Origin of the sequence: Mesorhizobium prunaredense (assembly GCF_900156895.1) — a bacterium.
In the GTDB taxonomy this organism is placed as follows: Bacteria; Pseudomonadota; Alphaproteobacteria; order Rhizobiales; family Rhizobiaceae; genus Mesorhizobium; species Mesorhizobium prunaredense.
On sequence record NZ_FTPD01000009.1, the window covers coordinates 21,965 to 75,365 of the forward strand.

At 62.9% G+C, this 53,401-nt stretch carries 59 protein-coding genes and 3 pseudogenes (1 of these 62 only partly in view); 30 read left to right on the forward strand and 32 right to left on the reverse strand.

The annotated features are described in order from the left end of the window. Positions 1-84: 84 nt before the first annotated feature. The 5 genes from BQ8794_RS08870 to lepA all read right to left on the reverse strand — a co-directional run bounded on the left by BQ8794_RS08870 (position 85) and on the right by lepA (position 4,745). Positions 85-711, reverse strand: a complete 627-nt coding sequence (locus BQ8794_RS08870) for a CDGSH iron-sulfur domain-containing protein (protein ID WP_077375790.1) — start codon at positions 709-711, stop codon at positions 85-87. A 96-nt stretch (positions 712-807) separates the two neighbouring features. Continuing rightward, positions 808-1,317, reverse strand: a complete 510-nt coding sequence (locus tag BQ8794_RS08875) for a hypothetical protein (protein ID WP_077375793.1) — start codon at positions 1,315-1,317, stop codon at positions 808-810. A gap of 7 nt (positions 1,318-1,324) precedes the next feature. Continuing rightward, the gene (locus BQ8794_RS08880; protein ID WP_077375796.1) at positions 1,325-1,840 is read right to left on the reverse strand and encodes a hypothetical protein; all 516 of its coding nucleotides are present in this window, start codon (positions 1,838-1,840) and stop codon (positions 1,325-1,327) included. Between the two features lie 207 nt (positions 1,841-2,047). After that, a complete protein-coding gene (locus BQ8794_RS08885; RefSeq protein WP_077375799.1) occupies positions 2,048-2,728 on the reverse strand; it encodes a hypothetical protein in 681 nt (226 codons plus the stop codon). 211 nt (positions 2,729-2,939) lie between these two features. Next, positions 2,940-4,745, reverse strand: coding sequence for a translation elongation factor 4 (gene lepA, locus BQ8794_RS08890; protein WP_077375802.1), 1,806 nt, complete (start codon positions 4,743-4,745; stop codon positions 2,940-2,942). A 296-nt stretch (positions 4,746-5,041) separates the two neighbouring features. On the opposite strand from lepA, the gene BQ8794_RS36305 reads away from it, so the two are divergent. From BQ8794_RS36305 to msrA, 4 genes are all read left to right on the forward strand, one after another. Continuing rightward, entirely contained in the window at positions 5,042-5,449 is a 408-nt protein-coding gene (locus tag BQ8794_RS36305; RefSeq protein ID WP_244554896.1) for a hypothetical protein, read from the forward strand. Next, positions 5,367-5,888, forward strand: coding sequence for a hypothetical protein (locus tag BQ8794_RS36310; protein WP_244554897.1), 522 nt, complete (start codon positions 5,367-5,369; stop codon positions 5,886-5,888). Before BQ8794_RS36305 ends, BQ8794_RS36310 begins: the two co-directional genes overlap by 83 nt. Positions 5,889-6,016: 128 nt before the next feature. Continuing rightward, the gene (locus BQ8794_RS08900; RefSeq protein ID WP_077375805.1) at positions 6,017-6,295 is read left to right on the forward strand and encodes a hypothetical protein; all 279 of its coding nucleotides are present in this window, start codon (positions 6,017-6,019) and stop codon (positions 6,293-6,295) included. Between the two features lie 110 nt (positions 6,296-6,405). Further along, on the forward strand, positions 6,406-7,146 hold the full coding sequence (gene msrA, locus BQ8794_RS08905; protein ID WP_077375807.1) for a peptide-methionine (S)-S-oxide reductase MsrA: 741 nt from the start codon (positions 6,406-6,408) through the stop codon (positions 7,144-7,146). Between the two features lie 190 nt (positions 7,147-7,336). On the opposite strand, the gene BQ8794_RS08910 is transcribed toward msrA, so the two are convergent. The 7 genes from BQ8794_RS08910 to BQ8794_RS34515 form a co-directional block, all read right to left on the reverse strand. Further along, on the reverse strand, positions 7,337-8,062 hold the full coding sequence (locus tag BQ8794_RS08910) for an amino acid ABC transporter ATP-binding protein (protein ID WP_027154711.1): 726 nt from the start codon (positions 8,060-8,062) through the stop codon (positions 7,337-7,339). Next, entirely contained in the window at positions 8,040-8,699 is a 660-nt protein-coding gene (locus BQ8794_RS08915) for an amino acid ABC transporter permease (protein WP_077375810.1), read from the reverse strand. Before BQ8794_RS08915 ends, BQ8794_RS08910 begins: the two co-directional genes overlap by 23 nt. Before the next feature lie 10 nt (positions 8,700-8,709). Continuing rightward, complete coding sequence (locus BQ8794_RS08920; RefSeq protein WP_077375812.1) at positions 8,710-9,381, reverse strand: amino acid ABC transporter permease; 672 nt, start codon at positions 9,379-9,381, stop codon at positions 8,710-8,712. Between the two features lie 40 nt (positions 9,382-9,421). Beyond that, positions 9,422-10,192, reverse strand: a complete 771-nt coding sequence (locus tag BQ8794_RS08925) for a transporter substrate-binding domain-containing protein (protein ID WP_143744503.1) — start codon at positions 10,190-10,192, stop codon at positions 9,422-9,424. 214 nt (positions 10,193-10,406) lie between these two features. Continuing rightward, positions 10,407-11,411, reverse strand: coding sequence for a cytochrome d ubiquinol oxidase subunit II (locus BQ8794_RS08930; RefSeq protein ID WP_077375815.1), 1,005 nt, complete (start codon positions 11,409-11,411; stop codon positions 10,407-10,409). A gap of 10 nt (positions 11,412-11,421) precedes the next feature. After that, positions 11,422-12,780, reverse strand: coding sequence for a cytochrome ubiquinol oxidase subunit I (locus BQ8794_RS08935; protein ID WP_077375818.1), 1,359 nt, complete (start codon positions 12,778-12,780; stop codon positions 11,422-11,424). Between the two features lie 54 nt (positions 12,781-12,834). Continuing rightward, entirely contained in the window at positions 12,835-13,014 is a 180-nt protein-coding gene (locus BQ8794_RS34515) for a hypothetical protein (RefSeq protein WP_143744499.1), read from the reverse strand. On the opposite strand from BQ8794_RS34515, the gene BQ8794_RS08940 reads away from it, so the two are divergent. Both BQ8794_RS08940 and BQ8794_RS08945 read left to right on the forward strand, forming a co-directional pair. Beyond that, positions 13,001-13,927, forward strand: coding sequence for an ABC transporter ATP-binding protein (locus BQ8794_RS08940; protein ID WP_077375821.1), 927 nt, complete (start codon positions 13,001-13,003; stop codon positions 13,925-13,927). The two genes, BQ8794_RS34515 and BQ8794_RS08940, sit on opposite strands and share 14 nt — an antisense overlap. Beyond that, positions 13,924-14,685: an ABC transporter permease gene (locus BQ8794_RS08945; protein ID WP_077375824.1), complete on the forward strand. Its 762-nt coding sequence runs from the start codon at positions 13,924-13,926 to the stop codon at positions 14,683-14,685. The genes BQ8794_RS08940 and BQ8794_RS08945 overlap by 4 nt, the downstream gene beginning before the upstream one ends. 114 nt (positions 14,686-14,799) lie before the next feature. Here the strand turns inward: BQ8794_RS08945 and BQ8794_RS08950 are convergent, their stop codons facing one another. Further along, positions 14,800-16,803 (reverse strand): PhoX family protein, encoded by a 2,004-nt coding sequence (locus tag BQ8794_RS08950; RefSeq protein WP_077375828.1) that lies wholly within the window; start codon positions 16,801-16,803, stop codon positions 14,800-14,802. A 203-nt stretch (positions 16,804-17,006) separates the two neighbouring features. On the opposite strand from BQ8794_RS08950, the gene BQ8794_RS08955 reads away from it, so the two are divergent. From BQ8794_RS08955 to BQ8794_RS08970, 4 genes are all read left to right on the forward strand, one after another. Further along, positions 17,007-17,345 (forward strand): hypothetical protein, encoded by a 339-nt coding sequence (locus BQ8794_RS08955; protein WP_077376061.1) that lies wholly within the window; start codon positions 17,007-17,009, stop codon positions 17,343-17,345. Positions 17,346-17,464: 119 nt separating this feature from the next. Then, positions 17,465-18,166 carry a phosphatase PAP2 family protein gene (locus BQ8794_RS08960; RefSeq protein WP_077375831.1) on the forward strand — a complete coding sequence of 234 codons (702 nt, stop codon included), beginning with the start codon at positions 17,465-17,467 and terminating at the stop codon, positions 18,164-18,166. Positions 18,167-18,361: 195 nt separating this feature from the next. Beyond that, positions 18,362-18,631 carry a helix-turn-helix domain-containing protein gene (locus BQ8794_RS08965; RefSeq protein ID WP_077375834.1) on the forward strand — a complete coding sequence of 90 codons (270 nt, stop codon included), beginning with the start codon at positions 18,362-18,364 and terminating at the stop codon, positions 18,629-18,631. Between the two features lie 120 nt (positions 18,632-18,751). Further along, entirely contained in the window at positions 18,752-20,473 is a 1,722-nt protein-coding gene (locus BQ8794_RS08970; protein WP_077375837.1) for a SulP family inorganic anion transporter, read from the forward strand. A gap of 46 nt (positions 20,474-20,519) precedes the next feature. Here BQ8794_RS08970 and BQ8794_RS08975 read toward each other — a convergent pair whose 3' ends face one another. After that, positions 20,520-21,467 (reverse strand): CHAD domain-containing protein, encoded by a 948-nt coding sequence (locus BQ8794_RS08975; protein ID WP_077375840.1) that lies wholly within the window; start codon positions 21,465-21,467, stop codon positions 20,520-20,522. Next, positions 21,464-21,937 carry a CYTH domain-containing protein gene (locus tag BQ8794_RS08980; RefSeq protein ID WP_077375842.1) on the reverse strand — a complete coding sequence of 158 codons (474 nt, stop codon included), beginning with the start codon at positions 21,935-21,937 and terminating at the stop codon, positions 21,464-21,466. The genes BQ8794_RS08975 and BQ8794_RS08980 overlap by 4 nt, the downstream gene beginning before the upstream one ends. Before the next feature lie 105 nt (positions 21,938-22,042). On the opposite strand from BQ8794_RS08980, the gene BQ8794_RS08985 reads away from it, so the two are divergent. The 4 genes from BQ8794_RS08985 to BQ8794_RS09000 are packed head-to-tail and all read left to right on the forward strand — an operon-like array spanning position 22,043 to position 25,768. Continuing rightward, positions 22,043-22,756: a CerR family C-terminal domain-containing protein gene (locus BQ8794_RS08985; protein ID WP_077375845.1), complete on the forward strand. Its 714-nt coding sequence runs from the start codon at positions 22,043-22,045 to the stop codon at positions 22,754-22,756. Next, on the forward strand, positions 22,753-23,706 hold the full coding sequence (locus BQ8794_RS08990) for an HlyD family secretion protein (RefSeq protein WP_077375849.1): 954 nt from the start codon (positions 22,753-22,755) through the stop codon (positions 23,704-23,706). Before BQ8794_RS08985 ends, BQ8794_RS08990 begins: the two co-directional genes overlap by 4 nt. Continuing rightward, complete coding sequence (locus BQ8794_RS08995; RefSeq protein WP_077375851.1) at positions 23,703-24,623, forward strand: ABC transporter ATP-binding protein; 921 nt, start codon at positions 23,703-23,705, stop codon at positions 24,621-24,623. Before BQ8794_RS08990 ends, BQ8794_RS08995 begins: the two co-directional genes overlap by 4 nt. A gap of 8 nt (positions 24,624-24,631) precedes the next feature. Continuing rightward, entirely contained in the window at positions 24,632-25,768 is a 1,137-nt protein-coding gene (locus BQ8794_RS09000) for an ABC transporter permease (protein ID WP_077376064.1), read from the forward strand. Positions 25,769-25,838: 70 nt separating this feature from the next. Here BQ8794_RS09000 and BQ8794_RS09005 read toward each other — a convergent pair whose 3' ends face one another. From BQ8794_RS09005 to BQ8794_RS09015, 3 genes are all read right to left on the reverse strand, one after another. Beyond that, entirely contained in the window at positions 25,839-26,492 is a 654-nt protein-coding gene (locus tag BQ8794_RS09005) for a glutathione S-transferase family protein (RefSeq protein ID WP_077375854.1), read from the reverse strand. Positions 26,493-26,583: 91 nt separating this feature from the next. Further along, positions 26,584-27,531, reverse strand: a complete 948-nt coding sequence (locus BQ8794_RS09010; protein WP_077376067.1) for a threonine ammonia-lyase — start codon at positions 27,529-27,531, stop codon at positions 26,584-26,586. Positions 27,532-27,657: 126 nt separating this feature from the next. Then, positions 27,658-27,981 (reverse strand): hypothetical protein, encoded by a 324-nt coding sequence (locus BQ8794_RS09015; protein WP_077375857.1) that lies wholly within the window; start codon positions 27,979-27,981, stop codon positions 27,658-27,660. A gap of 175 nt (positions 27,982-28,156) precedes the next feature. Between BQ8794_RS09015 and mbfA the strand changes: the two genes are divergently transcribed. Then, complete coding sequence (gene mbfA / locus BQ8794_RS09020) at positions 28,157-29,140, forward strand: iron exporter MbfA (protein ID WP_077375859.1); 984 nt, start codon at positions 28,157-28,159, stop codon at positions 29,138-29,140. A 167-nt stretch (positions 29,141-29,307) separates the two neighbouring features. On the opposite strand, the gene BQ8794_RS09025 is transcribed toward mbfA, so the two are convergent. The 3 genes from BQ8794_RS09025 to BQ8794_RS09035 form a co-directional block, all read right to left on the reverse strand. Further along, complete coding sequence (locus BQ8794_RS09025) at positions 29,308-29,652, reverse strand: antibiotic biosynthesis monooxygenase family protein (RefSeq protein ID WP_077375862.1); 345 nt, start codon at positions 29,650-29,652, stop codon at positions 29,308-29,310. Further along, positions 29,649-29,981, reverse strand: a complete 333-nt coding sequence (locus tag BQ8794_RS09030; protein WP_077375864.1) for an NIPSNAP family protein — start codon at positions 29,979-29,981, stop codon at positions 29,649-29,651. The genes BQ8794_RS09025 and BQ8794_RS09030 overlap by 4 nt, the downstream gene beginning before the upstream one ends. A 99-nt stretch (positions 29,982-30,080) precedes the next feature. After that, positions 30,081-30,308 (reverse strand): DUF1127 domain-containing protein, encoded by a 228-nt coding sequence (locus BQ8794_RS09035; RefSeq protein WP_077375867.1) that lies wholly within the window; start codon positions 30,306-30,308, stop codon positions 30,081-30,083. Between the two features lie 68 nt (positions 30,309-30,376). On the opposite strand from BQ8794_RS09035, the gene BQ8794_RS09040 reads away from it, so the two are divergent. Beyond that, positions 30,377-31,051: an ArsR/SmtB family transcription factor gene (locus BQ8794_RS09040; protein ID WP_077375870.1), complete on the forward strand. Its 675-nt coding sequence runs from the start codon at positions 30,377-30,379 to the stop codon at positions 31,049-31,051. Positions 31,052-31,059: 8 nt separating this feature from the next. Here the strand turns inward: BQ8794_RS09040 and ligD are convergent. Then, positions 31,060-32,119: pseudogene (gene ligD / locus BQ8794_RS09045) on the reverse strand (DNA ligase D); the annotation flags it as partial. 41 nt (positions 32,120-32,160) lie between these two features. Further along, a complete protein-coding gene (locus BQ8794_RS09050; RefSeq protein ID WP_027154740.1) occupies positions 32,161-32,667 on the reverse strand; it encodes a YciE/YciF ferroxidase family protein in 507 nt (168 codons plus the stop codon). A gap of 402 nt (positions 32,668-33,069) precedes the next feature. Between BQ8794_RS09050 and BQ8794_RS09055 the strand changes: the two genes are divergently transcribed. Further along, a complete protein-coding gene (locus BQ8794_RS09055) occupies positions 33,070-33,216 on the forward strand; it encodes a hypothetical protein (RefSeq protein ID WP_077375873.1) in 147 nt (48 codons plus the stop codon). 368 nt (positions 33,217-33,584) lie between these two features. On the opposite strand, the gene BQ8794_RS09065 is transcribed toward BQ8794_RS09055, so the two are convergent. The 3 genes and pseudogenes from BQ8794_RS09065 to BQ8794_RS09075 form a co-directional block, all read right to left on the reverse strand. Then, complete coding sequence (locus BQ8794_RS09065) at positions 33,585-33,947, reverse strand: DUF1850 domain-containing protein (RefSeq protein WP_077375879.1); 363 nt, start codon at positions 33,945-33,947, stop codon at positions 33,585-33,587. Then, a pseudogene (locus BQ8794_RS09070) lies at positions 33,944-35,982 on the reverse strand (TRAP transporter permease). The gene BQ8794_RS09065 and the pseudogene BQ8794_RS09070 overlap by 4 nt, the downstream one beginning before the upstream one ends. Before the next feature lie 173 nt (positions 35,983-36,155). Then, positions 36,156-37,115, reverse strand: a complete 960-nt coding sequence (locus BQ8794_RS09075; protein WP_077375882.1) for a TAXI family TRAP transporter solute-binding subunit — start codon at positions 37,113-37,115, stop codon at positions 36,156-36,158. 240 nt (positions 37,116-37,355) lie between these two features. Here BQ8794_RS09075 and BQ8794_RS09080 point away from each other — a divergent pair, with 240 nt between their 5' ends. Continuing rightward, positions 37,356-37,709: a YciI family protein gene (locus BQ8794_RS09080; protein WP_077375885.1), complete on the forward strand. Its 354-nt coding sequence runs from the start codon at positions 37,356-37,358 to the stop codon at positions 37,707-37,709. Further along, positions 37,709-38,959 carry an RNA polymerase sigma factor gene (locus tag BQ8794_RS09085; RefSeq protein WP_077375888.1) on the forward strand — a complete coding sequence of 417 codons (1,251 nt, stop codon included), beginning with the start codon at positions 37,709-37,711 and terminating at the stop codon, positions 38,957-38,959. The genes BQ8794_RS09080 and BQ8794_RS09085 overlap by 1 nt, the downstream gene beginning before the upstream one ends. Positions 38,960-39,271: 312 nt before the next feature. Here BQ8794_RS09085 and cysK read toward each other — a convergent pair whose 3' ends face one another. The 3 genes from cysK to hrcA form a co-directional block, all read right to left on the reverse strand. Then, on the reverse strand, positions 39,272-40,252 hold the full coding sequence (cysK, locus tag BQ8794_RS09095) for a cysteine synthase A (RefSeq protein ID WP_023803671.1): 981 nt from the start codon (positions 40,250-40,252) through the stop codon (positions 39,272-39,274). A gap of 289 nt (positions 40,253-40,541) precedes the next feature. Further along, positions 40,542-40,739 (reverse strand): hypothetical protein, encoded by a 198-nt coding sequence (locus tag BQ8794_RS09100; protein WP_023803672.1) that lies wholly within the window; start codon positions 40,737-40,739, stop codon positions 40,542-40,544. 83 nt (positions 40,740-40,822) lie between these two features. Beyond that, the gene (gene hrcA / locus BQ8794_RS09105) at positions 40,823-41,938 is read right to left on the reverse strand and encodes a heat-inducible transcriptional repressor HrcA (protein ID WP_077375891.1); all 1,116 of its coding nucleotides are present in this window, start codon (positions 41,936-41,938) and stop codon (positions 40,823-40,825) included. Positions 41,939-42,074: 136 nt separating this feature from the next. On the opposite strand from hrcA, the gene rph reads away from it, so the two are divergent. The 5 genes from rph (at position 42,075) to BQ8794_RS09130 (ending at position 46,787) form a co-directional block, all read left to right on the forward strand. Beyond that, positions 42,075-42,791 (forward strand): ribonuclease PH, encoded by a 717-nt coding sequence (rph, locus tag BQ8794_RS09110; RefSeq protein ID WP_077375894.1) that lies wholly within the window; start codon positions 42,075-42,077, stop codon positions 42,789-42,791. Positions 42,792-42,798: 7 nt separating this feature from the next. Next, positions 42,799-43,209, forward strand: coding sequence for a VOC family protein (locus BQ8794_RS09115; RefSeq protein WP_077375897.1), 411 nt, complete (start codon positions 42,799-42,801; stop codon positions 43,207-43,209). Next, positions 43,209-43,856: an RdgB/HAM1 family non-canonical purine NTP pyrophosphatase gene (rdgB, locus tag BQ8794_RS09120; protein ID WP_077375900.1), complete on the forward strand. Its 648-nt coding sequence runs from the start codon at positions 43,209-43,211 to the stop codon at positions 43,854-43,856. Before BQ8794_RS09115 ends, rdgB begins: the two co-directional genes overlap by 1 nt. Positions 43,857-43,867: 11 nt before the next feature. After that, positions 43,868-45,031: a radical SAM family heme chaperone HemW gene (hemW, locus tag BQ8794_RS09125; protein ID WP_077376070.1), complete on the forward strand. Its 1,164-nt coding sequence runs from the start codon at positions 43,868-43,870 to the stop codon at positions 45,029-45,031. Between the two features lie 349 nt (positions 45,032-45,380). Next, entirely contained in the window at positions 45,381-46,787 is a 1,407-nt protein-coding gene (locus BQ8794_RS09130; protein ID WP_077375903.1) for a caspase family protein, read from the forward strand. A 113-nt stretch (positions 46,788-46,900) separates the two neighbouring features. On the opposite strand, the gene BQ8794_RS09135 is transcribed toward BQ8794_RS09130, so the two are convergent. Next, positions 46,901-47,806 (reverse strand): adenylate/guanylate cyclase domain-containing protein, encoded by a 906-nt coding sequence (locus tag BQ8794_RS09135; RefSeq protein ID WP_167378681.1) that lies wholly within the window; start codon positions 47,804-47,806, stop codon positions 46,901-46,903. A 348-nt stretch (positions 47,807-48,154) separates the two neighbouring features. Between BQ8794_RS09135 and BQ8794_RS09140 the strand changes: the two genes are divergently transcribed. The 3 genes and pseudogenes from BQ8794_RS09140 to BQ8794_RS09150 all read left to right on the forward strand — a co-directional run bounded on the left by BQ8794_RS09140 (position 48,155) and on the right by BQ8794_RS09150 (position 50,163). Continuing rightward, positions 48,155-48,856, forward strand: a complete 702-nt coding sequence (locus BQ8794_RS09140; protein ID WP_077375909.1) for a hypothetical protein — start codon at positions 48,155-48,157, stop codon at positions 48,854-48,856. A 2-nt stretch (positions 48,857-48,858) separates the two neighbouring features. Further along, entirely contained in the window at positions 48,859-49,650 is a 792-nt protein-coding gene (locus BQ8794_RS09145) for a hypothetical protein (protein WP_077375913.1), read from the forward strand. A gap of 188 nt (positions 49,651-49,838) precedes the next feature. Further along, positions 49,839-50,163 (forward strand): annotated as a pseudogene (locus BQ8794_RS09150) (low molecular weight protein tyrosine phosphatase family protein). A gap of 70 nt (positions 50,164-50,233) precedes the next feature. Here the strand turns inward: BQ8794_RS09150 and BQ8794_RS37170 are convergent. Next, positions 50,234-50,422, reverse strand: a complete 189-nt coding sequence (locus BQ8794_RS37170; protein WP_077375916.1) for a hypothetical protein — start codon at positions 50,420-50,422, stop codon at positions 50,234-50,236. A 7-nt stretch (positions 50,423-50,429) separates the two neighbouring features. Further along, a complete protein-coding gene (locus tag BQ8794_RS37310; protein ID WP_077375919.1) occupies positions 50,430-50,627 on the reverse strand; it encodes a hypothetical protein in 198 nt (65 codons plus the stop codon). Between the two features lie 166 nt (positions 50,628-50,793). Here BQ8794_RS37310 and rsmI point away from each other — a divergent pair, with 166 nt between their 5' ends. From rsmI to BQ8794_RS09175, 3 genes are all read left to right on the forward strand, one after another. Continuing rightward, positions 50,794-51,723, forward strand: coding sequence for a 16S rRNA (cytidine(1402)-2'-O)-methyltransferase (gene rsmI / locus BQ8794_RS09165; protein ID WP_077375922.1), 930 nt, complete (start codon positions 50,794-50,796; stop codon positions 51,721-51,723). Continuing rightward, positions 51,716-52,093, forward strand: coding sequence for a YraN family protein (locus BQ8794_RS09170; RefSeq protein WP_077375925.1), 378 nt, complete (start codon positions 51,716-51,718; stop codon positions 52,091-52,093). The genes rsmI and BQ8794_RS09170 overlap by 8 nt, the downstream gene beginning before the upstream one ends. Positions 52,094-52,339: 246 nt before the next feature. Further along, a protein-coding gene (locus tag BQ8794_RS09175; RefSeq protein ID WP_077375928.1) for a winged helix-turn-helix domain-containing protein crosses the window boundary here: on the forward strand, positions 52,340-53,401 show its 5' portion. It continues 972 nt past the right edge of the window; 1,062 of the gene's 2,034 nt are visible here — the first part of the coding sequence; its start codon is at positions 52,340-52,342; its stop codon lies off the right edge, out of view.

Consider the following 53,401-nt stretch of genomic DNA (forward strand, 5'->3'; position numbering starts at 1 on the left):
GGCCAAGAGCTGCCAATCTCCCCCCTTGAGGGGGAGATGGCCGGCAGGACAGAGGGGGGTGTGACGGATCGCGACCTTTGCCGCCTACCCCACAAAACCCACGCGCTTGTGGCTGCCATCACAGAACGGCTTGTTGGCCGAATGGCCGCAGCGGCAGAGGAAGGTGCGTTGCGTGCGGTCGACCGTGTGGCCGGTGCCGGTGACGATCTCGACATTGCCCTCGAGCTTGAGCGGGCCGTTGGTCGTCGGCGTCACCGTCAGCGGGCCATTGCGCGCCTCCAGCGCCGGCGTGTCCTTCAGCGGCGGCTCGCCGGTGGCGGCGAAGCCTGCCTTGCTGTGGCTGCCGTCGCAGAACGGCTTGTTCTCGGACGCGCCGCAGCGGCAGAGCGTGGCGCGGAAGAACGTCTCGCCGCCGAGCACGATCTCGGCATGCACCGCCAGCGGGCCGTTTTCCCTGAGCCGCACGGTGTTGACCATCGGCGGCTTCTCCTGCGGGCCGCCATCCTTCCTGACGTAGGTGATGGCGCCAGACGGGCAGCTTTCGGCGATCGCCACGATCTTCTCGACGCTGGCCGCCTCGGGATGGATCCACTGGCCGGGCGCGTTGGGCTCGAAGACATGCGGATCGCCCAGCACGCAATTGCGCGAATGGATGCAGCGCCGGCCGGAAAACCCGACATCGATTTTTTCGCCTTCGACCGTGCCTGCCATGGGTGGGGTCTCCTATCGGACTACGCTATGGCGGTGGCCCGGACGGCGTCAAGCTGCGCGCCGATCCACCTTCTCCCACAAAGGGAAGGGGAGCGCCTACCTCAACACCGCCACATGTGGCGCGAGCCGCCGGATCGCCGCGATCATGTCGGCGCCGGTGATGTCGAGCGAGGATATCTCCATATGGACGATGTTCTTGCCGAAGGGCAGCAAGCGGCCGAGCGCATTGGCCGGCGCATATCTGATCGCATCGGGAGGCGGCTCGGTCAGTTCGAAGCTGATCATCGCCGCGCCTTTGCCGGAGGTGAGGTGGGCGCTGCGCACCTTCTCCCAGGGCACCAGCACGTCGCCGCCGCGCCGGTCACGAAAGCCGCTGGCGTCGAGCACCACCTGGACGCCGGTGTCGAACGCGCCGCGCGCCAGGAACAGACCAAGCCCCAGGCAGCCAAGCGCCAGCACCACCACCAGGAACAGCCCTTGGCCCGGGGCGCCTGACGCAAGCCCCTTCAGCGCGAAGAAGCCGAAGATCGCAGCGATCAGGAGCGGCCCGAGCGCGGGAAAGATCTTTCCGGTGGGGCTGTTGCGGATTTCGACGGGCGAAGACATGGGCCACTCATCGGCCGGGCTTCAGCAGGGTCCAGATCCAGCCGATGAATGTGAGGACCAGAAACGGATATCCGGCAACGGGCAAGGGCGACGAGGTCGGCAGCAAGGGCGCGCCCCAGAGGATCATGCCCGCCGACACGGTGAACAGCACGGCGGCCACGACAGCGGTCAGGCGCATCCACAAAGCGAAGGTTTTCGGCGCGCTGACCATGACAAGCGATGCCGCCCAGAGCGAGATGCCGCCGGCATAGGAGGGAACGCTGGCCTCGAGGCCTGCCGCATTGCCTGATAGCAGCAGGCTCTCGCCGGCAACGAAGGTCAAAAATCCGGCCGCCACGCAGTCGTTGCCTTGCCGCTGATACTTCATCGTCAACAGAGCGGCTGCGACCACGAGCGCGACGCCGTCGATCGTCCAGAGTGTTTCGCGCAGTTCCGCGCTCTCCACGAAGGTGCCGGCTAGGCCAAAGGCGCCACCGATGGCGAGGCCAATCGCAGCGACGATATCCAAAGGGCTGGAACGCATTGGGACCTCCCTTCCAAACCCAAGGATACTTCAGGACAGGGCGTTCTCCAATCGTTGGCTTTAATGGCCTTCGGCTCTCACCTCTTCGGGCGCAGCCCACTCATTCCCCCATCGCCAGCGCCTGGATAAACGCCTCCTGCGGGATATCCACCTTGAACTGCCGCACGCGCTCCTCTTTCTGCCTGGCAAACAGGTCGCGCTTGCGGGTCACGGCGCCGCCGGGCGCTCCCGGCAAAAGTACAGGATCGCGGCCATGACGCCCAGCAATACGAAACCATATGGCGAAAGCGCCACGGCTCGTTCTGCTGCTTCCAAGGTGATCAACCTGCCCTGGTTTTCGTTGCGCGCGATGATCGCAGCGACCATTGCGTCATGATAAAATAGTATGTTGACCGCCATGACGAAGACGCCGCTCGCCAGCAAGGCACCATTGAGCAGCTTTGCACCGGTTGCGAACCTCAGCAACATGATGCCTCCCAAACCAAAGAGCGCTCCATAGACCGTTATCGCGACCATCTTGAGCGGTGTTTCCTCGACCATGAAAAGGAACGGCACTCCGGTGCCAGGCTCGGTCCCGCGCACCAGCTCGTTGACGCCGGACAGGACTCCGACCGTCCCAAGGAGGAGGTTTGGCCATTGGCGAAGCCGCACGCCGGCTTCCCATTCAGCGACAGCGTAGGAGAGCAGATACTCACCGAGCGAGAGGTTCAGCAGGCGACTAATCGAGAGCAAGACCAGGGAGATGACGATTTGCGCCGACCACGGCAAAGGTCCGCCAAACGCAGTTTCCGGTAGTGATGGCACTAGATAGATAGCCAGACCTACAACGGCGTTGATCCAGATGAAATCGAGAAAAAGCGAAAGGAACGGAACCACATATTTGCGCATGAAAGGCGATTTTCCCCAAAGACCCGAGGCAAAGATACAATCGGGGGTGGAAAACGCAATGGCGACTGGGTCGTTACACCCGTTCTCCGCCGTGCAGCTTCAGCGCCGCGCTGGCCCGGGGGCCTGCTGCTTCCGGCAGCTCCCCCGCTGTCGAAGCCTGCCAGCGATCCACCGGATCGATAGCTTGGCACGCTGCGCGCCAATTGGCTCCTCAATCCCCCATCTTCAGCGCCTGGATAAACGCCTCCTGCGGGATATCCACCTTGCCGAACTGGCGCATCCGTTTCTTGCCCTCTTTCTGCTTGTCGAGCAGCTTGCGCTTGCGCGAGACGTCGCCGCCGTAGCATTTGGCGGTGACGTCCTTGCGCAGCGCCGAGATGGTTTCGCGGGCGATGACCTTGCCGCCGATCGCCGCCTGGATCGGGATCTTGAACAGATGGTGCGGGATCAGCTCCTTCAGCTTTTCGCACATCTGCCGGCCGCGCTTTTCCGCCGCCGTGCGGTGGACCAGCATCGACAGCGCGTCGACCGGCTCCTCATTGACCAGGATCGACATTTTCACCAGGTCGCCCTCGCGATAGTCGGTCAAATGATAGTCGAAAGAGGCGTAGCCCTTGGAGATCGACTTCAGCCGGTCGTAAAAGTCGAAGACGACCTCGTTGAGCGGCAGGTCGTAGGTGAGCATGGCGCGCTTGCCGACATAGGACAGATCGGCCTGGATGCCGCGCCGGTCCTGGCAGAGTTTTAGGATGCCGCCGAGATACTCGTCCGGCGTGAGGATGGTGGCGCGGATCCATGGCTCCTCGATGGCCTGGATCTTGACCACGTCGGGCATGTCGGCCGGGTTGTGCAATTCCTTCGTCGTGCCGTCGTTCAAAGCCAAGCGGTAGACGACCGACGGCGCCGTGGCGATGAGGTCGAGGTTGAACTCGCGCTCCAGCCGCTCCTGGATGATTTCGAGGTGCAGCAGGCCGAGGAAGCCGCAGCGATAGCCGAAGCCGAGCGCGGCGCTGGTTTCCATTTCGTATGAGAAAGACGCGTCGTTTAGGCGCAGCTTGCCGACTGCGGCGCGCAAATCCTCGAAATCGGCGGCGTCGACCGGGAAAAGGCCGCAGAACACCACCGGCTGCGCCGGCTTGAAGCCGGGCAGCGCCTGCTCCGTCTGGCGCTTGTCCTCGGTGATGGTATCGCCGACGCGGGTGTCGGCGACTTCCTTGATCGAGCCGGTGAAGAAGCCGAACTCGCCGGGGCCGAGCTCGTCGACATTGATGCGGGCCGGGGTGAAGACGCCGGTGCGCTCGACCAGGTACTTGGCGCCGGTGCCCATCATGCGAATGGTCTGGCCCTTCTTCAGCACGCCGTCGATGATGCGGACCAGCACGATGACGCCGAGATAGGCGTCGTACCAGCTGTCGACCAGCATCGCCTTGAGCGGGGCAGCAATGTCGCCCTCGCGCGGCGGCGGCAAATCGTTGACGATCGCCTCCAGCACATCGGGAATGCCCAGCCCGGTCTTGGCCGAGATCAGCACGGCGTTGGAGGCGTCGATGCCGATCACCTCCTCGACCTGCTCGCGGATGCGCTCGGGCTCGGCGGCCGGCAGGTCGACCTTGTTCAGCACCACGACGATCTCGTGGTTGTTGTCGATGGCCTGATAGACATTGGCCAATGTCTGCGCCTCGACGCCTTGCGAGGCATCGACAACCAGCAGCGAGCCCTCGCAGGCGGCCAGCGACCGCGACACTTCATAGGCGAAGTCGACATGGCCGGGCGTGTCGATCAGATTGAGGATATAGTCCTCGCCATTGTTGGCGTGGTATTTCAGCCGCACGGTCTGCGCCTTGATGGTGATGCCGCGCTCGCGCTCGATATCCATCGAGTCCAGCACCTGCTCCTTCATGTCGCGCAGCTCCAGCCCGCCGGTCAGCTGGATCAGACGGTCGGCAAGCGTGGATTTGCCATGGTCGATATGGGCGACGATGGAGAAATTGCGGATGTTCTTGATCGGCGTGGTCATGTCGGGCGCTTTAGCAGGGGCAGCTTGCCCGGGCAAGCGGCCGGGCGCCGCATGAGCCGCCGGCGGCGCAACGTCGTTAAACTCTGCTCCATCAGATTAGGGCATATTTCGCGCCCTGCGTGACAGGCCACGACCTGTGACCGTTTGAGGAACACGAAATGCCACAGTCCGGAAGCCATTTTCTCAGTTCCGAGAGCGGCTCCTTAGCGCCGATACTCGCCATTATGCTTATCCCGATGTGTGCCGCCCTAGGCCTCTCGGTCGACTATAACGCGGCCATTGCGACCAAGGGCTCGATGCAGAATGCGCTCGATGCCGCGACCCTGTCGATCACGACGCTGCCGACAAGCACGTCATTGGCGGACCGTCAGGTGAAACTGCAGGAGTCGTTTGCGGCCAATAGCGGTCAAGGCACCGCCAAGCTCGACGGCTTCGTCGCCGCCGCCGACGGCGCCGCCAGCATCAATGCTTCGGTCAGCTTTGCCATGCCGACGAACTTCATGCAGATCGCCCGCGTCGATACCGTACAGATCGGCGTCGCTTCGGCGGTGCGCAAGAGGCCGACACTGGTGCAGACCACGTTCAAGGTCCAAAAGGTGTCGGGGCCATTGGAACAAGACGGTGTCGCTCTACGGCACGAAATTCACCGAGACGGCTGTCAACCCGTTGATGAAGATCACCTATGTCTACAACAACTTTGGTGATCCGAAAGGCTACGGCACGTCGACGGTCTATACGGTCAATGGAGCGACGGAGACGAAGGTCCAGGAACAAAAATGCACGACCAAGACCGTGCAGAATTTCAATAACCTGCCAACCGGGGCGATCACACAGGTTAGCGGCAACAAGAAATACCTGACCACCTGCACCAACACCATGTATCCCGCGAACGGCGCCGGCGCGGTGATCGACGTCAGCCTTATGGATTCACTTTTTCTGCAGATGGATGTGCCGTCGGCTCAGCCACCCAGACTCAAGTCGAATGACGCAAGCACATCAAACCGGTTGGACATCGACGGCGTTGAAGTCGTGAACGGCGAGAAAGTGGACATCTTCACCGCGGTGCGGGGAACGGCGCTAACGCTCGACCTTAATCGAAGAAATGCATTCACAACGCCGCCCGCCACCGGGCGGCGTTCTTAGTGGGCCAATTCGAGAACGGGCGGAGGTGGGCGATCACGAAGCGGTGATGGCTGTAACGAAGGCCCAGGCGGCGGCGAAGAGCTGATGTGATCGCCATTCCGGCGCGCCACCAACCCTGGGAGTCCATCATGACCACATTCACCCGCCTGGCCTTGCCGGCACTCGCCTTCGCGCTTTGCTTGACCGCGCTTTTTGCCGGCGGCATTGCGCGCGCCGAAGATGCAATGAAGCCGGCCGATGCGATGGCGACGAACGCCATGAAGCCGGCGACCGACGCGATGAAGCCCGCGGATCCGATGGCGGTCGAAAAGCTGAAGGGCTGCATGGACAAGGCTGCCATGGAAACCGACGCGATGAAGAAGGACGAGGCGACCAAGTCCTGCGACGCAATGGGCACGGCCAAGTAGGCCACGTCCGGAACGGGTCGGGCCGCCGATGCACACGCCCGCACGGCAATGTGAAACCGCGACGAACCTATCTGTCGTATAGTCGAAACCTCATGCAGGGGAGATCAGAGATGACCGGCATTGAAAGAACCGCCGCCAAACGATTGACCAACGTCGCCTGTGGCGCGCTTGCGGCGCTGATGCTCGCGGCGGCCGGCGCCGCCTTGTGGCAGACGCCGGCGATCTCGGCCGAGGAGGCGGTGGTGATCCCGCCACCGGCGATGGACGAGAAACCCGCCGCCGGCACCGCCAGGGCGATCTTCGCCGGCGGCTGCTTCTGGGGCGTGCAAGGCGTGTTCCAGCACGTCAAGGGCGTGACCAGCGCCGTCTCCGGCTATGCCGGCGGCAACAAGGACACCGCCGTCTACGAGACGGTCGGCACTGGCCGGACCGGGCACGCCGAGGCCGTCGAGATCATCTACGAGCCGTCCAAAGTCACTTACGGCCAGTTGCTGCAGGTGTATTTCTCGGTCGCGCACAACCCGACGCAGCTGAACTACCAGGGTCCGGACCGCGGCCCGCAATACCGTTCGACGATCTTTGCCGAAAGCGACGCGCAGAAGAAGATCGCCGAGAGCTATATCGCCCATCTCGACAAGGCCAAGGTGTTTCCGGAGCCGATCGTGACCACGCTGGAGACGGGGAAAAAATTCTATCCGGCCGAGGACTACCACCAGGACTTTTTGACGCTGAACCCGACCTATCCCTACATCGTCTACAACGACCTGCCCAAGGTCGAGAATTTGAAAACGCTATTCCCAGACCTCTACAGCGACAAGCCGGTGCTGGTGCTGGCTGCCAACAAGAGCTGATCTTTTGCCAGTGTACCTGGTGCGTCCTAATGGACGCATGTCGGCGTAAGGTGTGGTGAGGTACAGGTCAGGCCGCGCCGAAAAATGGCGGATTCCGAGAACCGGAACGGAGCGTACTTTCGGGTACGCGAATATCGGCAAGCGCAGGAAGCCGCCGTTTGCAGGCCGGCATCGCCTGAATATCAACACCTTATTGCACGCCCAGAAACTGCCGGAGCTCCGGCGTCCTGGGATTGGAAAAAACGTCCTCGGGGGCGCCGATCTCGTGGACGCGGCCCTGATGCATGAAGACGACGCGCGAGCAGACGTCGCGGGCAAAGCGCATCTCGTGGGTGACCATCACCAGCGTCATGCCTTCCGCCGCCAATTCCTTGACGACGGCCAGCACCTCGGCGACGAGTTCGGGATCGAGCGCCGAGGTGATCTCGTCGCATAGCAGCGCGATGGGCTGCATGGCGAGCGCCCGGGCGATCGCCACGCGCTGCTGCTGGCCGCCGGACAATTCGTCCGGCAACGCATCGAACTTGTGGGCGAGACCGACGCGGTCGAGCATTTTTCGCGCGACCGCTTCGGCGTCCTTCTTCGGCGTCTTCTTCACCACCATCTGCGACAGCATAACATTGCCGCCGGCGGTGAGATGCGGGAACAGGTTGAATTGCTGAAAAATCATGCCGACCTTCAGGCGCAGGGCCTTGAGATGCACCTCGTCGGGCAGGAACTGGGCGCCGGCGACGACGATCGAGCCTTCATCGATGGTCTCCAGCCCGTTGATGCAGCGCAGCAGCGTCGACTTGCCCGAACCGCTCTTGCCGATGATGGCGACGACCTCGCCCGGCGCGACGTCGATGGAAATCCCCTTCAGCACCTCGTTGTCGCCGAAGCGCTTCTTCACCTCAGTGATTGCGATGAGCGACATTGAGCTTCCTTTCCAGGAGCTGGCTGGATTTCGACAGCGGCCAGCACAAGGCAAAGTAGATGAGCGCGACCAGGCCATAGACGGTGAACGGCTGGAACGTCGCGTTGGTGACGATCGAACCGGCCTTCGACAGTTCGACGAAGCCGATGATCGAGGTGAGCGCGGTGCCCTTCACCACCTGCACCGAGAAGCCGACGGTCGGCGGTACCGCCACTTTCAGCGCCTGCGGCAGGATGACGTAGCGCATCTGCTGGAGATAACCCATGCCGAGGCTGGCTGACGCCTCCCATTGACCCTTGGCAATGCTCTCGACGCAACCGCGCCAGATTTCGGCGAGGAAGGCTGCGGTCCACAGGATGAGCGCGACACAGGCGGCAAGCCAGGCGGGAACGTCGATGCCGAACAGGCCAAGCCCGAAGAAAGCCAGAAAGAGCTGCATCAGGAGCGGCGTGCCCTGGAACAGCTGGATGTAGCCGCGTGACAAAAGCCGCGGCCAACGCCGGCCGCCGATGCGCAGGAAAAGCAGGGCCGCACCGACGATGCCGCCGCCGATGAAGGAGACCAGCGAGAGGACAACGGTCCAGCGGGCGGCCAGAAGCAGGTTGCGCAGGATGTCCCAGAAGCTGAACTCGGTCATGACGCCTGTCTCATCGCGACGCCTTCCTCGGGAACAGCATCCAGCCCAGGCTGGCCAGCAGCTGGCGCAGCAGGGAGGCGAGGACCAGGTAGATCAAGGTGGAGACGATGTAGGTTTCGAAGGCCCTGAAATTGCGCGACTGGATAAAATTGGCGGCGAAGGTCAGATCCTCGGCGGCAATCTGCGAAACGACGGCCGAACCCAGCATGACGATGACGATCTGCGACGACAGCGCAGGCCAGATGCGCTGCAGCGCCGGGACCAGAACCACGTGCCAGAAGGTCTGGAGCGGGGTCATGGCGAGGCTGGCGCCGGCCTCGAACTGGCCGCGCGGCGTGGCCTGGATGCCGGCGCGGATGATCTCGCAGCTGTAGGCGCCGAGGTTGACGATCATGGCGAGGTTGGCGGCGGTCAGTTCGGACATCCTGATGCCAAGCGACGGCAGGCCGAAGAAGATGAAGAACAGCTGGATGAGGAAGGGCGTGTTGCGGATCAGCTCGACATAGGTCGCGACGACGGGTTTTAGCCATTTCGGCCCCAGCGCCCGCACCCAGGCGCAGGAAATGCCCAATGCCACGCCGAACACCGCGCCGATCAGGATGAGCTGCACGGTGATCCGGATGCCCTTGAGCAGCACCGGCAGAGAACCGATCAGCCAGCCGAAATCGAGCTGATAGGTCATGGCTTGCTATCCGACCTCAGCCACACGCGGCGGGCGGCGATCACAGGTCAGCCGGCAGATCCACCTTCAGCCATTTTTGCGAAATCGCGTTGAGGGCGCCATCGGATCTGGCGGCGGCGATGATGCCGTTGATCTTGGCCATCAACGCCGGCTGCTGCTTGTTCATGCCGATGTAGCAAGGCGAGTTCTTGATCAGGAACTTCAGCTCCGGCCGCTTGGGCGGGTTCTTTTCGAGGATGGCGGCGGCGACGACATTCCCGGTCGCGATCACCTCGACCTGGCCCGAAAGGAAAGCGGAAATCGTGCCGTTATTGTCTTCGTAGCGCTTGATCTCGACGCTCGCCGGCACAACCTTGGTCAGTTCGAGATCTTCGATCGCGCCGCGGGTGACGCCAATGGTCTTGCCGGCGAGGTCTTCCGCTTTTGCGACCGCGACGTCTGCCGGAGCGAATACGCCGTTGTAGAACGGAGCATAGGCTTCGGAAAAATCGATGACCTTCTCGCGATCGGGATTCTTGCCGAGGCTGGAAATGACCAGGTCGACCTTGTTGGTCTGGAGATAGGGAATGCGGTTGGCGCTGGTGACCGGGACGATCTCGACCTTGGCGCCAAGCTTTTCGCCAATCAGATTGGCGATGTCGACGTCGTAGCCTTGCGGCGTCATGTCGGCGCCGACGCTGCCGAAGGGCGGGAAATCCTGTGGAACGGCGATGCGGACGGTGCCCCGAGCCGCGATGTCGCTCAAGGCGTCAGCCTGCGCCTGCGGAGACGAAGCCATGGCCATTCCAACGGCGGCGGCGAAGGCCAGCATGCAGACATTGCGACGGTTCATTATCTTTCCCTTTGACTGGACAAAACCAATTGGTCGCCAGGGCAAAGCAACAGACATGCCAAACCATCGAAATTGCTGCGAATCGGACTTTCCCGGCGGATTGGCAAGGTGGGATTGGCAAGGCAGTCTTCACGGGCCGATGCCGCCCGACCAGCAGGCTGCCGAAATATTGTGCAGTTCGGCGGTTAACCCGTCAGTCGTAAGTCAGATCCGTCGCCTTGCCGCCGAAGACGCGGTAGGCATAGAACGAATAGAAAATGATGATCGGCAGCACCACCACCGTGCCGGCCAGGATGATGGCGAGGCTTTCCGGCGCGGACGCCGCCTGCCAGATGGTCAGCCTGTCGGGCACGACGAAGGGATAGAACGACCAGGCGAGGCCGGCAAAGCCCAGCGTAAAGATGGCGGCCAGCGTCAAGAACGGCGTCAGCGCATGGCGGTCGTCGGCCTTAGGCAGATGGAAGGTCTGCCGCCACAGCCATGCGAACAGCACCGCCGACAGGACCGGCAGCGGCGACAAATAGAGCATGGCCGGCCAGACGAACCATTTGTCGAAGATGCGCGGACTGGCGAGCGGCGTGGCCAGCGAGACGGCGACCATGCCGAGCGCGGTCAGCACCAGCGCCCGGCGCAGCCAGAGCACCGCCTTCTTCTGCAATTCGCCTTCCGTCTTGTAGATGACCCAGGCCGCGCCCATCGCCGCATAGGCGGCGGCAAGGCAGAGCGCCACCAGCGCGCCGAAGGCCATGCCGCCGAGGCCAACATCAAGGCCCAGCACATAGATCCCCAGCATGTAGCCCTGCGCCAGCGAAGCGATGATCGAGCCCAGGAAGAAGATGCGGTTCCAGCGATGCTTGTGACCGGCCGGCACCTTGGCCCGGAAATCGAAGGCAACGCCGCGCAGGATCAGGCCGACAAGGAGCAGGAAGACCGGAATGTAGAGTGCGGTGAGGATGGTGCCGTGCGCCAGCGGAAAGGCGACCAGCAGCAGGCCGACGGCCAGCACCAGCCAGGTCTCGTTGGCGTCCCAGAACGGGCCTATTGCCGCGATCATCGTGTCCTGCTCGGCGTCCTCGGCGGCTGCGAACAGGATGCCGATACCGAGATCGAAGCCGTCGAGGATGACGTAGATCAGGATGGCCAGGCCCATCAGGCCGGCAAAGATGAGGGGAAGCAATGTCGGCCAGTCGAGGGTCATCGCCGTTCTCCTATTTCGCCGCCGGCTGCGACAGCGGCGCGTCGAGAACGCCCGGCAGCGGCGAGGTATCGCCGTCCTTCGCCGCCTTCAGCGCCAGATAGACCAGCACGCCGAGATAGGCGATCAGAAGCAGCGCATAGAGGATGAGATAGACCGCAAGCGACAGCGCGACCTGGCTGCCGGCGACCGGGCCGACGGCATCGACAGTCCTCAGCACGCCGGTGACCAGCCACGGTTGGCGGCCGATCTCGGTGGTGTACCAGCCGGCCAGCGTCGCCAGCCAGCCGGACAGCGCCATCGGCACCATCACCAGCGCCAGCGGTCTCGGCAGGCTGTGCCGCCGCTTGAGGAAAAAGGCGGCCGACCAGGAGACGACGAGCATCAGGACGCCGGTGCCGACCATGATGCGAAAAGCCCAGAACACCGGGAACACCGGCGGGTGGTTGCCGGCATAGTCGTTCAGCCCCGGCACGACGCCGCTGGCACTGTGCCTGAGGATGAGGCTGGCGCCATCGGGGATGGTGAGCTCGAATTTGTTCTCCCTTGCCGCCTCGTCGGGAAGCGCGAAAAGCACCAGCGGCACGTTGGGGCCGGTGTTCCAGTTGGCCTCCATGGCGGCGATCTTCTGCGGCTGATGTTCGAGCGTGTTGAGGCCATGCTGGTCGCCGGCGAAGATCTGGATGGGGATCAGGATCGCCGCGGTGAAGACACCGGTGCGCAAGGCCTTCCACATCGATTCCGAACGGTCGCCATAGAGATAGCGCAGCGCCGACAGGCCGGCGATCAGGAACGAAACCGTCAGGCTTGAGGCAAGCAGCATGTGGACGAGCCGGTAGGGCATGGACGGGTTGAAGACGATCGCCCACCAGTCGGTCGCGTGGGCTACGCCGTCGCGCATCTCGAAGCCGACCGGCGTCTGCATCCATGAATTGAGCGCGATGATCCAGAAGGCGGACAGGGTGGTGCCGCCGGCCACCAGCACGGTTGCCAGCGTGTGGATGCGGTTGGAGACGCGGCGGAAGCCGAACAGCATGATGCCGAGGAACGCCGCCTCGAGGAAGAAGGCGGTGAGTATCTCATAGGCGAGCAGCGGGCCGGCGATGTTGCCGACGGTCTCCATGTAGCCCGGCCAGTTGGTGCCGAACTGGAAGCTCATGGTGACGCCCGAAACCACGCCCATGGCAAAGGACAGCGCGAACACCTTCACCCAGGTGAAATAGGCGCGCATCCAGGCGGTATCGCCGGTGGCGTTGTAGCGAAGCTTGAAGAACAGCAGCATCCAGCCAAGCGCAATGGTGATAGCCGGAAACAGGATATGGAATGAGATGTTGGCGCCGAACTGGATGCGCGAAAGGATGAGCGGGTCCATGGTGGGCTCCGGCTGCTGCTATGTCAGGGAAGATAGGCCGGATGCGCCAGGCGGTCAAAGCGGCGTGGCGTCACGCGAGGCGGAACGCCGCAGGACTGCGGCAGCAGTGGATGCGCCGATGTTCAGAACTGTCAGGAGTGCCATTGACTTCCGGCTGCGCGCACCGACATTCAGCGGACTAAAATCAACAGACCTCCTTTCAAGCAGCCGTTTTTCAGCCATGCCATCGATCATTTCCATTTCCGGGGTCACCAAGACCTACGCCACCGGTTTCAAAGCGCTGAAGGAGATCAACCTCGATATCGAGCGCGGCGAGATTTTTGCGCTGCTCGGGCCGAACGGCGCCGGCAAGACGACGCTGATCTCGATCGTCTGCGGAATCGTCAACCGCTCGTCGGGCACGGTCAGCGTGGACGGCCACGACATCAGCCGGGATTATCGTGCCGCACGCAGCCTCATCGGGCTGGTGCCGCAGGAACTGACCATCGACGCGTTCGAGAGCGTGTGGGCGACGGTCAACTACAGCCGCGGCCTGTTCGGCAAGCCGGCCAACCACGCCTTCGTCGAGAAAGTGCTGCGCGACCTGTCGTTGTGGGACAAGAAGGACGCCAAGGCGATCACCCTGTCCGGCGGCATGAAGCGGCGGCTGATGATCGCCAAGGCGCTGTCGCACGAACCGAGGGTGCTGTTCCTCGACGAGCCGACAGCCGGCGTCGACGTCGAGCTGCGTCAGGACATGTGGGCGATGGTGCGCCGGCTGCGCGAGGATGGCGTCACCATCATCCTGACCACGCACTATATCGAGGAGGCCGAGGCGATGGCCGACCGCGTCGGCGTCATCAATCGCGGTGAGATCGTGCTGGTTGAGGACAAGGTGCAACTGATGCGCACGCTCGGCCGCAAGCGGCTGTTGCTGGAATTGCGCAGTCCGCTCGCCACCATACCCGAGACGTTGTCGCGCTACGCGCTGGAGCTTTCGCCGGACGGTGATCGACTGACCTACACCTATGACAACCAGAGCGAACGGCCGGGCGTCGCCTCGCTGCTCCGCGACCTTGAGACGGCCGGCGTCCAGTTCCGCGATATCGACACGCAAAACAGCTCGCTCGAGGAGATCTTCGTCAACCTGGTGAGGAAGGGCGCATGAACCCGCGAGCAGTCTGGGCGATCTACAAGATGGAGATGGCGCGCGCTTTTCGGACCGTGCTGCAGAGCATCGTCTCGCCGGTCATCTCGACATCGCTCTATTTCGTCGTCTTCGGCTCGGCCATCGGCTCGCGCATCACCGAGATCGACGGCATCAGCTACGGCGCCTTTATCGTGCCGGGGCTGATCATGCTGTCGCTGCTGACGCAGTCGATCTCCAACGCCTCCTTCGCCATCTATTTCCCGAAATTTGTCGGCTCGATCTACGAGCTGCTGTCGGCGCCGGTGTCCTATCTGGAGATCATCATCGCTTATGTCGGGGGCGCGGCGACCAAGTCGATCATACTCGGCCTGATCATCCTGGGGACCGCGTCGCTGTTCGTACCGCTGACCATCGAGCATCCGTTCTGGATGCTCTCCTTCCTGGTGCTGACGGCGGTGACCTTCAGCCTGTTCGGGTTCATCATCGGCATCTGGGCGAAGAGCTTCGAGCAGTTGCAGCTGGTGCCGCTGCTGATCATCACGCCGCTTACCTTCCTTGGCGGCAGCTTCTATTCGATCGACATGCTGCCCGGCACCTGGCGCACGGTGACGCTGTTCAACCCTGTCCTTTATCTGGTCAGCGGCTTTCGCTGGAGTTTCTACGGCAAGTCCGACGTCTCGATCGGCATCAGCCTCGGCATGACCGTGGTTTTCCTGCTTATCTGCATAGCGATCGTCGCGTGGATCTTCAGGACCGGCTACCGGCTGCGGAACTGACCGACTTACAGAACGCTGAGCAATCGGGCATGGAACATGAAAGAAGGGGCTTCGGTCGCGCCGAAACCCCTTCTTCACAATCTATCGGCCTGGACCACCCTGGAGCGAGATGACCTAGACCGCGATCTTGCCACCGCCCTGTTTGGTGATGGCGACGACCGACGGCCGCACCGGCATGTCGGGCTTGAAGTCGGGCCAGCGGGTCGATAGGTCCTCATAGTAGGAGGGACGGCCAAAAGCCTCCCAGTCCTCGCCGCCATCGGCCGGATGCTGGACCGCGACGAAGGCGGTCTGGTCGTCGGGCGTGAACAGCGGACCGCAGAGTTCGGCGCCGATCGGCACGCGGAAGAACAGCTTCGAGGTCGCCCGCGCGTCGCCTTCGGTGTCGACCGCCCACAGGCCATCGGTGCGGCCGGTCGCCTTCGGGCCCTGGCCGTCGGTCGAGACCCAGAGCCGGCCGGCCGCATCGATGGCGCAATTGTCAGGCATGCCGAACCAGCCATTGGCGGTCGTTGCGGTCGAGAAAGTAGCGCCGACTTCGGCCACCGAGGGATCGCCGCATTTCAACATGATTTCCCACTTGCCCTTGGTGGCAGTGAAATCGCCACCGTCCTCGACAATCTCGACGATGTGGCCGAAGGCGTTTTCGGCGCGCGGGTTGGCGGCGTCGACCTGCTCCGTCTTGCGCTTCGAATTGTTGGTCAGCATGACGTAGACCTTGCCGGTCGTCGGGTTGGGCTGAATATCCTCGGGGCGGTCCATCTTGGTGGCGCCGAGAAGATCGGCGGCAAGCCTTGTCCCGATCAGCACGTCGGCCTGGCTGGCAAAGCCGTTTTCGGCGGTCAACGGGCCCTGGCCGTGAACCAGCGGCAGCCATTCCAGGGTACCGTCTTCGGCGAATTTGGCGACGTAGAGCGTGCCGTCGTCGAGAAGATCCATGTTGGCGGCGCGGTCCTCGGCGTTGAACTTGCCGGCCGTGACGAATTTGTAGACATAGTCGAAGCGCTCGTCGTCGCCGAGATAGAAGACGACGCGGCCATCCTCGGCGACGATCGATTCAGCGCCCTCATGCTTGAAGCGGCCCATGGCAGTGCGCTTCCTCGGCACCGAGGTCGGATCGTTGACGTCGACCTCAACAACCCAGCCGAAGCGATTCGGCTCGTTCGGCTCCTTGCCGATGTCGAAGCGGTCGTAATGGGCAGCCCATTCATAGGAGCCTTCGGGAATCCCCAGGCGCTTGTAGTTGGCGGCTTCCTTGTGGCCTTCCTGCAGCTCGCCCGAGAAATAGCCGTGTATGTTTTCCTCGGCCATGACGTAGGTGCCCCAGGGCGTGACGCCGCCGGCACAATTGTTGATGGTGCCGAAGACCTTCGTGCCGGTCGGATCGGCACTGGTCTTGACCCGGTCGTGGCCGGCGACGGGGCCGGACAGTGCCATCTCGGTGTTGGCGGTGATGCGGCGATTGAGCTTGCCGTCGCGCACCACCTGCCATTTGCCCGCTTCCTTGCGGATCTCGACGACGGTGCCGCCGTGTGCCGCCATCTCGACATCGACCTGATCCTTGCTGAGCGGTGCGACTTCGAGCTCTTTCTTGCCGTCCTTCTCGACGACTTTGACAATGCCCGGGAACATCAGATGCGGATTGGTGTATTCGTGGTTGACCACGAGCAGGCCGTGCTCGGCCGAGCCGTCGATCGGGATATAGCCGACATAGTCATTGTTGTAGCCGAACAGCTTTGCCTGAGCTTCGGCCGACTGCTTCGTCGGATCGAACTCCGGCGAGTCGGCAAACAGCGGATCGCCCCAGCGCAGCAGTACGTCAGCATCATAACCAGGTGCCACGTGATGCTTGTCGTCGATGCCGGCTTCGAGCTCATCGAAGGTGAAGGCTGAGCCGCCGCCGGCGCGGGCATTGTCGGCGGTGATCAGCGCCAGCGGGCTGACGGTGGCGGCGATGGCCGAGACGGCCAGCGATCCCTTAAGGAAGCCGCGGCGCGAAAACCGCGCGGCGATGATCTCGCCCATGGTGCGGTTGTCGGTGAGATTGGTGGCCGGGCCGTCGTTTTCCTCGAGCAGGCTGGTGCGGAATCGGGTGTCGGGGGAGCGATGTTCGGTCATGGGCTGCCTCTGGCTTCTTGGAGTGGCTGGAGCATTTTACTTGATTGACCCCGTATAGGCGGCAGATCACAGAATGATGACGCGCCGGCTAATTTTCGCTCTGATTTTCGTGTCCCCGGTCAGCCCGGCTTGACCGCGGCCGATGCTTCGGAAACAAGGTCTGCAACATGCGCGGGAAGGGCCGCATCGAGAGGGGCAAAAAAGTGAGTTTCTGGGGACTGGGGCAGCTCGGCATTTCGACGGTGATCTTCCTGCTGGCGGCGACGGCGGCCAAGCAATGGGGACTGGCGCCGAGCCTCGGCAAGATCGTTCTGACTCTGGCGCTCTATTCGCTGGGCAATCTGATCATGCTGAGGCTGATCCGTGAATTCGGCATGTCGGTGTCGTTCAGCCTGTCGGCGGTGATCCAACTGGTGTCGGTGAACGTAGTGGCACTGGTGTTCTTCGGCGAGCGCGTCAATTCGTTGCAGGCGACCGGCATCGTGCTCGCCGTCGCAGCGGTGGCGCTGATCACGCTCGGACCCTATCTGCAAAAACTGTAGTTGCGCATGACCCCGAAAATCGGAATCGATTTTCGGAAAGGATCATGCGCCAAATCAAAGTGCCACAGCGTCCTTTGCGCGTCCAAAAGGACGCGCGGCGCTGTAGGACGATTGGCCCGATGAAGAATACCGCAAACAAGCTGCTCAACTGGATCGAGTTCCCGGTGCTGCTGGCCGGACTGGTCATCGCCGGCGGACTGTGGGGGTTCGAGGAACTGATGGAGGTGGCGCGAGACACCACGCCGCACGCCTTCGACACGGAAATCATGCTCGCCTTCCGTGAAGCGGGCCAGCCCGACAATCCGATCGGACCGCCATGGCTGGAAGGGGCGATGCGCGACATTACCAGCCTCGGCAGCGCTATCGTGCTCGGGCTGATCACAGTGGCGGTGATCGTCTATCTGCTGCTGATCCACAAGCCGGGAGCAGCGTTTCTGGTCTTCATCGCGGTGGCTGGCGGGCAGGCCCTGTCGAGCACGCTGAAGCTCGGAATCGATCGGCCGCGCCCCGACCTGGTCTCGCATCTCGCCGACGTGGCGACGCTTTCGTTTCCAAGCGGCCATGCGATGCTGTCGGCGGTGACATATTTGACGCTGGGCAGCATGGCGTCGCGTTTCCTGCCTGGGCGAACGACCAGGATATATGTGCTGGCACTTGCCGTGCTGACAACACTGCTGGTCGGCATCAGCCGCGTCTATCTCGGCGTTCATTGGCCATCGGACGTGCTGGCCGGCTGGTGCGCCGGCTTCGCCTGGGCGATGCTGTGCTGGCTGGTCGCATGGGCGTTCCAGCGATGGCGCGGGCAGACCGCCGGCGCCTGAACCGTCTGTTCCGAACGACGATTCGCCTAATCTCCTCAACGTTGCGGCGGCTGGGGCGTGCTGGTCCAGCAGGCGCAGGCTCGCCAGGGATGCAACCGGCCGTGTGCATGTCTGACATGTGCATGTTGATGCTTGAACCATCACAATGATGGTATTATACATGGGAATGCAGACTCAGACGGAGGTTTTTAGCCGATGATCACTGCCGCGCAGATGCGCGCCGCAAGGGCGCTGGCCGGCATCGATCAGAAGACGCTCGCCGAGCGCGCCGGGGTTTCGCTTCCAACCATTCAGCGCATGGAAGCGAGCGACGGCGTGGTCAGGGGCGTGGTCGATACGCTGATGAAGGTCGTCCAGGCCCTCGACGAGGCCGGCGTGGAGCTGATCGGCGAGAACCAGGCCAGCGAGCGCGGCGGCAGGGGGGTGCGCCTCAAGCCGGTCGTGCCGCAGAACCCGCCAGGCTGAGTCGACAGAGTCGCGACGGCGACCGCCGACAGTCCTGCCGACGATCCCGCCGCCTGCTTGGTTTTATGCGTGGCCGCTGTGCACTTTTTGGCGGTATGCATCAGGAGCGGAAGGCAGTCCATGGATCGAACCCAGCGGGCAATTCATCAACCGGCGCAGCCGACATTTTCCGAACTGTTCACGCCGAAGCTGGCGACGGTGCTGCGCGAGGGCTACACATCCGAGCACTTCAAGGCCGATGCCATCGCCGGACTGACCGTGGCCATCGTGGCGCTGCCGCTGTCGATGGCGATCGCGATCGCGTCGGGCGTGTCTCCGGAGCGCGGGCTCTACACCTCCATCATTGGCGGTTTCCTGGTCTCGGCGCTGGGCGGCAGCCGTTTCCAGATCGGCGGGCCGGCGGGCGCCTTTATCGTGCTGATGGCGGCAACCGTGGCACGGGTTGGCGTCGACGGCTTGCTGCTGGCGACGATGATGGCCGGCGTCTTGCTGCTCGTAATCGGCTACCTCAGGCTTGGCACCTACATCAAGTTCATTCCCTATCCGGTGACCGTCGGCTTCACCGCCGGCATCGCCATCATCATCTTCTCCGGCCAGATCGTCGAGTTGTTCGGGCTAAAACTCGCCGGCAAAGAACCTGGACCGTTGGTGCCGAAGCTGATGGCGATCGGCGAGGCGGCCGGCACGATCAATCTCGCCGCCACCTTCGTCGCTCTGCTGACCATCGTCGCCATTGCCCTGATGAAACGGTGGCGGCCGAAATGGCCAGCCATGCTGATCGCGATCAGTCTGACGTCGCTTGTCGTGGCGCTGTTTTCGCTGCCTGCCGAAACGATCGGCACGCGCTTCGGCGGCATCCCGCGCAGCCTGCAAATGCCGGCCTTTCCGCCGATCAGCTTCGACAGGATGATCGACGTCCTGCCAGACGCCCTAGCCTTTGCGCTGCTCGGCGCAATCGAATCGCTGCTGTCGGCGGTGGTCGCCGACGGCATGACAGGAAGGCGGCACCGCTCCAACTGCGAACTCGTGGCGCAAGGCTTCGCCAACATCGCGTCCGCCCTGTTCGGCGGCATCTGCACCACCGGCACCATAGCCCGCACGGCGACCAATGTGCGGGCCGGTGCGCATGGACCGGTTTCGGGCATGATCCACTCGGCCCTCCTGCTTGCCCTGATGCTGGTGGCGGCGCCGCTGGCCAGCTACATCCCGCTTGCAGCCCTTGCCGGCGTGCTGGCAGTGGTGTGCTGGAACATGTTCGAGAAGCAGGCCTTTGCCACGCTGCTGCGTGCCTCGCGCGGCGACGCGCTGGTGCTGATGGCGACCTTCCTGATCGTCATCTTCCGCGATCTTACCGAAGGCATCGTCGTCGGCTTCGCGTTGGGCTCGATCCTGTTCATCGACCGCATGGCCAAGAGCATTGCGGTTGAGCCGGATCAGGGACTCGTGCAGGACGATGTCGCCGACAGAACCGGCGCCGACAGCGCATACGATTCAAGCGAAGCCAGCGATGCCGACACCGTCGTCTACCGGATTTCCGGCGCCTTCTTCTTCGGCGCCGCCTCGACCGTCGCCACGGTGCTGGACCGCATCGCCGACCAGCGCAAGAACTTCATCCTCGACTGCTCGGCCGTGCCGTTCTTCGATTCAACGGCGGCCAACGTCATCGAGAGCGCTGCCCACAAGGCGAGGCGCGCCGGCGTGCGCTTCATCATATCAGGCGCTTCGCCGCAGACACGCCGCATGCTGATCAACCACGGCGTCAAACGGCCGCTGGTGACATACGCCGCCTCGATCAGGGACGCGCGAGCGCAGTTGAAGAATGCCGCGCCGGGAGAGGTCTAAACCTCTCCTCATGGTCAGCGATGTCGGACGGATACCGACGCAAGCGTCAGGCAGCGGCGCCAGGCGCGCCGGCGTCTTCGTCCGGCGCGGCGGCCAGATCGGCGCGCGCCTTGCGCGCGAGTTTTTTTGTCGAGCGCCTGGGCCTGTCGCCGAACAGATCGGCTGCCGCCGCGAGACAGGTCTTTTTCAGGCTTTTCTCCGAGCGCGTCAACAGCTTGCTCAGCAGTCGCGTTTCCTGAGGAGAGCCGAGCGGCCGGTCGTGGGCCTCGAGAAGCGTGCGCAAGACGAATACATCATGCAGTTCGCCCAGCTTTTCGCCGAGTTCGTCGACCGCCTTGCGGCGGGCCTTGATCGGCGTCGGCCACAGCCTTCCAAGCAGCGACAGATGCATGCCGTGAGTCTTTGCCGCCTTGCGCAGATCGTGGAAATCGTCGGCGTCACCGCGGGAGCCCGCCTTGTCCAGCGCCTTTCTGGCGCGACGCAGAGTGATGCGGGCGCCTTCGGCAAGCACATCGGCGGCCTGTTCGGGCAGGTCGGGCAAGGCTAACGTATCGATGCGGCTGATGCCGTCCTCGCAAGCGGCAGTCGCGGCAGCTATCGCGCCACCGAGGCCAGCTCCACCATGCAATTCGTGATGGCGCGCCACCAGCGTGTCGCGAACGGCATCGAGACCGCCGCCAGCGCTTTGCTCGGGAAAGTTTTTTGCCAGCCGGTCGATGGTTTCAACCAGCGCGGTCGCCTCGCGCGGTTCGGCAAGCAGGGCAGCCACCTCTCGGTAGCATTGGTTCTCGGTACTGCAAAATGTTTCGTCTCCGGGGCGGACCAGGCGCAGCAAGGCACGTATCTTCTTCAGCCGCCTGCGGCATTTGTGCAGCGCCTGCTCCGGCCTGTCATGCGCCGCGTCCAGATGGACGAGCGCCTTGCCGACCTCCTCAGCGAGGATGCGCCTGACCTCGCCAGTCAACGGCAGGCGCGGATCGATGCGATAGCTCATGCGGCGATCTCCGGAATCCCTTCGAGGGCCAGCGACGCGTTGTAGAACCTGTGCTCGCCGGTGACTTCGCGGCCGAGCCAATCTGGCAGCATTTCGTCCTGCACGTCCTGCGGCGTCTCAAGCTCGGCGACCACCAGGCCGCTAAGCATCCCGCCGAAGACATCGACTTCATAGAGATGGCCGCGGTGCCTAACATGGTGACGTGTCTTCTCGATGACACGTCCGATGGCGAAGGCCAGCATCTCTTCCGCCTCCGCCAGAGCAATTGGATATTCGAATTCGTCGCGTTCGCGGGCCTTGTTGCCGAATTTGAGCGTCAGCTTTGCCGAGGCGCCGTCGCTTATGCGCACGCGGACCGAGCGGTCGGGCGCGGCAACGAGATAGAACTGGCGAATGCGGATGTCCGCTTCGACCAGACCCCGCCAGCCATCGCCGGAGACCAGGAACTTGCGCTCGATTTCCTTGACCATGGCTCCGCACTAAAGCGCGTGCGGCTGGAGATGGCAAGGTGGAGATCGGCAGGTGGAGATCGGCATGGCTTGACTTTAATCATTCGATTGATTAAATTGCGGACCATGAGCAAACCGACAAACGCCAAAATTCAGCGAGGCGAGGCATCCCCCGCCGAGATGACGCGCGCGGCACTTGTTCGCGCAGCGCTGAAGCTGTTCGGACGCCAGGGTTTCGACGGCACCTCGACGCGCGAGATCGCGGCTGAGGCCAGGGCCAATATCGGCTCGATCGCCTATCATTTCGGCGGCAAGGAAGGGCTTCGTAACGCTGCGGCCGACTTTATCGTCGACACCATCCAGACCATTGCCGGCCAGGCGATCGGCAATCCGCAGGGGCCAAGCGATTCAGAAAAGGACGACCCCGAAGCGGCGCGGGCACAACTGTTCACAGCGCTGGAGCGGATGGTGGCTTTCATCGTGGCAAGGCCGGAGGCCGGCGAGATCGTGCAGTTCGTCCTGCGTGAGCTGTCGCATCCGACGGCGGCACTCGACCGCATCTATGACGGTGTGTTCGAGCCGACGCATCGCCGGCTCTGCCTGATCTGGGAACAGGCAACGGGCGAGCCGGCCGAAAGCGAGGCTACCCGACTCACCGTGTTCACGCTGATCGGCCAGGTCGTCTATTTCCGCATCGGCCGCGAGGCGGTGATGCGCCGCATGGGCTGGCGCGCGATCGGCGACGCCGAGGCCACCAAGATCGCGGCGGCAGTGACGGACAATCTCAGCGCGATTTTGGCTCGGCGTCATTTATCCGACCGGAAGGATCGTAGGTCATGAGTTTCCTCTGTTCTGTGCCGCTCGCCGCCCTGCTTTTCAGCGCCTGCGCACCGGCGGCGCCGCTCGCCGTCGGCTATGTCGAGGGCGACTATGTGCTGCTCGCGCCGATCGAGGTGGCGCAGGTCGAGACGATTTCGGTCAAGCGCGGCGATCGCGTCGCGCCGGGCACGCCGGTGGTGACGCTGGAGAGCGCCGACGCAAAAATAGCGGTCGCGCAAGCCGAGGCGGCCCTTGCCCAGGCCCAGGCGCAACTTGCCGACCTGCAGGTCGGCAAGCGGCCGGAAGAGATTGAGGTGCTCAAGGCGCAGGTCGACATGGCCAAGGCGCAAGCCGCCGACGCCAAACGCAGATACACCCGCGCCAGCGATTTGTTCAAACGCGGCACCGGCACCCAGGCCGATTATGATACGGCTTCCGCGTCGCTGGAAATTGCCAACGCGCAGCTCGGCCAGGCGGAAGCCAATCTCGCTGTCGGCGGCCTGCCGGCGCGGCCCGAGACGATCAAAGCCGCCGACAATCAGGTCAGGCAGGCGCAATCGGCGCTGGAGCAAGCGCGGTGGCGGCTGTCGAAGCGTGTGCTGGCGGCGCCTTCGCCCGGCCGCATCAACGATGTGATCCGCTATCCCGGCGACACCGCCGGGCCGACCGCGCCGGTCATTTCAATTCTGCCGGACGGCGCGGTGAAGCTCAGCGTCTATGTGCCGGAAAGCGCGTTCTCGTCGGTGGAAGTCGGCACGCTGCTCAACGTCCATTGCGACGGCTGCGGGCCGGACGTGAAGGCTCGCGTCAGCTATGTGTCGCCGGACCCGGAATTCACGCCGCCGGTGATCTACTCGCTCGAGACCCGGCAGAAGCTGGTCTATCTGGTCGAAGCGCGGCCGGAGGGCGACGCCGGCGCGCTGCAACCGGGGCAGATCGTCGATGTCGAACTGGCGGATATCGGCAAATGAACGTCATCGACGTCCACGGCCTGGTCAAGCGTTTTGGTGACAAGACCGTCGTCGACCATGTGACGATGACGGTGGCCGAGGGCGAGATCGTCGGCTTCCTCGGCCCCAACGGCTCGGGCAAGACGACGACCATCCGCATCATGTGCGGCCTGCTGACGCCGGATGAGGGCGAAGGCACGGTGCTCGGCTTCGACATCCGCACCGACAGTCTGAGGATCAAGCGCGAAGTCGGCTATATGACGCAGAAATTCTCGTTCTACGAGGATTTGACCATCGCCGAAAATCTGGAATTCGTAGCGCGGCTCTATGGGCTGAAGCCGCTCAACGAGCATGTGGCTAAGACGCTGGAGGATCTTGGCCTCACCTCGCGCAAGGACCAGTTGGCCGGCACGCTGTCCGGTGGCTGGAAGCAGCGGCTGGCACTGGCCGCCTGCATCATGCACAAGCCCAGATTGCTGCTGCTCGACGAGCCGACGGCGGGCGTCGATCCGAAGGCGCGGCGTGAATTCTGGGACGAAATCCATCGGCTGGTTAGCGGTGGGCTGACCGTGCTGGTTTCCACGCATTACATGGACGAGGCCGAGCGCTGCCACCGCATAGGCTACATCTCCTACGGCAGGATGCTGGCCACCGGCACGGTCGACGAGGTGGTCAGGAATGCCGGGCTGACGACCTTCGTCGTGCAGGGTCCGCGCCTCGACCAGGTCGCTGCCGCACTCAGCGGCCGGTCCGGTGTCGACCAGGTGGCGCCGTTTGGTGCGACGCTGCATGTCGTCGGTTCCGACAAGGCGGCGCTTCAGGCAGCCCTCGCCGATGTCGAGAAAGACCACAAGGGCGTCACGGTGACGCCGGGCGAGACCAGCCTGGAGGATGTGTTCATCCAGTTCATGTCCGGCTCGAAGGACAATATGGGATGAAAAACGGGATAAACAGCGTCTTTTCCTTCGCCAGGCTCGGTGCGTTGCTGATCAAGGAGTTCATCCAGATGCGGCGCGACCGCATCACCTTCGCCATGATGCTGGGCGTGCCGCTGATGCAGCTGGTGCTGTTTGGCTATGCCATCAACAACGATCCGAAGAGCCTGCCGGCAGCCTTGGTGGCGATGAGCAGCGATCCCTATACGCGAGCCATGGTTTCGGCACTGCAGACCACCGGCTACTACCGCTTCGACCATGTCGCGCAAAATGCCGCCGAGGCGGAATTCCTGATGGCGCGTGGCGACGTCGCCTTCGTCGTCACCATTCCCGCCGACTTTGCCCGGCGAGTCGAGCGCGGCGACCAGCCGCAAATCCTGATCGAGGCCGACGCGACCGACCCGGCAGTCGCCAGCGGCGCCATTTCGACGCTCGGCACCGTCGCCAACCAGGCGCTGCTCAGGGCGCGCGGCATGCAGGAGACGGCCGCCGAAGCTGCTCGAGGCCAGCTCGAAGTCGTTGTGCACCGACGCTACAATCCGGAAGGCATCTCGCAATACAACATCGTGCCCGGCCTGCTCGGCGTCATCCTGCAGATGACGATGGTGATGATGACCTCGATCGCGCTGACGCGCGAGACCGAGCGCGGCACGATGGAAAACCTTCTGGCGATGCCGTCCAGCCCGCTCGAAATCATGCTGGGCAAGGTGCTGCCCTATCTGGTGGTCGGCGCCGTGCAAGTGGCGGTGGTGCTGGCGGCGGCCAAGCTGCTGTTTGGAGTTCCCTTCACCGGGTCGTTGTCGCTGCTGCTTGCAGCGGTTCTGGTCTTCGTGCTGGCGCTGGTGCTGCTCGGCTACACCATCTCGACGATGGCGCGCACGCAGATGCAGGCACTGCAACTCACCTTCTTCTTCTTCCTGCCGTCGATCCTGTTGTCGGGTTTCATGTTCCCCTATCGCGGCATGCCTGGCTGGGCGCAGATCTTCGGCGAGATCCTGCCGCTGACGCATTTCCTGCGCATCATCCGCGCGGTGATGCTGAAGGGCGCCGACCTGCCGGCGGTCGCAGCCGAAATCGGCTGGCTGGTCGTGTTCGTGGCGCTGTTTGCCGGCGTGGCGCTGGTGCGGTTCCGCCGGACGCTGGATTAGGATCCAGCTCAAGCAGCATACGCAAATGGCCGAGATGTCCCCTTGGATGCATGACATTCGGATCGAGATTTTATGCGGGTCTGGCCTGATCCGGGACCGGCGGCAACTCAGGCGCATCCAGTCCTTTGAAGGGATCGCGCCAGGCGTCGATCTCTTCAAACTGGCGATACCAGCGACTGACCGAAGGATAATCGTCAAGCGGCAATCTGGCGACATCGTTGAATGGCAGAAACGTCGCCATTCGAAAATCGGCATAGGAAACCGAGTTTTCGACCAGCCAGTCTCGCTCGGAAAGCGCGGCCTCAAGTGTTGCAGCGGCCGTGCGAAAGTCTCTCAGCCCCTCCTCAACCCGGTGCTGATCGATCGGGCCAATCCCATAGCGCTGCTTGGTCCCGCGTTCGAAATGCACGACGTCGCAAGCTCTTGCGAAGTTCTCTTTGCCCCAACTGAGCCATCGGATCATCTCGGGTTCGTCGTCGCCGGTGCGCCAGAGATCCGAATGCGCGTCGCGTGAAAGCCGGCAGGCTATGGCGTCAGCCTCCCAGAGGCTGTTTCCCGAGCCTACCAGTATCGGCAATGAAAGATTGGGATTTAGCGGGCGATATCGCTCAGCCTGCCCGGGAGCGAAGGGCGATGCGAACTCAAACTCGACCTTTGCCTCGAGATAACGTGCCACGGCGACCGCGAGGCGAGGATTGGGATTGCGGCTGAAGAGCAGTTTCATTCCGTGTCACCTTTGAATGGCACCGGTTCGACTGGGCGCGCGGGGCGCTTTGACACTTTGATCTTGAATCGGCCCGGAACGGGGTCGCCATCTACGCCGCCGCCATGATCTCAGCATAGGTGCCGAAATCGACATTGCCGCCGGACAGCACCACGGCGACGCACTTGCCTGATAGCTCGATCTCGCCCGATGACAGCGCGGCCAGCCCGACGCAGCCGCCGGGCTCGACCACCAGCTTGAGATGGGCCATGGCGTCGCGCATCGCCTGTGCCGCCGCTCTGTCAGACACGGCAATGCCGCCGGCGAGATTCCTGCGGTTGATCTCGAAGGTGATCGCGCCCGGCTCGGCGGTGAGGAGCGCGTCGCAGATCGAAGTGTGGCCGGGTTCGATCGAAACCCGAACACCTCTGGCCAGTGAACGACAGGTGTCGTCGAAATGCTCGGGCTCCACCGCCCAGACGGCGGTGCCCGGCGAGGCGTCCTTGATGGCAATGGAGATGCCGCTGCTCAGGCCGCCGCCGCCGCAGGGGATGACGACCGCGTCGAGGCTCACCCCGAGCGCTTTCGCCTGCGCCATCAGTTCGAGGCCGATCGTTCCCTGGCCGGCGATGATGGCCGGGTCGTCGAATGGCGGCACCAGGACCATGCCCTGTTCCATGTACCGGCGAACCACCGCCATGCGATCGTCGAGAAACCGGTCGAACGGAACCACTTCGGCGCCCATTTTCCTGACATTGCCGACCTTCATTGCCTTGACGCCGAACATCGCCGCCGACGCGGCGACGCCTTGCGCATGGTTGCCCGACGAGAAGGCGACGACGCCGCGGCTGCGCTGCTCATCGCTGAGCGACGACAGTTTGTTGTAGGCGCCGCGGAACTTGAACGAGCCGGTACGCTGCAGCGTCTCCGGCTTGAACAGGATCCTGGCGCCGAAACGCTTGTTCAGCTCCGGCGATTCGATCAACGGCGTTTCGACGATCAGGCCGGACAATCGCGTTGCCGCGCGGTGGATATCGGCGATGCCGGGAGGGGTGGTCATGGTGAGGTCCTGCAGAATGAGACCGCCCATGGTGCACGGAAAACCAGGCCGCGCACCACTGGAAAAATGTGACCGAGACAATTCGTGGATTGAGAGCAGAGAGTGGCGCGCTTCGCCGACCGCTCCTCACCCCAAAAGCGTCCGTTGCCGTTTGGCGCCGCCCATCTTGCGCCAGGTGTTGAAGCGATGGGTGGCGGCGGCAAAGGAGATCTTCATCTGCTGGGCAACCGAATAGCGCGACTTGCCCTCGTCGAACAGGCGGTAGCAGCATTCGACGCCCTCCTCGGTCAGCTTGCCGTCGGGGGCCTTGTTGTGCGGATTGGCCGGGTCGAATTTCTCGATCTGCTGTTCGACCAGGCCTTTCAGGCGCTGCAGATCGGCCTCGATGCTAGCGATCAGGTCGAGAACGGGTTTCGGGTCAAATGCATGGGTGGGCTGTTTTGCCGGCATCCGGATTTCCTTTCTCTTGGCTTAGCCCACTATATAGGTGAACATTCGCCAATAATGAAGGGCGCTGGCGGAGGATTCCCGCAGCCATAAATTTGAACCTCTGGCTACGAGCGCGATTGACCAACGGTGCGCCAAACCATAGTTTAGAACTATTCTAAACTAGGGCGGATTTCTCATGCTTTCCCGTGTTTTCGGTTTTGGTCGCCGTCCCTTCGAGTCGCTCTCGGAGCAAGAGATCCTGGCGCTCGCCATCTCTTCCGAAGAGGATGACGGGCGTATCTACCGCGCCTATGCCGACGGGCTGGCGGACAGGTTTCCGCATTCGGCCAAAGTGTTCGAGGAAATGGCGGAGGAGGAGGACGGCCATCGCGACTCGCTGATCGAGCTTCACCGCGAGCGTTTTGGCGAGCGCATTCCGCTCATCCGGCGCGAGCATGTGAAGGGTTATTACGAGCGCAAGCCCGACTGGCTGGTCCGGCCGCTCGGCATCGAACATGTGCGCCAACAGGCCGAGTCGATGGAGCGTCGGGCCTACCTGTTCTACGTCGAAGCGGCGAAACGCACCAGCGACGCCTCGACGCGAAAGCTGCTCGATAATCTGGCGGTGGCCGAGCAGGGCCACGAGACGCTGGCGCAGCGGCTGGAGCAAAAGCATGTGCCGGGCGCGGCGAAGGCCGAGGAAGCAGCAGCCGAGCAGCGCCAGTTCATCCTGACCTATGTGCAGCCGGGACTGGCCGGGCTGATGGACGGATCGGTGTCGACGCTGGCGCCGATCTTCGCCGCCGCGTTCGCCACGCACGACACGTTCCAGACCTTCCTGGTCGGGCTTGCCGCCTCGATCGGCGCTGGCATCTCGATGGGCTTCACCGAGGTCGCCTCCGACGACGGCAAGCTGTCGGGCCGCGGCTCGCCGGTGAAACGCGGCATCACCACAGGCGTGATGACGGCGCTGGGTGGCCTCGGTCACGCCTTGCCCTACCTCATTCCGTATTTCTGGACCGCGACAATTCTCGCGATCGTGGTGGTGTTCTTCGAACTGTGGGCGATCGCCTTTGTGCAGAACCGTTATATGCAGACGCCGTTCTGGCGCGCCACCTTCCAGGTGGTGCTGGGCGGCGCGCTGGTGTTTGCGGCTGGAGTGCTGATCGGGAATGCCTAGCTCGATCTTCCCTTCTCCCCTTCTTGTGGGAGAAGGTGGATCGGCGCAGCGCCAAGACGGTTCCGGGGTGCTGGACGGAGTGCGGTAGGTTCCAAGCTGGAACACCCCTCATCCGTCGCCTTCGGCGACACCTTCTCCCACAAGGGGAGAAGGAAGAGCCGCCCCACTCACCCGTTCGCCGCGCGGCTGTCCTCAGGCGCCTCGGCCCGTTCGGTCAGGCCATAGTCGCGCACGACATGGGCGATGCGCAGACGGTAGTCGGCAAAGATGCCACCACGGCCGGCCTTCTGCGCCTGCCTATGTTCCTCCGTGTTGCGCCAGGCTTTCACCGCTTCCTCGTCACGCCAGAAAGACAGCGACAGGATGCGGTTCGGGTCGACAAGGCTCTGGAAGCGCTCGATCGACAGGAAGCCGTCGATGCCTTCGAGCAGCGGACGCAGGTCGGCGGCGAGGCCGAGATAGGCGTCGCGCTTGCCCACTGCCGGCTCGACCTCGAAGATGACGGCGATCACAGTTTCACCAGAGGGGCGTGCGGCCCGGATGCGAGTTTCAGAAAAGTCCGATCCTCTTTCAGGATGAATTTTTCACGCCGGGCGAACTCGTAATTGGCCTTGCCGGCCGGGTCGGCGGCGAGCCTGATACGGTAGGCTTCGTAAGCTGCCAGGCTGTCGATGTTGTAGGCGGCATAGGCTGTCGTGGCCGAGCCCTCATGCGGCGCGAAATAGCCGATCAGATCGGCGCCGCAGCGCGGGATCGCCTGACCCCAGTTGCGGGCATACTCCTCGAACGCCGCCGTGCCGAACGGGTCGATCTCGTAGCGGATGAAGCAGGTGATGGTCATCTTTTGTCTCCTGTACAGGTGGATGCATTCTTGCGCCGATAGTTCGAGCGGTGTCGAAACGTTCTGTGGTTCTATGTGCTAGGCAATTTTCCATGCTGATCACGCTTGCCAGAAGGATTTTGCGCATTCGCGGCGAACGTCTTGTGGCGTCAGGCCGAGGTCGCGCAAAAGATGCTCGTCAATCTCGGCGAGGTCGAGGCGTTGCAGATGGCGATCGTACCACCGCGCCAGCAGCCGCAGATGCACCCGGCGCAAGATCATGAACGGAGACGGCCGACAGCCGAGGCGGCTGACAAGCACGGTATGGGGAACGGTTCTTGCGGTCATCGTCGTCTCCTTGATCTCAGCGCAGGATAGTGGTTATCTGACGTCAATGCTTCGATGAAGGACGAACTATGCGTGAAGGACCAGATATAGCCCGCATCGCCAGCCTGGTCGGCGATCCGGCGCGGGCAAACATGCTGACCGCACTAATGGGTGGCACGGCGCTGACAGCGAGCGAACTGGCGCTCGAGGCCGGCGTGTCGCTGCCGACCGCCAGCTCGCATCTGTCGAAACTGATGGAGGGCGGGCTGCTAACGCTGGCAAGCCAGGGGCGGCATCGCTACTACGGGCTCGCCGGTCCGCAGGTCGCTGGCATGATCGAGGCGATCACCGGCGTCGCCGCTGCGGTCGGGCCGCAGCGGGTGCGGCCGGGTCCGCGTGATGCGGCCATGCGCGTGGCGCGGGTCTGCTACGACCACCTCGCCGGCGAGCAGGCCGTGGCGATGCTCGACCGTCTTGTCGCTCGACAAGTGCTCCTGCGCGACGACAAGGAGATCCGGCTTGGGCCGTCAGCCGCCTCGCATTTTGCCGCGATCGGCATCGATGTCGTCAGCAAGGCGCGGCGGCCGGTGTGCCGGGCTTGCCTCGACTGGAGCGTGCGGCGCTCGCATCTGGCCGGCACGCTGGGCGCTGCCATCCTCGACAAGATCCTTTTGGAAAAATGGGCGCGGCGCGAGAAAGACAGCCGCGCGGTGATCTTTTCGCCGATGGGCAAGCAGGCATTCGAGAAGGTGTTTCTCGGCTGAGAAATTTATCAGCCTCGCTTGAGCGGCTTGCCCTGCTTGAAAAAATCCACCCAGGGATCGGCTTTCGCCAACTGTTTTAGCGTCGTCTTGTCGCCGATCGGAAATGCGTTCGGCGCCAACCACGCTTCAATTTCCGCCCAGGTCGCCGGCATCGATACCGTAGCGCCTTTCTTGGCGCGCGACGAATAGGGCGCCACCGTGGTCGAGCCGCGGCCATTGCGCAGATAGTCGACGAAGATCTTGCCGGTACGCGCCTTCTTCGACAGCGTCGCAGTATACCGATCAGGGGCGGCCTGCTCGAGGGCACGGGCGAACTCATGGGCGAAGTCCTTCACCTCATCCCAATCCGCCGACGGTTTCAGCGGCACGACGACATGGTAGCCCTTGCCGCCCGAGGTCTTGACGAAATTCGGCAACGACAGCGCATCGAGCCGGCCGTGAATTTCAAGCGCCGCCGCGCGCACCGCTTTCACGTCGACGCCTTCGTCGGGATCGAGATCGAAGATGATCTGGTCCGGCTTTTCCAGTTCGTCGATGGTGCAGCCCCAGATATGGATCTCGACCACGCCGAGCTGGACCAAGGCAGCGACACCGTCGAAATCGCGGATGAACAGGATCTCCTCGCCGTCGGCCGGATCCTTCATCCTGGCGATTTTTTCGTGCATGCCGGCGGAGGCATGCTTCTGAAAAAAGCGTTGGCCACCGACGCCGTCCGGCGCGCGCACCAGGCTGAGCGGCCGATTGACGACAAATTGGTGCATGCGCGGCCAGACCAAAGCGTAATGATCGAGCAGGCCCTGCTTCGATACCTTCTCCTGCGGCCACAGAAGCTTGTCCGGATGAGAAAGTTTTATGACGGTGTCTGCCGCCCCCCTGGATTTGACAGCGGCGGGTATCTCGCCCTTACCCCCGGCAGGCTCTGCCTTGCCCCCGGCAGACTTTGCCTTGCTGTCGGCCCTGCCTGCGGGTGCTTTCGGCTTTTCCTGCACGACTTCCTCCGCCGGTTTGTCCTCGCGCAATCCCTCGAACGAGCGTGGCGCATCATACGGTCGACGTCCAGCTACGGAAAGTGAGGCAAAGCCGGTTGTCCGGCGTTGCCTCGATCGAGCCTACTCGGCGGCCTGAAGGTTGACCTTGGCTTCCGCAATCTCGGTGAGCTTGCGGTCGGTCGCCTGCTCTTCCTTGATGTTGTTGGCCAGGACATTGGCGCAGTCGGTGCGGCCAAGCTGCTTGGCCCAGGCGATCAACGTGCCGTAACGGGTTATCTCGTAGTGCTCGACCGCCTGCGCGGATGCGATCAGGGCGGCGTCGAGAACGTCCTTGTCATCGATGTCGCCGCTGACTTCATCGGCTTCCTCGAGAATGCCGTCGATGGCCGGACAGTTGACCGTCTTGGCCTTCACGCCATGCAGCTCGAACACCTTCTCGACCCGCTCGATATGACCTTTGGTCTGGCCGAGGTGCTTCTCCAGGCCGGCTTTCAGCTGCGGATCGGTCGCCTTGTCGATCATCTTCGGCAGCGACTTCTCGATCTGTTTTTCAGCGTAATAGATGTCGCGCAGCGTGTGGACGAAGAGGTCGTCCAGCGTCTTGATGTCTTTCGAAAAGAAACCCATGGCTTTGCCTTTCCATTGTTCTTGCTGTGTTGGGGGTTCCGGCGGCGGTTCCGCTCGGAAGCCGCTGGGCCGGGGTTGTTCCGGCTCTCAGCGTCAACGTGCTTCTATCGGACGGGTTCCTGGCTTTGCCCGAGCAAGCACGGAAATTTCGCGGCACCGGCCAAAGTTGAAACACAAGCGCGTCGGAGCGACATCCAAACGAAACATATGTGATGCAAAAGTCACACTAGCCGGAATGCCGACGAACTGCATGGAAAGACCCCGAATCAGCCGCATTCCAGCCACGAACCAAGGCCTTTTTGACCAAAGATTAACATCGTGTTCATCGAGTATTCACGCCTCGACGCTATGATCCCACGCAATTCGGAAGGGACATCCGAAATCGGGACAGGGACAGGGAAAATGAACTTCTTGACGCACCTCATCGGCTACGCTGCCGCCATCCGCGAATTCGTCGCACCGACCTATCGGCCTGAGCGCTATTACATGCGCGGCCCAGGTCCCGCTTGCGCACGCCGCGGCCACACGCTCGGCATCAGCACGCACTGATGACGACCATGGAAAGCCGTCACGACAGCCGGATATGCAGGCCGGCCGCTGATCACCGTGCGACCACCTATCGCACGGAGCGTCCTGAGCTGGGCGACAGGCGGCGTGCGACACCGCCAAGGGTCTGAGTTTCCGGGGCTTTGAGACTTCACCAGTGTGTTTTTCGTTCGCCTGATCTTTGCCGTGCTCGCAACCGCGTTGGTCGCCCGGGCAATCAGTTCGGCTTCCGACATTCTGTTTTTCAAAGCGTTCTTCCACAAGGAAGAACGTCGGCTTGCCCGCTTATGCGGCTGTGCCCGGCACTCGACAAAGCCCTGGAGGATGAGGTCCCGCACCCGCTTGCCGCGCGTCCGCTACCGCGGCTGGCTCTAACCTTCGCACGGCTCCAGCACGGTCGTGTCGCCTGCCGCCTTGCCCAGTTCGCGGCAGCCCTGAACCGTGCACAGCGTCCAGCCTTCAACCGTCGCGCCAGAGGCCGCGAGCACAAGGCGCCGCTGCGGCGCCATCTTGGGTTTATAGACCCACCAACCGTCCCGCAGCACCGAGCCTTCCGGCGGTTCCATGCCGGCGCCCGAGCCCTTGATCCGTGCCTCGGCGATCTCTAAGCCGGAAGGCGTCACCTTCCAGTCCTCCTGCCAATTCGTCTTTTCCACCGAATGCGTCCAGGCGAGCGTGAAGGCGGCCACCGTGAGCGTCACCGTCTTGCCGGCGGCGAGGATACAGAGGCTCATGCGGTGCCGGTGGCCTGCCGCGCACGCCAGCAGTGCCAGCCGATCCAGGCGACAGATAGCGCCCAGCCGGCTTCGTCGGTGACAGGCAGTGCGGCAACCAGCAACACGCCGGCGGCGAAGGCGACGAGACGTTCCCACCAGGCCATGCGGCGGGCCAGGAACCCGACAGCGGCCGCGCCCCACAGGGCAATGCCCATGCATGCCTTGACAACGACATAGGCGACCTCGACGGGATAACCGAACTGGGCGGCGATCGGACCGGCGTCCTGCAGCATCAGCGCCGGGGTATAGACCGCCATGAACGGCACGACGAAGCCGGCGACGGCAAGCTTGGTGGCCTGGATGCCGATCTTGAGACCGCTCTCCTTGGCCATCGGCGCAGCGGCGAAGGCGGCCAGCGCCACCGGCGGGGTGAGATCGGCCATGATGCCGAAATAGAAAACGAACATGTGGCTGACCAGCAGCGGCACGTCGAGTGACAGCAGTGCCGGTCCGGCCAGCGACGAGGTGATGATGTAGTTGGGGATCGTCGGGATGCCCATGCCGAGTATCAGGCAGGTGAGCATCGTCAGCACCAGCGACAGGAACAGATTGTTCTCGCCGATGGAGATGATCCAGCCGATGAAGGTGGAGGCGATGCCGGTGAGCGTCAAGGTGCCGATGACGACGCCGACGATGGCGCAGGCGATGCCGACCGGCAACGCGTTCTTTGCTCCCTCGGCAAGCGAATCTATGCATATCTGCAGCGTCTCGCGTCCGCCCCTGAAGGTGACGCAGGCGACGACGAGCCCAGCGATGACAAAACTCAGGATGTCGACGCCGAACCTCATGAAGGAGGCGGCAGCAAGCCCCAGCGCCAGCCAGAAGACGATGCGGAAGGCAAGCGGCCCGATCAAAGCCGCCAGCGGCGTGCCGAGGATGAGCACGATTGTCAGCGCCAGCCCCATGGTGCCGGCGAAGATCTTCTCACCGCATGCCACGGATTGGGCAGGTCCGCCTTGGCCATGCCCTGCAGGCCGGCCTTGCCGGCTTCCAGGTACACTTGCCAGAAGCAGGCGCCGAAATAGAGCAGCGCCGGGATGATCGCTGCCTTGACCACCTCGGCATAGGGGATGTTCAGCGTCTCGGCCATGATGAAGGCGACCGCGCCCATCACCGGCGGCATGATCTGGCCGCCCATCGAAGAGGTCGCCTCGACCCCGCCGGCGAAAGCCGAACGGAAGCCGAAGCGCTTCATCAGCGGAATGGTGAACTGGCCGCTGGCCACCACATTGGCGACGCCGGAGCCGGAAATGGTGCCCATCAGCGCCGACGACAGAACGCAGACCTGGGCCGGGCCGCCGCGCCACGTGCCGACCAGGCCAAGCGCGAAATCGTTGAACAATGCGATCATGCCGGCGCGTTCGAGAAAGGCGGCGAAGACGACGAAGATGAAGATATAGGCGGCCGAGACGTAGACCGGCGTGCCGTAGATGCCTTCGGTGCCAAAGGCGAAGGTGTCGATGAGCTGTGCGAAATCATAGCCGCGATGGATGAAGGGCGGCGGCAGGTGATTGCCGAAGAAAACGTAGGCGAGAAAGATCAAGGCGATCAGGGCAAGCGGTAGCCCCATCAGCCGCCGCGCGGCCTCGAAGACCAGCACGACCAGCACCGTGCCGACGATCAGGTCCGGCGTGGTGAGGAAGCCGGAGCGCCGGATGAGATCGGCATAGAACACCCAATTGTAGAGGCCGGTGGCAAAGCCGAGCAGACCGAGCGTCCAGAATGCTGCTTTGGCCGGTGTGCTTGTGGCGCGCAGGTTGGCGATCAGGCCGAAGCCGAGCAGCAGCAAGAAGCCGACATGCATGGCGCGCACCACCTGGCTTGGCAGGCTGCCATAGGCGGCGATGTAGATCTGGAAGATGGAGAAGGCGATGGCGATGAGAAACGCGGCTTTGCCGGCGATGCCGTCGCCGAAACCCGGCGGCAGGCCTTCGAGCGGGGCTTCGGCGGTGGGGGAAAGAACGGTCGGCGTTTCGGGATGGGCGTCGGTCATTGGCGGGTTCCTGGCGGGGCGCAATCCTGGGCGCAATCCCTCCCCCTTGAGGGGAGGTGCCGAGCGAAGCGAGGCGGTGGGATCGGTTCAGGCCGCGCACTGCCGCAACGACCCCATCCGTCCATCCGCCTTCGGCGGCTGTCCACCCTCCCCTCAAGGGGAGGGAAGCGGCCCTATTTCACCAATCCCTTTTCCTTGTAATACCGCTCGGCGCCGGGATGCAGCGGCACCGGCATGCCGTCGAGCGCCTTGGTCATGTCGATCGCCTTGGCGGCGGCGTGGGCAGCAGTGAGCTGGTCGAGACTTTCGAACAGCAGCTTGGTCATCTGATAGCCGGTCTCGTCGGAGACTTCGGCGTGGGTGATGAGGAAATTGCCGACGGCGGCGGTCGCAACGTCCTCGGTCTGGCCCTCATAGGTGCCCTTGGGAATGGTCACCGAAAGATAGGGCGAGCCGATCTTGGCGACGTCCTGCGCCGGTACGGCGACGACGTTGATCGGCACCGAAGTGGCGAGGTCGCGGATCGAGGCGACGCCGAGGCCGGCCGATTGCAGCGTGGCGTCGAGCTGGCGGTTCTTGATCAGTTCGACCGATTCGGCGAAGGGCAGATACTCGACCCGTCCGAGATCCTCGTATTTCAGCCCGGCGGCGGCGAAGATGGCGCGGGCGTTGAGCTCGGTGCCGGAGGCCGGCGCGCCGACCGACAGGCTCTTGCCCTTGAGGTCGGCAAGCGTCTTGATGCCGGACTCCTTGCTGGCAACGATCTGGATATAGTTGGGATAGATGGCGGCGACGCCGCGCAGCTTGTCGAGCTTGCCCGGGAAGCCGGCTTCGGTGTTGCCCTCGGCGGCCAGTTTGACGGCATCACCGAGCGCGAAGGCGATCTCGCCCTTGCCCTGCTGCAACAGGTTGAGGTTCTCGACCGAGGCCTTCGTCGCCTGCACCTGGGTGCGGGCGCCCTCAATGCCCTTGCCGTAGATTTCCGACAGTGCGACGCCAAGCGGATAATAGACGCCCGAGGTGCCGCCGGTCAGCACGTTGATAAATTCCTGCGCCTTGGCCGACACCGCGCCAAGGCCCAGCGAAAGCGCCAGCGCGCCGGCGGCAATAAATTTCGTCCTGAAATTGTGCATGTGATCTCCTCCCTGAAATATCTGCCACCGCGCGACCCGAGGCGAGTTTAGACAGCGGACAGGAAATGCCAACCCGCAATTGCGCCGATTAGACCAACGGTTGATGCCGCTGGATATGCAGGCTTGCAAGAGATGCCACCCGGGCCGAAAAGATTTTCGCAGCGCCTGTCGAAATCGGGCAACGATGCGCGACATTGGTGCGGCCGGCAACGACGCGGCCTTCGAAAATAGGAGAAGACCATGCGATACATGCTTTTGATCTACGTGAACGAAGCCTCGATGGCGGCTGCGCCGACGGAGAAGACCTACGAGATCAGCGCAGCCTATGGCGCCTATACCGAGGCGTTGAAGAAGTCCGGCTCCTGGTTGGCCGGCGACCGGCTGAAGCCGACCCAAGCCGCGACCTCGGTGCGGATGGCCAACGGCAAGACCAACGTGCTCGACGGTCCCTATGCCGATACCAAGGAGCAGCTCGCCGGTTTCTACATGATCGAGGCGGAGGACGCCGACGCGGCTATTGCCTGGGCGGCGCGATGCCCAGCTGCCAGCACCGGCACGGTCGAGGTGCGGCCGATCTGGGAACAAACCATGTGATGACGAATGACCCGGAGATCGCGCGGGCGGCGGCGGAAGCGGCCGCCCGGCAAAGCTACGGCAAGCTGATCGCCTATCTCGCGGCGCGCATGCGCGACGTGGCCGGCGCCGAGGACGCGCTGGCCGACGCCTTTGCGGCGGCGCTGGAGCGCTGGCCGCAAACCGGCGTGCCGCAGAAGCCGGAAGCCTGGCTGCTGGCGGTGGCGCGCCGACGCCGCGTCGATGCGATCCGGCGGCGGCTGACCAGCGAGGCGAGCCGCGACCATCTCAGGCTGATCGCCGAGGAGATCGAGGCACATATGGCCTATGAAGACCTGCCCGACTGGCGGCTGCGGCTGATGTTTGCGTGCGCCCATCCGGCGATCGAAGCCGGCGTGCGCGCGCCGCTGATCCTGCAGACCATTCTGGGCTTCGACGCAGCGACGATCGCCTCGGCCTTCCTGGTGTCGCCGGCAACGATGGGCCAGCGGCTGGTGCGCGCCAAAAGCCGCATCCGCGAGACCGGCATTCCGTTCCGGGTGCCGGAGCGGGCAGAGCTTGGCGAGCGGCTGGATGCGGTGCTGGAAGCGATCTACGCCGCGTTCGCCGAAGGCTGGTCCGACCCCGCCGGCACCGAAACCCGGCGCCGCAATCTCGCGACCGAAGGCATCTGGCTCGGCCGGCTGGTAGCCTCGCTGATGCCGGATGAGCCGGAAGCGCTTGGCCTGCTGGCGCTGATGCTGTTTGCAGAGGCGCGGCGTGCGGCGCGGCGCAACGTCGCCGGAGACTATGTGCCTTTAGCCGAGCAGGAGCTTGGGCTGTGGGACGGTGCCTTGATTGACGAAGCGGAGGCATTGCTGAAGCACGCCGCGGCCAAGGGCGTCGTCGGCCGCTATCAACTCGAGGCAGCCGTGCAATCCGCCCATACGACAAGGCGGCTGACGGGGCGGACCGACTGGGCCGCGATCAAACAGCTCTATGATGCGCTGTCGGTGATTGCCGGCTCGCCTGTGGTCTCGATCAACCGCGCGGTGACCATTGCCGAGGCCGACGGCGCCGCGGCGGGATTGAGTGCACTTGATGAGCTTGCCGACGACAAACGGCTGCATGTTTATCAGCCTTATTGGGCCGCCCGCGCGGGCCTTCTGGCCAGGCTCGGCAAAACTCGGGAGGCTACTGAGGCCTATGACCGGGCGATCGGCCTCGAACGCGACCCGGCCGTGCGCCGGTTCCTGCAGGCACGACGGGCTGGGCTCGCAGCCGAAGAATGAGGTCCGGGAAAGGCCGGGGTCAGACATGATCCGATGTTTGGGATCTAAGGCCGAGCGCTGGCGCCGCCCCTCATTGCCCTGCCGGGCATTTCTCCCCGTAAACGGGGAGAAAGAGGCTGGTCGCGGTGTCGGCGCTTTTTTCTGCAACGCTGGCGATTGGCGAACCCGTCAATGAGAGCGCCCCCCTCGCCCCGTTTACGGGGAGAGGATGCCGGCAGGCAGGTGAGGGGCGGCGCCGGCTTCGACAATTAGCGGGCGCTACGGAAGCGGCAGGAAACCGCAACCGCAGGCCGGCACAAATACCAATGTGCCCTAAGCCCCCAGCCCTTCGAACAGGATCGTCGACAGATAGCGTTCGGCGAAGGAGGGAATAACGACCACCAGGTTCTTGCCCTCGTTCTCCGGCCGCGAGCCGACGACGATCGCCGCCTGCAGGGCAGCGCCCGACGAGATGCCGACCGGCACGCCTTCGAGGCGGGCGACGAGCCGCGCATTGGCGACCGAATCCTCGTTGGAGACCTTGACGATCTCGTCATAAATGGTCGTGTCGAGGATCTTCGGCGCGAAGCCGGCGCCGATGCCCTGGATCTTGTGCGGGCCGGGCTGGCCGCCCGACAGCACCGGCGAGGCTTCCGGCTCGACGGCGACGACATGCACGGAGGGCTTGCGCTGCTTCAGCACCTGGCCGACGCCGGTGATGGTGCCGCCGGTGCCGATGCCGGCGACGAAGATGTCGACTTCGCCATGAGTGTCGTTCCAGATTTCCTCGGCCGTGGTGCGACGGTGAATTTCCGGATTGGCGGGATTTTCGAACTGCTGCGGAATGATGGCGTCGGGCAGCGTCGCGGCCAACTCGTCGGCCTTGGCGATGGCGCCTTTCATGCCTTTCGGCCCTTCGGTCAGCACCAGTTCGGCGCCGAGCAGCGCCAGCATCTTGCGGCGTTCGACCGACATGGTTTCCGGCATGGTCAGGATCAGCTTGTATCCCTTGGCGGCGGCGGCGAAGGCGAGCGCGATGCCGGTGTTGCCCGAGGTCGGCTCGATCAGCGTGGTCCTGCCAGGCGCAATCCTGCCCGATGCCTCCAGCGCCTCGATCATCGAGACGCCGATGCGATCCTTGACCGAGCCGATCGGGTTGAAGAATTCGAGCTTGGCCAGCAGATTGGCGACGACGCCCTTTTCCCCGGCGAACTTGTCGAGCCGCACCAGCGGCGTGTCACCGATCGTCTCGGTGATCGAATTGTAGATGCGGCCGCGGCCGGGCACAGGCACGGTGGTGGCGGGCTTGTTCATTGGTTTCGCTCCCAAGGGTCAGGCAATTAAGTGAGTCAGGCAACTAAGTCTCGACCAGGCAGGATAAAGCCTTCGGCCGCGCAAGCTAGTCTGCCGTTTGAAAATATCCGACGGGTCGCATGCTGAATACATCCTCGCCCGCAGGTGACGCGCCAGATGCAACCGCTGCCGTCCTTTGGCCACCGCAGCACCGGCCGGTCGGCCCCAGGCCGCGTAGCCGGAGACGACGAAGCCGGTCATGAAATCCTCATGTTCGCCGGTCGGCTTGCCGTCCTTGAACCTTTCGGGCTCAGTTTCCGGCGGCGTAGAAATCGTCGTCGAGGCGCTTTTCCAGCGCGACGAGATCGGCCGGCAGCGGCAGGCCCATGGCGCGCATCTCCCCCAGCTTTTCGCGCAGCTGCTCCTGCACTTCATGCTGATCCTCGGGCTGGTTGATCATCTGCTCAAGCAACAGGCTGATCTGAGCCTTGAATGATTCCAGCGCCATTTTTTTCTCCTTGAGGTTCCCTTAAGCGTGTCGCGTTGGAAGGGATCCGTGCGACACGCTTCGGTTTTTTTGGGCGACATGCATTATCGCAGCATGCGGGAAATAAGCTGCGCGGTATAGTCGACCATCGGCACGATGCGTGCATAGTTCAGCCGGGTCGGGCCGATGACGCCGAGCGCGCCGATGACGCGGGCGTCCTTGTCGCGATAGGGCGCCACGACCAGCGACGAGCCCGACAGCGAAAACAGCTTGTTTTCCGAGCCGATGAAGATGCGCACGCCGGAGCCTTCCTCGGCGAGGTCGAGAAGCTGGATCAGCCCGTCCTGCGTCTCCAGATCCTCGAACAAATGCCGCAGCAACTCGATGTCGGCCTGGGCGGTGACATTTTCCAGCAGATTGGCGCGGCCGCGCACGATGAGACGCGCCGGCAAGCCGCTCTCGGCGCCTGCCCAGACCGCAAGGCCCTTCTCGACCAAATCCTGCGACAGCGTATCGAGGGCGGCCTTGGTCTCTTCCTTGATGCGGGCGATCTCGACCCGCGCCTCGGCCAGCGTGCGACCGCGGATATGGGCATTGAGGAAATTCGAGGCTTCGTGCAGTTGCGAGACGGTGATGCCGACAGGCAGGTCGACGACGCGGTTTTCGACGTCGCCGTTCTGCGACACAAGCACGGCCAGCGCCTTGTTCGGCTCGAGCTGGATGAATTCGATATGCTTGAGCGCCACCTCGTTCTTGGCGGCAAGCACGAGGCCGGCGCCGCGCGACATGCCGGACAGCATCTGGCTCGCCTCGGTGAGCATGTGCTCCAGCGTCGCACCAGAGCCGGAGGCGCGCACCTGCGCCTCGATGGTGCGGCGCTCCTCGTCGGAGAGATCGCCAAGCTCCATAAAGGCATCGACGAAGAAGCGCAGGCCGGCCTGGGTCGGCAATCGGCCGGCTGAGATATGCGGCGCGTAGATCAGGCCGAGATGCTCGAGATCGCTCATCACATTGCGGATGGTGGCCGGCGAAAGCGACGACGGCAGGATACGCGACAGGCTGCGCGAGCCGACCGGCTCGCCGTCCTTCAGATAGGAATCGACAATGCGCCGAAAGATGTCGCGCGAGCGCATGTCGAGCGATTGAAGGGCGGGCGATTGAAGCGCGGGCGATTGGAGCGCTGCCGCCGACTGGGAACCGGGATCGACTGCCTTGGTCATTTCGAGCAAAATACCTCCGGCCCAAGGATATAGACATCGACTGCGACCGCGCAACTGGTCCATTTTCCTTTGCGCCTCTCGTCGCGTGCGGCTACAAGCCGGCCACGAATCCTAAAACGACAAGAAAGAAGCCTGAATGCGCCCTTCCAAACGCCAATTCGACGAAATGCGCGCCATCTCCTTTGAGCGCGGCGTCTCCAAGCACGCGGAAGGCTCGTGCCTGGTGAAGTTCGGCGACACCCACGTGCTGTGCACCGCCAGCCTCGAGGAAAAGGTGCCGGGCTGGATGCGCAATTCCGGCAAGGGCTGGGTGACGGCGGAGTACGGCATGCTGCCGCGCTCGACCGGCGAGCGCATGCGCCGCGAGGCTTCGGCTGGCAAGCAAGGCGGCCGCACACTGGAAATCCAGAGGCTGATCGGCCGTTCGCTGCGCGCAGTGGTCGATCTGCAGGCGCTGGGTGAGCAGCAGATCACCGTCGACTGCGACGTGATCCAGGCCGATGGCGGCACGCGCACCGCCTCGATCACCGGCGGCTGGGTGGCGCTTTACGACTGCCTGCGCTGGATGGAAGCCCGGCAGATGGCCAGCGTCGCCAAGGTGCTGAAGGACCATGTCGCGGCTATCTCCTGCGGCATCCACGACGGACAGCCGGTCATCGACCTCGACTATCTTGAGGATTCAGCGGCCGGCACCGACGCCAATTTCGTCATGACCGGCAAGGGCGGCATCGTCGAGATCCAAGGCACGGCCGAGGGCGAGCCTTTCTCGGAAGAGCAATTTGCGGCGCTGATGGAATTGGCCAAGAAAGGTATTACGCGACTGGTCAGCCTGCAGCAGATGGCTGTAGCTTAACCCTGTCATGACTCCTTCCGCCATCCTCGAATCAGCGCTGTACGTCACGGACCTCGCTGCCGCGGAAAAATTCTACACCGATGTGCTCGGGCTCGATCTGCTGGGCAAGGTCGACGGCAGGCATCTTTTCTTCCGTTGCGGGGACGGCGTGCTGCTCATCTTCAACGCCGAGGCGACCAAGGTGCCGCCAGCGCCCGATGCCAAGCTGAAAGTGCCGCCGCACGGCACGGTCGGCGACGGCCATCTCTGCTTTGCGGCGAGCGCGGACGAGATCGTGCGCTGGAGAGCGCATCTCGAGCGGAAGAAAATCGCCATCGAAAGCGAGTTCGAATGGCCGCAGGGTGGCCGCTCGATCTATATTCGCGACCCCTCCGGCAATTCGATCGAATTCGCCGAACCAAGAATCTGGGGCATCTGATGCATTCGCTTGATGGACATGAGATCGTTGTCGCCAGCTACAATGCCGGCAAATTGCGCGAATTCGCCGATCTGATGGCGCCGTTCGGCATAGAAGCGAAGTCGGCCAAGGAATATGGCCTGCCGGAGCCGGACGAGACCGGCACCACCTTCGAGGAGAACGCCTATATCAAGGCCTTTGCCGCCGCCAAGGCGACAGGCCTGCCGGCATTGTCGGACGATTCCGGCCTGTGTGTCGATGCGCTGGGCGGAGCGCCCGGCGTCTACACCGCCAACTGGGCCGAGGCGCCGGACGGGGCCCGCGACTTCGGCATGGCGATGCAGCGAGCTGAAGTGGCGTTGCAGGAAATCGGCGCGGTTGATCCAGCGCAGCGCAAGGGCCGCTTCGTCGCCGTCATCTGCCTGGCCTTTCCCGACGGCGCGGCCGAATATTTCCGTGGCGAAGTCAAGGGCACGCTGGTATGGCCGCCGCGCGGCGAACTCGGCTTCGGCTACGACCCGGTGTTCGTGCCGGACGGTTTCGAAAAGACCTTCGGCGAGATGACCGCAGAGGAGAAACATGGCTGGAAGCCCGGCCAGCCGACGGCATTGTCGCATCGCGCTCGCGCCTTCCAGAAATTCGCGCAGGCCAGACTGGATTTGGCGTGATCGGCCGTGAAATGACCATGTTGCTCGACCGCAGCCCCGGTTTCGGCGTCTACGTTCACTGGCCGTTCTGCGCGGCCAAGTGCCCCTATTGCGACTTCAACAGCCATGTCCGCCACCAGCCGGTCGACCAGGAGCGTTTTGCGCGCGCTTTCGAGACCGAGCTTGCGACAATGCGCAACCGCACCGGACCGCGCGAGGTGACCAGCATTTTTCTCGGCGGCGGCACGCCATCGCTGATGAAGCCGCAAACCGTGGCGACGGTGCTGGACGCGGTGGCGAAGAGCTGGACAGTGCCTGCCGGCATAGAGGTGACGCTGGAAGCCAACCCGTCTTCGGTCGAGGCCGAGCGCTTTCGCGGCTACCGGGCGGCAGGCGTCAACCGGGTGTCGCTCGGCGTGCAGGCGCTGAACGACAAGGATCTGCGCTTTCTCGGCCGGCTGCACAATGTCGATGAAGCGCTGCATGCAATTGGCCTGGCGCGTGAGATTTTCCCGCGGCTGTCGTTCGATCTGATCTACGCACGGCCCGGCCAGACACCGGAAGCGTGGCAGGCGGAGCTCGAGCAGGCGATCGGCCACGCCGCCGACCACCTGTCGCTCTACCAGTTGACCATCGAGGAAGGCACGCCGTTCCACGCGCTGCATGCGGCCAGGAAATTCGCAATTCCCGACAATGACCATGCCGCCGATCTCTATGCGCTGACGCAGGAGATCACCGCCGCGCATGGGCTGCCGGCCTATGAGATTTCGAACCACGCCAGATCAGGCGCCGAAAGCCGGCACAATCTCACCTATTGGCGCTATGGCGAATATGTCGGCGTCGGTCCCGGCGCGCATGGCCGCTTCGTCGAAAACGGCCGTCGCGTGGTGACGATCGCCGAAAGAATGCCGGAAACCTGGGCCAATCTGGTCGAGGCCAAGGGCCATGGCGTCACCGGCGGCGAGATCCTGACGCGCTCGGAAGAGGCCGACGAGTTCCTGTTGATGGGGCTGAGGCTGGCCGAGGGCATCGACCTCTCCCGCTACGAAGCGTTTTCCGGCCGTGGCCTGTCGACGGCGCGGCTGTCGATGCTGCAGGGCGAGGGGCTGGTGGCGCCGATCGGCAATGCCCGCCTGCGCGCCACGCCGGCCGGCATGATCGTGCTAGACGCCGTGGTGGCGGATCTGGCGCGGTAAAGCTTGGGCCAGGACCTGAACTGTCACAGACAATTTGTCGGCTCACGCAAGGATGCGGGAAATTCGGCTTGCTTGGCCGAAAGGCCATCCCACCGCATCCAATATGGGCCTGCCATGAAGTTCCTCATCCACGAGACGCTGTGGACATTGAATATACGGATGATGTTTTCGAATTTCGGTTAACCGAGATCTTGAAGTCCCAGGAGTTTGAAGATTTCTATCAAGGAATGTCCCAGCGCCGGGCCAGCCTGCAATCCGCAACCGATAAGTACTTGCAAGCGGGGGCCTGACTGGTCAAGCTTCGGTCGGGTGCCGCTAATCTGCGGCTGAAGCAGAGCACGGGGCTAAAATGCGCCTCTTCAACATCGCCCTTGCTGTCATTGCTCTGATCGGCGGGCTGGAGGTGGCGTGGGCTGAAAAACGCGTTGCGCTGGTGATCGGCAATTCGAACTATCAACGGGTAGCTAGACTTCCCAATCCGAACAATGACGCTGCTGACATGGCGAACTTGCTGTCAAAGGTAGGGTTCAAAGTATCTCGCAAGATAGACTTGGACCATACCGCGTTCAGGAAAGCTCTGCAGGAGTTCGGTCGCGAGGCGGAAGGTGCTGATTTCGCAATAATCTTCTTCGCGGGACATGGGGTTGAGGTTGAGAATAGAAATTTTCTCGTTCCTACAGATGTCAGCCTGAGCGCTGATTCCGACGTGGAGTTTGAGGCAATCCCGCTGGATTTGGTGATGAACGCGTTGTCGCGTGTCTCCGGCGTGCGGGTGGTTCTACTTGATGCTTGCCGGGACAACCCTTTTATCGCGGCCATGCGAAGATCAAATGCAACGCGTTCCATTGGCAGAGGCCTGGCTGCGATTGAACCGGCAGCCGGAACCTTGGTCGGGTATGCTGCGAAGGAAGGTACAACCGCATTCGATGGAGCGGGACGGAACAGTCCCTACACTGCAGGGCTGTTGGCGCATTTGGGTGAACCCGGGGTGGACATCCAATTCGTGTTCCGCAAGGTTCGCGACACTGTTCTGGCCGCGACAGGCGGCAAGCAGGAACCATTCACGTATGGATCGCTGCCTGGCAGGGAAATTTTCATTGCCCCTCCTCGTGGCGCAACGGCAGTCTCGCCAGCCAACAACAGCAGCCGAGATGCGAGCCTAACGGAAATCGAGTTGTGGACCTCAATCCGCGGCTCCAAAAGCAGCGGAGCGTTAAAGGATTATCTTCAACTGTACCCGGACGGCCTGTTTGTGCCTCTCGCCAGACTCCAAATTCAACAGTTGGAGAATGCAGATCATCAATCGGACGCCAGCCAAGAGGATGCCCCGAACGAGCTGGCGAAGCGGATACAGCGCGAGCTTGGCCGCGTTGGTTGTAATCCGGGAAACCCAGACGGCATCTGGGGTGGAAGAACCCGGGAGGCGTTGCGCCGTTTCGCTCGCTACTCCGGCGCCGAGATCGACATGGCGAAACCGACAACAATTGCTTTGAAGAAATTGGAAGAAAGCACAGCTCGCGTGTGTCCGGTTGTTGCCCGGCCGAATTCGATAGAAGAACCCCGCCAAGCGAATAACCCGAACACCCGGCCACGACCGACAACGGAACAGCAGCGTGCCGCCGCTACTCCAAGCGCGAGCGGGCCAGCTCGCGTTTGCAGGGCAGAAACCCGCGATGAGTGCAGGGTCAGAGCGCGGGCCGCCGGGGCTCGCCGGGGCAGCGGCTTCTGCCGCGATCCAATTACAATTTGCGAGTGACGTGCCTCGGCAGAGGTTGCCGATCTGGCGCCGCTCAGCGGCCACGTGCCCTGTTGAAGCCGGCAAGAACCGGAAGCGGCAGCAGAGAGCTATGCTGGCTACTGCTGGCGCGCCTATTTCAGGCTGAATACCTCGATCATCTCGGCGCGTCCTTTGACCTCGTGATAGCCGCAGGACTTGAAATATTGCCTGCCTTCAGGCCAGTGCTCGACGAACTGGGCGCTGACCAACAGCGGCTTGTCCAGTTTTCGCGTCAATCCCTCAATACGAAAGGCCAAATTAACGGCATCGCCCAGCGCGGTGTTGATGCCTTTGCCCATAGCGCCGATAGCAACTTCACCCACATGAAGGCCAATGCGGCAGTCGAGTACGATGTCTTGTTGTTCCCTGACCAGTACTCGGGTTGGCGACGTAGCCGCGTCTTCCGCGGCGCGGAGCGCCTGGGCAGCCTGAACCGCAGAGACACAGACATCCGCTGCGGTCCCGTGCCAATAAGCAAATACACAATCACCGATGAATTTGTCGATCGAGGCACCGTAGTGCTTCAAAATCGCATTGCAGTCCAAATACCACTCGGCCAAGAGGGCCGCCACCTGTTCTGGGGATAGCCTTGCGCTAATTCCGGTAAACTCCTTCAAATCAGCAACGAACAGGGTGGCCGGCCGGCTCTTGGGGGCTGCCGGGTTGCCCCATTGAGTTTTTGTGTTCGCCACTTGCGACTCTAAATCGGGGGCAGTCGTGCCCTGGTCGAAAAGAAAAATCGATCTGCCGAACTGGACGCGATCGCCGGTGTGCAGCACACGCGCGGTTGTGAGCGCCACGTCATTCACATAACTGCCATTGGCACTGCCGACATCAACAACCCAGTAGTTCGCGCCGTCGCGCCGGATGGTTGCATGCTGGCGCGAAACCTCCCCGTCTGCCAAGCATATGGTGGCATGTTCGCCACGACCAATCAGGTTGAAATCTCCCAGCCTATAGGCCTCTCTGTTGCTCAGTGCGGTTAAAGTTGCCGACATAATCCTCTCCCGTACGCCCAAGCGCACACGCAGGTCCAATATAACACGAAGCGTTACGAACAGAGGCTGGCGGCCCATCATATAAAAGGCTTAGCGAGAGGAATTGCGGCCCGAGTTACATGGGGAGCGCCGAGCCTTTCAGGCGAACAAAGTTTGAACCGCCATCCGTGTTTAAAAGCGGCCCGAATTTGAAACCGTACGAAAGCAAATACTGAGACACTTCATTTTGAAGGATAAGCGGACGAGCCGGCACCAAAGAGCCTGTTGACGGGTTGATGCAGATGGCAATCCTTAGCGCCGGAGCCCTCGTGGCCTTGATGAGCTATGGAGTGTGACATGTAGACGGCATTGTCGATCGCCCTCATCCAGGACACTTTTGCGATCTGGCGGCCTTCGCTGCCCGCGTACATCGCCGCCGCGGCCGTTAAGGCTGGCGGCACAAGCTACCTCGGTGTCGAAGCGAACAATTGCGGCCGCAAGCGCGCCACATACCGAAAAGTCCGTGCCTTTTGTCAATCCAGCACGGAGCGAGAGTTCTGGTTTGTAGGGATTTCGATAACCATTCGGAGCTCGATGCGCTTCAGGCTAATTTGTCTACTGGCCGGAACGTGGTATGTTCCGTTACGTCAGGGGAACGCCAACATGCAGAGCAATGGCAGTGGGCCGAAAATGCCCTCCACACTCGCAGTGAAACTTCAGGAAATTAAGGACGCCCTCGCAACTCTAACTGCGGAGGAGCGTGAGTTTCTGGTCACCAATCCAAAAGCGCTCGAAGACACATTCGGTGCAGTGCGCCCCACAAACCTGAAAAAGGTGAAATCACTCCTTGATAGGTACTTAGCTACGGAGCGGCCGTTTCCGCCTCATGGTTACTCTAATGTCGTCAAACTGACCAAGGCCCAACACGAGGAGGCTCGCCGGCTGCAATCGCAGATTTTCGAAAAGCAGGGTGTCGATACGGAGAAGCAAGGTCTCGCGAAGATCCGGGGCGAAAGAACCGATCCCTTTCCTGACGCCGATCCGGAGCCGACTTCGGACGAGGAGGAATAGCCATGAGCTTCAAAGTGCTGGCGTGTTTGGTCGCCCACGCACCTTACCAACCTGATTTCCTGGCTTCCGACGCGAATGAAGTGAGCGAATATCAGCTAACCGACAGAATTCCCGGATGGGACGATTGGCTGAACGACAATTCCATCAACGCATATATGGCGACTGCGACGACGGGGCGGGTTCGCGGCCAGGCATGGGGCGTCAGCAACCCATTTACCAACTTCCGTTCCGTTGTTGGAGGACAGTTTCGGTTTGAGTATGTTCTGAACCCCGCTGACGTACTGTTCCCCGAAGAACGGTATCGTTTCTCGCTCGATATCGAGACCGATGGCCGCTTTCTTCATACACCCGCGGTTCCCCGTCCTGCTGACGAGCGCGAACCGCCGGCGCGTACTTTTAGCCAGATGGACATATTGTTGTCAGTCTTCCAGTTGCTGCCGGGAGGTACCTCTCAAGCGATCGCGGCCGATCTGAGACAGCAGGATCTGTTTCGAATGCTGGATGCTAGCCAATTCCTCGAGGAGACCATCAATACTCGCCGAACGGTCAGCCAAGATTTCTTCCCGCGAGGGCAAAATCCCATCGTGTTCCGGATTGTGCGGAGCGTATTTGCTGCCGCAACTGGAGAGTACTCAGATATCCGGATCCGCGGTTCAGAAGGACGGCGCAATTTTCGCGTTCGCGTCTCGAATCCAAGAGTCCAGCGGGTGTTAGAGCCGAGCGATCCTTGTTTTGCCGTTCTGAATCCGCCATTCCAGATCATAAACCAGAAGTTTTCTGAAGTCGGCCGATAGCGCTACGAGCGGCTGGGCTTCAAAGGAAAGGCGTGCCTTACAAGCTACTGGCTATCCACAAACGGACTTAGGCTTGATGAGCACATCCCTCTAACCAAAAGCGATACGAGAGACATGCATAATCGCCTTCGGCGGAGCACGATCTGGTTTCCCGGCCAGCAGAATAGCCAAGCCAAAGATCGAAGCTGATGAAAAACGTCCTCTTCGTCTGCAGCCAGAACCGCTTGCGAAGCCCGACCGCGGAACAGGTGTTTTCTAGTCGAAGGGATATCGAAGTCGCATCGGCCGGCACCAACCACGATGCCGACTCCCCGTTGACGCACGACCTGGTCTCTTGGGCCGACATCATCTTCGTGATGGAAAAGGCGCACCGCGCCAAACTGCAGCAGAAATTCAAGGCCAGCCTGAAGAAGGCTCGCGTGATCTGCCTCGACATTCCAGTCGACGACGAGTTCATGGACCCGGGTCTGGTGTCGTCTGCTGGAAGCGCGCGTCTCGAAGTTTCCAGGTTGAATGATGTGGCCGAGCGTTTCCCCCGCGCTTTAGAGAGAAGTGTCTCGGCCAATCGCGAAGGTCGCGGTAGTCAGGCGTCGTGCTTGGGGCGGCGCTTGGCGTGGTCTTTCTCGGCGTCCGCCTCGCCGTCCGGAGCCGGCTTGGCGTCGCCCTTGTCGCGGCGGGCGCGGTATCGATCGCTTGTCGGATGTGGAGGCGCTCCATTGCGGGAGCTTTTGGTTTCGAGGCGGGTGATGAAAATGTCGAAGCGATTGGGCATCGTCTGGTCAGTGCTCCGTCGTGGTGCCGGTGCCGGTCGAGGGCTCGATTTCGAGCTTGGTTGCCTTTGACGGACGACGCTTTCGCGGCTTTTTAGCCAGGCCGGCGCCGGTTTTGGCAGGCAGGCTCTTGTCCTTTCGCGCGGCAAAACGCTTGCGGCCTGCATAGTAGGGTTCGAAAACGTCCTGTATCTTGAGGCTGTCCATCCTGCTCCTCCCGAGATCAGGCATAAATCCGCCGGGCACGGTTTCGTTCCGTAGTGTGGCAAAGGCATGACAGCCGCGTCACTTCGGCATGCGTTTTGCAACCGGGCGTGAGCCGTGCCAAACAGGGCCGAATGCATTCAAGGTCAGAGCCTGACGGGGGACACCGGTGACCGGCGAGTCGGCAAAACGCAGCTACGTGATCGGCCAGACCGAGATATCGGCCCGGCCGCTCGAGCCGGCTCTCTACCTGGTGGCGACGCCGATCGGCAATCTCGCCGACATCACATTACGCGCGCTTGAAACGCTCGCCGCTGCCGACATCGTCGCCTGCGAGGACACGCGGGTCAGTCGCGTGCTGCTCGACCGCTACGGCATCCGCCGCCGCACGTCAGCCTATCACGAGCACAATGCCGGCGAGGCCGGCCCAAAACTGATCGCAGCCTTGCTGGCCGGGCAGAGCGTGGCGCTGATCTCGGACGCCGGCACACCGCTGATCTCCGATCCGGGCTACCGACTGGTCGGCGAAGCGCTCGACCAGGGCATTCGCGTCGTGCCGATCCCCGGCCCGTCGGCGCCACTCGCGGCGCTGACGGCCTCCGGCCTGCCCTCCGACGCCTTCCTGTTCGCCGGCTTCCTGCCAGTGAAGACCGGCCAGCGGCTGAGGCGGCTGGAAGCGCTTAAAACCGTGCCGGCGACGCTGATCTTCTTCGAATCGCCGCGCCGGCTGGCCGAGACGCTCGGTGCCATGGTCGAGGCGCTGGGTGGCGCCCGCAAGGCTGCGATCGGCCGCGAGTTGACCAAGGCCTTCGAGGAGATACGGACCGGCAGCTTGCAGTCGCTCGCCGATCATTACGCGGCGGCCGACACGCCGAAGGGCGAGATCGTCATCTGCGTCGGCCCGTCGGACGCAACGGCCGACGAGCCGGCGGACATCGACCGGCTTCTGCTTTCGCTTGCCGTCGAGATGCCGGCCTCCAAGGCGGCGGCGGAAGCCGCCAAGATGACCGGCGGCCAGAAGCAGGCGCTTTACCGGCGGCTGCTCGAACTCAAGGACACTGGCAAAGAGGGCGACACCGGGAAAGACGGCGATGGCTGAACGCCCGGTCGCCAGCCGCCAGCGGGCCTATCGGCGCGGCCACCGCAGCGAGTGGCTGGCGGCTGCGGCATTGATGGTGAAGGGCTACCGGATCCTGGCGCGCCGCCACCGCACGCGGTTCGGCGAGATCGACCTGATCGCGCGGCGCGGCGACCTGGTGCTGATCGTCGAGGTGAAGGCGCGCCGCACGCTGGTGGAAGCGATGGAAGCTATCGCCTACGAATCGGAGCGCCGCATCGAAAGCGCCGCCGATCTCTGGCTGTCGCGCCAGTCCGACTATGGCAGATTGTCGGTGCGCTTCGACATGGTCGCGGTGCTGCCGTGGCGCTGGCCGGTGCATGTCGAGAATGTTTTCTATGGGCGGAACTAAGCTCAGGCCTCATTGATCGGCGCCAACGGTAGCCGCAACGCCGGAGAAGAAACGTGCGGGCGCTACCGCTTGTCGGTGCGCCATTTCCGGACGTTTGCGATCGCAGCACCAAGGTTTCGTCCCGGGAAGTAGTGCCGACTTTCAAACGCTAGTTGACTTTCGGCGACAGGCGCCGATTCTCAAGCCCGAGGCGGCCTGCCGAGCAACATGCCGCCCGAACGATCAGCATGATGATCGAGAGCAGCTTTGAACCTGGTCAATCCGCCGAGCCTTGTTCTAAACGGTGTCGAGTTCGATTTCGACGCCGGTCTCCTGCACGGCGAGCATGGTGAAGATGTCCCGCTGAGGCCTCAATCGCTCGCGGTGCTGAAGCATCTGGTCGCCAACGCCAACCGTGTCGTGACCAAGGAGGAGCTCCTGGACGCTGTCTGGCCCGGCATCGCGGTGACGGAAAACAGTCTTTCCCAGTGCATCAGCGAAATCAGGAAAGCCATCGGCGACGAGAAGCAGAGCCTGCTCAAGACAGTCGCGCGACGGGGGTATCGCTTTGTCCCCGAAAGCCAAGCGCCCGGCATACCTGACGATCGCTACCCGCAGGTTCACGGCACTGCCCCTCCTGACCAGCACGAGACCAAACGCCGGCGAAGCCTGATATTTGTAAGCGCTGTACTGGCAATCGTTGCCGCAGTCGCGGCGTTCATCTGGAGGCCTACATTTGATACGGAAGTGCCGACCTCGCTCTCGATCGCGGTTCTGCCGTTCGCAAATCTCAGCGAAGCCGAGGAGCAGGCCTATCTTGCCAACGGTTTCGCCGACGATCTGACGACAGAGCTGGCGCGCGTTCCCGGCCTGTTTGTCGTCTCGCGCAATGCCGCGCGTGCATATCGCAACAGCGGTCTGCCGCCGGCGAAGATCGCGAAAGAGCTCGGCGTCCGCTACCTGCTGGAGGGCTCGGTTAGACGTCTCGGCGATGAAGTGCGCATCAATGCGCACTTGGTCGATGCCTCGACGGTTGGCCAGATCTGGGCCGAGCGGTTCGAAGGTCCGTTCAGCGATGTGTTCAAGCTCCAGGACCAGGTGACCGGGCAGATTGTCGCCGCGCTGCAGCTAAAGCTCGTCCCAGGAAAAGCAAACCTGGCCGTGTCCGGCGATACTGACGATCCGGAAGCTTACCAGGCTTTTCGGCGCGCTATCGAGGCGCGACGAACGGATACACCATCAGGCACCGTGGAGGCATCTCGCTACCTGCGCCAGGCCTTGGCGCTTGATGCCGATTTCGGCGCGGCGGCCGCGGAATTGGCATGGCTC

What these genes read in the sequence shown, in the direction of transcription:
- BQ8794_RS08870 (WP_077375790.1), bottom strand. Translation starts at nt 711, where the DNA reads ATGGCAGGCACGGTCGAAGGCGAAAAAATCGATGTCGGGTTTTCCGGC.
- BQ8794_RS08875 (WP_077375793.1), bottom strand. Translation starts at nt 1,317, where the DNA reads ATGTCTTCGCCCGTCGAAATCCGCAACAGCCCCACCGGAAAGATCTTT.
- BQ8794_RS08880 (WP_077375796.1), bottom strand. Translation starts at nt 1,840, where the DNA reads ATGCGTTCCAGCCCTTTGGATATCGTCGCTGCGATTGGCCTCGCCATC.
- BQ8794_RS08885 (WP_077375799.1), bottom strand. Translation starts at nt 2,728, where the DNA reads ATGCGCAAATATGTGGTTCCGTTCCTTTCGCTTTTTCTCGATTTCATC.
- lepA (WP_077375802.1), bottom strand. Translation starts at nt 4,745, where the DNA reads ATGACCACGCCGATCAAGAACATCCGCAATTTCTCCATCGTCGCCCAT.
- BQ8794_RS36305 (WP_244554896.1), top strand. Translation starts at nt 5,042, where the DNA reads ATGCAGAATGCGCTCGATGCCGCGACCCTGTCGATCACGACGCTGCCG.
- BQ8794_RS08900 (WP_077375805.1), top strand. Translation starts at nt 6,017, where the DNA reads ATGACCACATTCACCCGCCTGGCCTTGCCGGCACTCGCCTTCGCGCTT.
- msrA (WP_077375807.1), top strand. Translation starts at nt 6,406, where the DNA reads ATGACCGGCATTGAAAGAACCGCCGCCAAACGATTGACCAACGTCGCC.
- BQ8794_RS08910 (WP_027154711.1), bottom strand. Translation starts at nt 8,062, where the DNA reads ATGTCGCTCATCGCAATCACTGAGGTGAAGAAGCGCTTCGGCGACAAC.
- BQ8794_RS08915 (WP_077375810.1), bottom strand. Translation starts at nt 8,699, where the DNA reads ATGACCGAGTTCAGCTTCTGGGACATCCTGCGCAACCTGCTTCTGGCC.
- BQ8794_RS08920 (WP_077375812.1), bottom strand. Translation starts at nt 9,381, where the DNA reads ATGACCTATCAGCTCGATTTCGGCTGGCTGATCGGTTCTCTGCCGGTG.
- BQ8794_RS08925 (WP_143744503.1), bottom strand. Translation starts at nt 10,192, where the DNA reads ATGCTGGCCTTCGCCGCCGCCGTTGGAATGGCCATGGCTTCGTCTCCG.
- BQ8794_RS08930 (WP_077375815.1), bottom strand. Translation starts at nt 11,411, where the DNA reads ATGACCCTCGACTGGCCGACATTGCTTCCCCTCATCTTTGCCGGCCTG.
- BQ8794_RS08935 (WP_077375818.1), bottom strand. Translation starts at nt 12,780, where the DNA reads ATGGACCCGCTCATCCTTTCGCGCATCCAGTTCGGCGCCAACATCTCA.
- BQ8794_RS08940 (WP_077375821.1), top strand. Translation starts at nt 13,001, where the DNA reads ATGCCATCGATCATTTCCATTTCCGGGGTCACCAAGACCTACGCCACC.
- BQ8794_RS34515 (WP_143744499.1), bottom strand. Translation starts at nt 13,014, where the DNA reads ATGATCGATGGCATGGCTGAAAAACGGCTGCTTGAAAGGAGGTCTGTT.
- BQ8794_RS08945 (WP_077375824.1), top strand. Translation starts at nt 13,924, where the DNA reads ATGAACCCGCGAGCAGTCTGGGCGATCTACAAGATGGAGATGGCGCGC.
- BQ8794_RS08950 (WP_077375828.1), bottom strand. Translation starts at nt 16,803, where the DNA reads ATGACCGAACATCGCTCCCCCGACACCCGATTCCGCACCAGCCTGCTC.
- BQ8794_RS08960 (WP_077375831.1), top strand. Translation starts at nt 17,465, where the DNA reads ATGAAGAATACCGCAAACAAGCTGCTCAACTGGATCGAGTTCCCGGTG.
- BQ8794_RS08965 (WP_077375834.1), top strand. Translation starts at nt 18,362, where the DNA reads ATGATCACTGCCGCGCAGATGCGCGCCGCAAGGGCGCTGGCCGGCATC.
- BQ8794_RS08970 (WP_077375837.1), top strand. Translation starts at nt 18,752, where the DNA reads ATGGATCGAACCCAGCGGGCAATTCATCAACCGGCGCAGCCGACATTT.
- BQ8794_RS08975 (WP_077375840.1), bottom strand. Translation starts at nt 21,467, where the DNA reads ATGAGCTATCGCATCGATCCGCGCCTGCCGTTGACTGGCGAGGTCAGG.
- BQ8794_RS08980 (WP_077375842.1), bottom strand. Translation starts at nt 21,937, where the DNA reads ATGGTCAAGGAAATCGAGCGCAAGTTCCTGGTCTCCGGCGATGGCTGG.
- BQ8794_RS08985 (WP_077375845.1), top strand. Translation starts at nt 22,043, where the DNA reads ATGAGCAAACCGACAAACGCCAAAATTCAGCGAGGCGAGGCATCCCCC.
- BQ8794_RS08990 (WP_077375849.1), top strand. Translation starts at nt 22,753, where the DNA reads ATGAGTTTCCTCTGTTCTGTGCCGCTCGCCGCCCTGCTTTTCAGCGCC.
- BQ8794_RS08995 (WP_077375851.1), top strand. Translation starts at nt 23,703, where the DNA reads ATGAACGTCATCGACGTCCACGGCCTGGTCAAGCGTTTTGGTGACAAG.
- BQ8794_RS09005 (WP_077375854.1), bottom strand. Translation starts at nt 26,492, where the DNA reads ATGAAACTGCTCTTCAGCCGCAATCCCAATCCTCGCCTCGCGGTCGCC.
- BQ8794_RS09010 (WP_077376067.1), bottom strand. Translation starts at nt 27,531, where the DNA reads ATGACCACCCCTCCCGGCATCGCCGATATCCACCGCGCGGCAACGCGA.
- BQ8794_RS09015 (WP_077375857.1), bottom strand. Translation starts at nt 27,981, where the DNA reads ATGCCGGCAAAACAGCCCACCCATGCATTTGACCCGAAACCCGTTCTC.
- mbfA (WP_077375859.1), top strand. Translation starts at nt 28,157, where the DNA reads ATGCTTTCCCGTGTTTTCGGTTTTGGTCGCCGTCCCTTCGAGTCGCTC.
- BQ8794_RS09030 (WP_077375864.1), bottom strand. Translation starts at nt 29,981, where the DNA reads ATGACCATCACCTGCTTCATCCGCTACGAGATCGACCCGTTCGGCACG.
- BQ8794_RS09035 (WP_077375867.1), bottom strand. Translation starts at nt 30,308, where the DNA reads ATGACCGCAAGAACCGTTCCCCATACCGTGCTTGTCAGCCGCCTCGGC.
- BQ8794_RS09040 (WP_077375870.1), top strand. Translation starts at nt 30,377, where the DNA reads ATGCGTGAAGGACCAGATATAGCCCGCATCGCCAGCCTGGTCGGCGAT.
- BQ8794_RS09050 (WP_027154740.1), bottom strand. Translation starts at nt 32,667, where the DNA reads ATGGGTTTCTTTTCGAAAGACATCAAGACGCTGGACGACCTCTTCGTC.
- BQ8794_RS09055 (WP_077375873.1), top strand. Translation starts at nt 33,070, where the DNA reads ATGAACTTCTTGACGCACCTCATCGGCTACGCTGCCGCCATCCGCGAA.
- BQ8794_RS09065 (WP_077375879.1), bottom strand. Translation starts at nt 33,947, where the DNA reads ATGAGCCTCTGTATCCTCGCCGCCGGCAAGACGGTGACGCTCACGGTG.
- BQ8794_RS09075 (WP_077375882.1), bottom strand. Translation starts at nt 37,115, where the DNA reads ATGCACAATTTCAGGACGAAATTTATTGCCGCCGGCGCGCTGGCGCTT.
- BQ8794_RS09080 (WP_077375885.1), top strand. Translation starts at nt 37,356, where the DNA reads ATGCGATACATGCTTTTGATCTACGTGAACGAAGCCTCGATGGCGGCT.
- BQ8794_RS09085 (WP_077375888.1), top strand. Translation starts at nt 37,709, where the DNA reads ATGACGAATGACCCGGAGATCGCGCGGGCGGCGGCGGAAGCGGCCGCC.
- cysK (WP_023803671.1), bottom strand. Translation starts at nt 40,252, where the DNA reads ATGAACAAGCCCGCCACCACCGTGCCTGTGCCCGGCCGCGGCCGCATC.
- BQ8794_RS09100 (WP_023803672.1), bottom strand. Translation starts at nt 40,739, where the DNA reads ATGGCGCTGGAATCATTCAAGGCTCAGATCAGCCTGTTGCTTGAGCAG.
- hrcA (WP_077375891.1), bottom strand. Translation starts at nt 41,938, where the DNA reads ATGACCAAGGCAGTCGATCCCGGTTCCCAGTCGGCGGCAGCGCTCCAA.
- rph (WP_077375894.1), top strand. Translation starts at nt 42,075, where the DNA reads ATGCGCCCTTCCAAACGCCAATTCGACGAAATGCGCGCCATCTCCTTT.
- BQ8794_RS09115 (WP_077375897.1), top strand. Translation starts at nt 42,799, where the DNA reads ATGACTCCTTCCGCCATCCTCGAATCAGCGCTGTACGTCACGGACCTC.
- rdgB (WP_077375900.1), top strand. Translation starts at nt 43,209, where the DNA reads ATGCATTCGCTTGATGGACATGAGATCGTTGTCGCCAGCTACAATGCC.
- hemW (WP_077376070.1), top strand. Translation starts at nt 43,868, where the DNA reads ATGACCATGTTGCTCGACCGCAGCCCCGGTTTCGGCGTCTACGTTCAC.
- BQ8794_RS09130 (WP_077375903.1), top strand. Translation starts at nt 45,381, where the DNA reads ATGCGCCTCTTCAACATCGCCCTTGCTGTCATTGCTCTGATCGGCGGG.
- BQ8794_RS09135 (WP_167378681.1), bottom strand. Translation starts at nt 47,806, where the DNA reads ATGTCGGCAACTTTAACCGCACTGAGCAACAGAGAGGCCTATAGGCTG.
- BQ8794_RS09145 (WP_077375913.1), top strand. Translation starts at nt 48,859, where the DNA reads ATGAGCTTCAAAGTGCTGGCGTGTTTGGTCGCCCACGCACCTTACCAA.
- BQ8794_RS37170 (WP_077375916.1), bottom strand. Translation starts at nt 50,422, where the DNA reads ATGCCCAATCGCTTCGACATTTTCATCACCCGCCTCGAAACCAAAAGC.
- BQ8794_RS37310 (WP_077375919.1), bottom strand. Translation starts at nt 50,627, where the DNA reads ATGGACAGCCTCAAGATACAGGACGTTTTCGAACCCTACTATGCAGGC.
- BQ8794_RS09170 (WP_077375925.1), top strand. Translation starts at nt 51,716, where the DNA reads ATGGCTGAACGCCCGGTCGCCAGCCGCCAGCGGGCCTATCGGCGCGGC.